The sequence below is a fragment of the Vibrio sp. FF266 genome (assembly GCF_041439695.1).
GTDB lineage: Bacteria > Pseudomonadota > Gammaproteobacteria > Enterobacterales > Vibrionaceae > Vibrio > Vibrio tasmaniensis_A.
In genome coordinates, this window is sequence record NZ_JBGOOO010000008.1 from 115,343 (window position 1) to 173,013 (window position 57,671).

Annotated in this window: 51 protein-coding genes, 1 pseudogene and 1 riboswitch (1 of these 53 cut by a window edge); of the genes and pseudogenes, 24 read left to right on the top strand and 28 right to left on the bottom strand. The window is 44.3% G+C overall.

The genetic code is table 11. From position 1 onward, the window contains the following. Window positions 1-305: the 3' portion of a DUF3332 domain-containing protein gene (locus ACED59_RS08935; RefSeq protein WP_017098033.1), read on the top strand. It extends 229 nt beyond the left edge of the window; the window shows 305 of its 534 coding nt (coding positions 230-534); its start codon lies beyond the left edge, outside the window; it ends in the stop codon at window positions 303-305. 98 nt (window positions 306-403) lie between these two features. Here the strand turns inward: ACED59_RS08935 and dapD are convergent, their stop codons facing one another. The 6 genes from dapD to ACED59_RS08965 all read right to left on the bottom strand — a co-directional run bounded on the left by dapD (window position 404) and on the right by ACED59_RS08965 (window position 5,987). Next, entirely contained in the window at window positions 404-1,435 is a 1,032-nt protein-coding gene (dapD, locus tag ACED59_RS08940; protein ID WP_017098032.1) for a 2,3,4,5-tetrahydropyridine-2,6-dicarboxylate N-succinyltransferase, read from the bottom strand. 264 nt (window positions 1,436-1,699) lie between these two features. Further along, window positions 1,700-2,341 (bottom strand): MarC family protein, encoded by a 642-nt coding sequence (locus ACED59_RS08945; protein WP_009848347.1) that lies wholly within the window; start codon window positions 2,339-2,341, stop codon window positions 1,700-1,702. Between the two features lie 229 nt (window positions 2,342-2,570). Beyond that, window positions 2,571-3,560, bottom strand: a complete 990-nt coding sequence (locus tag ACED59_RS08950; protein WP_017098031.1) for a GGGtGRT protein — start codon at window positions 3,558-3,560, stop codon at window positions 2,571-2,573. A 23-nt stretch (window positions 3,561-3,583) separates the two neighbouring features. Then, a complete protein-coding gene (locus tag ACED59_RS08955; RefSeq protein WP_009848349.1) occupies window positions 3,584-4,276 on the bottom strand; it encodes an iron-sulfur cluster assembly scaffold protein in 693 nt (230 codons plus the stop codon). Between the two features lie 194 nt (window positions 4,277-4,470). Further along, window positions 4,471-4,554, bottom strand: a riboswitch (Fluoride riboswitch). A gap of 154 nt (window positions 4,555-4,708) precedes the next feature. After that, the gene (locus ACED59_RS08960) at window positions 4,709-5,002 is read right to left on the bottom strand and encodes a YebG family protein (RefSeq protein ID WP_004735185.1); all 294 of its coding nucleotides are present in this window, start codon (window positions 5,000-5,002) and stop codon (window positions 4,709-4,711) included. Between the two features lie 88 nt (window positions 5,003-5,090). Further along, on the bottom strand, window positions 5,091-5,987 hold the full coding sequence (locus ACED59_RS08965; protein WP_009848350.1) for a LysR family transcriptional regulator: 897 nt from the start codon (window positions 5,985-5,987) through the stop codon (window positions 5,091-5,093). A 161-nt stretch (window positions 5,988-6,148) separates the two neighbouring features. Between ACED59_RS08965 and ACED59_RS08970 the strand changes: the two genes are divergently transcribed. From ACED59_RS08970 to recD, 5 genes are all read left to right on the top strand, one after another. Next, the gene (locus ACED59_RS08970) at window positions 6,149-7,144 is read left to right on the top strand and encodes a TDT family transporter (RefSeq protein ID WP_017098030.1); all 996 of its coding nucleotides are present in this window, start codon (window positions 6,149-6,151) and stop codon (window positions 7,142-7,144) included. A 127-nt stretch (window positions 7,145-7,271) separates the two neighbouring features. Further along, window positions 7,272-10,745, top strand: coding sequence for an exodeoxyribonuclease V subunit gamma (gene recC / locus ACED59_RS08975; protein WP_017098029.1), 3,474 nt, complete (start codon window positions 7,272-7,274; stop codon window positions 10,743-10,745). A gap of 6 nt (window positions 10,746-10,751) precedes the next feature. Beyond that, window positions 10,752-10,907 (top strand): hypothetical protein, encoded by a 156-nt coding sequence (locus ACED59_RS08980; RefSeq protein ID WP_198928809.1) that lies wholly within the window; start codon window positions 10,752-10,754, stop codon window positions 10,905-10,907. A gap of 265 nt (window positions 10,908-11,172) precedes the next feature. Continuing rightward, window positions 11,173-14,847 carry an exodeoxyribonuclease V subunit beta gene (gene recB, locus ACED59_RS08985; RefSeq protein WP_017098028.1) on the top strand — a complete coding sequence of 1,225 codons (3,675 nt, stop codon included), beginning with the start codon at window positions 11,173-11,175 and terminating at the stop codon, window positions 14,845-14,847. Continuing rightward, window positions 14,847-17,072, top strand: coding sequence for an exodeoxyribonuclease V subunit alpha (recD, locus tag ACED59_RS08990; RefSeq protein WP_017098027.1), 2,226 nt, complete (start codon window positions 14,847-14,849; stop codon window positions 17,070-17,072). Before recB ends, recD begins: the two co-directional genes overlap by 1 nt. Window positions 17,073-17,173: 101 nt before the next feature. On the opposite strand, the gene ACED59_RS08995 is transcribed toward recD, so the two are convergent. Together ACED59_RS08995 and argA are read right to left on the bottom strand one after the other, a co-directional pair. Further along, a complete protein-coding gene (locus tag ACED59_RS08995; protein WP_008223046.1) occupies window positions 17,174-17,365 on the bottom strand; it encodes a hypothetical protein in 192 nt (63 codons plus the stop codon). Between the two features lie 278 nt (window positions 17,366-17,643). Then, window positions 17,644-18,981 carry an amino-acid N-acetyltransferase gene (argA, locus tag ACED59_RS09000; RefSeq protein ID WP_009848357.1) on the bottom strand — a complete coding sequence of 446 codons (1,338 nt, stop codon included), beginning with the start codon at window positions 18,979-18,981 and terminating at the stop codon, window positions 17,644-17,646. Between the two features lie 161 nt (window positions 18,982-19,142). Here argA and ACED59_RS09005 point away from each other — a divergent pair, with 161 nt between their 5' ends. The 4 genes from ACED59_RS09005 (at window position 19,143) to csdE (ending at window position 22,199) form a co-directional block, all read left to right on the top strand. After that, window positions 19,143-19,616 (top strand): DUF2850 domain-containing protein, encoded by a 474-nt coding sequence (locus tag ACED59_RS09005; RefSeq protein WP_009848358.1) that lies wholly within the window; start codon window positions 19,143-19,145, stop codon window positions 19,614-19,616. Between the two features lie 81 nt (window positions 19,617-19,697). After that, window positions 19,698-20,810 (top strand): murein transglycosylase A, encoded by a 1,113-nt coding sequence (gene mltA / locus ACED59_RS09010; RefSeq protein ID WP_009848359.1) that lies wholly within the window; start codon window positions 19,698-19,700, stop codon window positions 20,808-20,810. A gap of 113 nt (window positions 20,811-20,923) precedes the next feature. After that, window positions 20,924-21,733: a tRNA cyclic N6-threonylcarbamoyladenosine(37) synthase TcdA gene (gene tcdA / locus ACED59_RS09015; protein ID WP_009848360.1), complete on the top strand. Its 810-nt coding sequence runs from the start codon at window positions 20,924-20,926 to the stop codon at window positions 21,731-21,733. A 37-nt stretch (window positions 21,734-21,770) separates the two neighbouring features. After that, window positions 21,771-22,199: a cysteine desulfurase sulfur acceptor subunit CsdE gene (gene csdE / locus ACED59_RS09020; RefSeq protein ID WP_017098025.1), complete on the top strand. Its 429-nt coding sequence runs from the start codon at window positions 21,771-21,773 to the stop codon at window positions 22,197-22,199. A gap of 111 nt (window positions 22,200-22,310) precedes the next feature. Here the strand turns inward: csdE and csdA are convergent, their stop codons facing one another. From csdA to ACED59_RS09035, 3 genes are all read right to left on the bottom strand, one after another. After that, entirely contained in the window at window positions 22,311-23,522 is a 1,212-nt protein-coding gene (gene csdA / locus ACED59_RS09025) for a cysteine desulfurase CsdA (protein ID WP_017098024.1), read from the bottom strand. 87 nt (window positions 23,523-23,609) lie between these two features. Then, window positions 23,610-24,503, bottom strand: coding sequence for a 2-dehydropantoate 2-reductase (gene panE / locus ACED59_RS09030; RefSeq protein WP_017098023.1), 894 nt, complete (start codon window positions 24,501-24,503; stop codon window positions 23,610-23,612). A gap of 110 nt (window positions 24,504-24,613) precedes the next feature. Beyond that, entirely contained in the window at window positions 24,614-25,501 is an 888-nt protein-coding gene (locus tag ACED59_RS09035) for an outer membrane protein OmpK (protein WP_012603361.1), read from the bottom strand. A 511-nt stretch (window positions 25,502-26,012) separates the two neighbouring features. Here ACED59_RS09035 and ACED59_RS09040 point away from each other — a divergent pair. Then, window positions 26,013-27,359 (top strand): annotated as a pseudogene (locus tag ACED59_RS09040) (DUF4397 domain-containing protein). Window positions 27,360-27,450: 91 nt separating this feature from the next. Here the strand turns inward: ACED59_RS09040 and ACED59_RS09045 are convergent. The 4 genes from ACED59_RS09045 to ACED59_RS09060 form a co-directional block, all read right to left on the bottom strand. Next, a complete protein-coding gene (locus ACED59_RS09045) occupies window positions 27,451-28,809 on the bottom strand; it encodes an MFS transporter (protein ID WP_012603364.1) in 1,359 nt (452 codons plus the stop codon). Window positions 28,810-28,860: 51 nt separating this feature from the next. After that, window positions 28,861-29,409 carry a peptidylprolyl isomerase gene (locus tag ACED59_RS09050; RefSeq protein ID WP_009848367.1) on the bottom strand — a complete coding sequence of 183 codons (549 nt, stop codon included), beginning with the start codon at window positions 29,407-29,409 and terminating at the stop codon, window positions 28,861-28,863. Next, window positions 29,409-29,978 (bottom strand): YajG family lipoprotein, encoded by a 570-nt coding sequence (locus ACED59_RS09055; RefSeq protein ID WP_009848368.1) that lies wholly within the window; start codon window positions 29,976-29,978, stop codon window positions 29,409-29,411. The genes ACED59_RS09050 and ACED59_RS09055 overlap by 1 nt, the downstream gene beginning before the upstream one ends. A 66-nt stretch (window positions 29,979-30,044) precedes the next feature. Then, window positions 30,045-31,196, bottom strand: coding sequence for a class I SAM-dependent methyltransferase (locus ACED59_RS09060; protein WP_017098022.1), 1,152 nt, complete (start codon window positions 31,194-31,196; stop codon window positions 30,045-30,047). A gap of 174 nt (window positions 31,197-31,370) precedes the next feature. Between ACED59_RS09060 and bolA the strand changes: the two genes are divergently transcribed. From bolA to nqrM, 9 genes are all read left to right on the top strand, one after another. Further along, entirely contained in the window at window positions 31,371-31,679 is a 309-nt protein-coding gene (gene bolA, locus ACED59_RS09065; protein ID WP_009848370.1) for a transcriptional regulator BolA, read from the top strand. A 519-nt stretch (window positions 31,680-32,198) separates the two neighbouring features. Then, on the top strand, window positions 32,199-33,539 hold the full coding sequence (locus ACED59_RS09070) for a Na(+)-translocating NADH-quinone reductase subunit A (RefSeq protein WP_009848371.1): 1,341 nt from the start codon (window positions 32,199-32,201) through the stop codon (window positions 33,537-33,539). A gap of 5 nt (window positions 33,540-33,544) precedes the next feature. Continuing rightward, window positions 33,545-34,789: an NADH:ubiquinone reductase (Na(+)-transporting) subunit B gene (locus ACED59_RS09075; protein ID WP_017098021.1), complete on the top strand. Its 1,245-nt coding sequence runs from the start codon at window positions 33,545-33,547 to the stop codon at window positions 34,787-34,789. Continuing rightward, the gene (locus ACED59_RS09080; RefSeq protein WP_017098020.1) at window positions 34,779-35,546 is read left to right on the top strand and encodes a Na(+)-translocating NADH-quinone reductase subunit C; all 768 of its coding nucleotides are present in this window, start codon (window positions 34,779-34,781) and stop codon (window positions 35,544-35,546) included. The genes ACED59_RS09075 and ACED59_RS09080 overlap by 11 nt, the downstream gene beginning before the upstream one ends. Beyond that, window positions 35,546-36,178, top strand: a complete 633-nt coding sequence (locus tag ACED59_RS09085) for an NADH:ubiquinone reductase (Na(+)-transporting) subunit D (RefSeq protein ID WP_004735210.1) — start codon at window positions 35,546-35,548, stop codon at window positions 36,176-36,178. The genes ACED59_RS09080 and ACED59_RS09085 overlap by 1 nt, the downstream gene beginning before the upstream one ends. 7 nt (window positions 36,179-36,185) lie before the next feature. Continuing rightward, window positions 36,186-36,782 carry an NADH:ubiquinone reductase (Na(+)-transporting) subunit E gene (gene nqrE / locus ACED59_RS09090; RefSeq protein ID WP_009848375.1) on the top strand — a complete coding sequence of 199 codons (597 nt, stop codon included), beginning with the start codon at window positions 36,186-36,188 and terminating at the stop codon, window positions 36,780-36,782. A gap of 29 nt (window positions 36,783-36,811) precedes the next feature. Further along, complete coding sequence (gene nqrF / locus ACED59_RS09095; RefSeq protein WP_009848376.1) at window positions 36,812-38,038, top strand: NADH:ubiquinone reductase (Na(+)-transporting) subunit F; 1,227 nt, start codon at window positions 36,812-36,814, stop codon at window positions 38,036-38,038. Between the two features lie 174 nt (window positions 38,039-38,212). Further along, a complete protein-coding gene (locus ACED59_RS09100; RefSeq protein WP_009848377.1) occupies window positions 38,213-39,217 on the top strand; it encodes an FAD:protein FMN transferase in 1,005 nt (334 codons plus the stop codon). Between the two features lie 16 nt (window positions 39,218-39,233). After that, complete coding sequence (gene nqrM, locus ACED59_RS09105; protein WP_017098019.1) at window positions 39,234-39,488, top strand: (Na+)-NQR maturation NqrM; 255 nt, start codon at window positions 39,234-39,236, stop codon at window positions 39,486-39,488. Between the two features lie 133 nt (window positions 39,489-39,621). On the opposite strand, the gene ACED59_RS09110 is transcribed toward nqrM, so the two are convergent. Beyond that, a complete protein-coding gene (locus ACED59_RS09110; RefSeq protein WP_017098018.1) occupies window positions 39,622-40,860 on the bottom strand; it encodes a diguanylate cyclase in 1,239 nt (412 codons plus the stop codon). Between the two features lie 163 nt (window positions 40,861-41,023). Here ACED59_RS09110 and dinB point away from each other — a divergent pair, with 163 nt between their 5' ends. After that, window positions 41,024-42,100, top strand: coding sequence for a DNA polymerase IV (gene dinB / locus ACED59_RS09115; protein WP_102258205.1), 1,077 nt, complete (start codon window positions 41,024-41,026; stop codon window positions 42,098-42,100). 114 nt (window positions 42,101-42,214) lie between these two features. Here the strand turns inward: dinB and ACED59_RS09120 are convergent, their stop codons facing one another. Next, window positions 42,215-44,149, bottom strand: a complete 1,935-nt coding sequence (locus tag ACED59_RS09120) for an ATP-dependent DNA helicase RecQ (RefSeq protein ID WP_017096216.1) — start codon at window positions 44,147-44,149, stop codon at window positions 42,215-42,217. 145 nt (window positions 44,150-44,294) lie between these two features. Here ACED59_RS09120 and ACED59_RS09125 point away from each other — a divergent pair, with 145 nt between their 5' ends. The 3 genes from ACED59_RS09125 (at window position 44,295) to ACED59_RS09135 (ending at window position 47,301) form a co-directional block, all read left to right on the top strand. Next, entirely contained in the window at window positions 44,295-44,768 is a 474-nt protein-coding gene (locus ACED59_RS09125) for a GreA/GreB family elongation factor (protein WP_017096215.1), read from the top strand. Between the two features lie 88 nt (window positions 44,769-44,856). After that, a complete protein-coding gene (locus ACED59_RS09130; RefSeq protein WP_009848383.1) occupies window positions 44,857-45,651 on the top strand; it encodes a YggN family protein in 795 nt (264 codons plus the stop codon). A 288-nt stretch (window positions 45,652-45,939) separates the two neighbouring features. Then, window positions 45,940-47,301 carry a sodium-dependent transporter gene (locus tag ACED59_RS09135; RefSeq protein WP_017096214.1) on the top strand — a complete coding sequence of 454 codons (1,362 nt, stop codon included), beginning with the start codon at window positions 45,940-45,942 and terminating at the stop codon, window positions 47,299-47,301. A 154-nt stretch (window positions 47,302-47,455) separates the two neighbouring features. Here ACED59_RS09135 and lipA read toward each other — a convergent pair whose 3' ends face one another. The 11 genes from lipA to lptE all read right to left on the bottom strand — a co-directional run bounded on the left by lipA (window position 47,456) and on the right by lptE (window position 57,492). Beyond that, a complete protein-coding gene (gene lipA, locus ACED59_RS09140; RefSeq protein ID WP_017096213.1) occupies window positions 47,456-48,421 on the bottom strand; it encodes a lipoyl synthase in 966 nt (321 codons plus the stop codon). A 4-nt stretch (window positions 48,422-48,425) separates the two neighbouring features. Then, window positions 48,426-49,085: a lipoyl(octanoyl) transferase LipB gene (gene lipB / locus ACED59_RS09145; RefSeq protein ID WP_012603371.1), complete on the bottom strand. Its 660-nt coding sequence runs from the start codon at window positions 49,083-49,085 to the stop codon at window positions 48,426-48,428. A 195-nt stretch (window positions 49,086-49,280) separates the two neighbouring features. After that, window positions 49,281-49,559 carry a DUF493 family protein YbeD gene (ybeD, locus tag ACED59_RS09150; protein ID WP_029223108.1) on the bottom strand — a complete coding sequence of 93 codons (279 nt, stop codon included), beginning with the start codon at window positions 49,557-49,559 and terminating at the stop codon, window positions 49,281-49,283. A 232-nt stretch (window positions 49,560-49,791) separates the two neighbouring features. Then, window positions 49,792-50,973, bottom strand: coding sequence for a serine hydrolase (locus ACED59_RS09155; protein WP_012603373.1), 1,182 nt, complete (start codon window positions 50,971-50,973; stop codon window positions 49,792-49,794). A gap of 93 nt (window positions 50,974-51,066) precedes the next feature. Next, entirely contained in the window at window positions 51,067-51,906 is an 840-nt protein-coding gene (locus ACED59_RS09160; RefSeq protein ID WP_029223707.1) for a septal ring lytic transglycosylase RlpA family protein, read from the bottom strand. 3 nt (window positions 51,907-51,909) lie between these two features. Continuing rightward, the gene (gene rodA, locus ACED59_RS09165; RefSeq protein WP_009848472.1) at window positions 51,910-53,031 is read right to left on the bottom strand and encodes a rod shape-determining protein RodA; all 1,122 of its coding nucleotides are present in this window, start codon (window positions 53,029-53,031) and stop codon (window positions 51,910-51,912) included. Then, entirely contained in the window at window positions 53,031-54,923 is a 1,893-nt protein-coding gene (gene mrdA, locus ACED59_RS09170; protein ID WP_012603375.1) for a penicillin-binding protein 2, read from the bottom strand. Before mrdA ends, rodA begins: the two co-directional genes overlap by 1 nt. A 6-nt stretch (window positions 54,924-54,929) precedes the next feature. After that, window positions 54,930-55,400 (bottom strand): 23S rRNA (pseudouridine(1915)-N(3))-methyltransferase RlmH, encoded by a 471-nt coding sequence (gene rlmH / locus ACED59_RS09175; RefSeq protein WP_017096211.1) that lies wholly within the window; start codon window positions 55,398-55,400, stop codon window positions 54,930-54,932. A 3-nt stretch (window positions 55,401-55,403) separates the two neighbouring features. Further along, window positions 55,404-55,721, bottom strand: coding sequence for a ribosome silencing factor (gene rsfS / locus ACED59_RS09180; RefSeq protein WP_009848475.1), 318 nt, complete (start codon window positions 55,719-55,721; stop codon window positions 55,404-55,406). A 64-nt stretch (window positions 55,722-55,785) separates the two neighbouring features. Then, window positions 55,786-56,811 carry a DNA polymerase III subunit delta gene (gene holA, locus ACED59_RS09185; protein WP_017096210.1) on the bottom strand — a complete coding sequence of 342 codons (1,026 nt, stop codon included), beginning with the start codon at window positions 56,809-56,811 and terminating at the stop codon, window positions 55,786-55,788. Between the two features lie 9 nt (window positions 56,812-56,820). Beyond that, entirely contained in the window at window positions 56,821-57,492 is a 672-nt protein-coding gene (gene lptE, locus ACED59_RS09190; protein WP_017096209.1) for an LPS assembly lipoprotein LptE, read from the bottom strand. Window positions 57,493-57,671: the final 179 nt, after the last annotated feature.

The window sequence follows — 57,671 nt, forward strand, 5'->3', positions numbered from 1 at the left end:
ATCCACTCACAGGCGCGCCTCATATCTTCGATAGTAAAGTCGATACCATGATTGATGTGAACGACAGCCTAGACGATTCACTAAAAGAAGCCCCACTTGGCTTTAATAATCGTCAGATCGAATGGGGTGAGATGCAGCAAATTGATGAGAATACCATTCGTATGGATATTACTTACAATGATGGTCAAAAAGCGGTGCTGTTAGGCGTACGCGATGGTGATAAGGTCAGTTACTACATGGATGGTACGTTAGTATCAGAAACCTCTATTCAAGCGCTTGAGCAGTTAGCTGCCGAGAAAGTGTAACGCTTTCCGTTTTATATAGATAAAAGAAAAGCCGCTGGATTTACCTCCAGCGGCTTCGTGTTTTTTAGTATCTAGTAATTTAGCATCTAGTGCGTAGATTAGTTGTTGCTGTGTAGCTCGCTGTTCAGTTCAACAGCTGACTTGTTCGCTAGACATTCAATTTGGCCAGTAATCGAGTTACGACGGAACAGAAGATCAGAAACGCCAGCAAGGTCACGAGCTTTAATGATTTCTACTTCGTTGCCTTCTTTATCTAACATGCGAACCTTAGTACCCGCAGTCACGTAAAGACCAGACTCAACCGTACAACGATCGCCCATTGGGAAGCCAAGACCCGCATTTGCGCCTAGTAGGCAGTTTTCGCCGATAGAGATAACCATAGTACCGCCACCCGACAGAGTACCCATGATAGAAGCGCCGCCGCCGATGTCTGAACCGTTACCCACAACAACACCCGCAGAGATACGACCTTCAACCATGCTTACGCCAGTAGTACCCGCATTGAAGTTGATGAAACCTTCGTGCATTACTGTTGTGCCTTCGCCTACGTGTGCACCAAGACGAACACGAGAAGTGTCAGCAATACGAATGCCTGTTGGTACCACGTAATCCACCATTTTAGGGAACTTGTCTACGCAATCTACAGACAGAGCGCGACCCGCTAGGCGAGCTTCGATTTGACGCTCAGCCAGCTCAGGAAGATCGATAGGGCCTTCGTTAGTCCATGCGATGTTGTGCAGTAGACCGAAGATACCGTCTAGTACCGTACCGTGTGGTTGAACTAGGCGGTTAGAGATAAGTTGCAGCTTAAGGAAGCCTTCAGCAACTGATGCTGGCTTCTCGTCAGTCGCAAGAACAACAAGAACAAGAGGTTGCTCAGATGCTGCTGCTTTTTCTGCGAAAGATGCGTTTGCTGCATCGTCGTTTGCTGCGAATGCTTTCGCGAGTTCTGCGCTTTGTGCTGCAGAGATTTCGATAGCTTGGTTGCCTTCAGTGTAACCTGCAACTTCACCAATAGCCGCAACAAGAGCGTCGCTTGGGTCTAGAAGTGGGTTAGGGAAGAACGCTTCAATGATGTTATTGTCGCGGTTTTTGGTTGCCGTACCGAAGGCTAGTGAAAAGTAAGCCATGTTGAATCTCCATGTGTTGAGTCTTGATTTTGCTATTTCATAACAGCGGCTCGAATAACAAGCGCTGCCGTTAGCAAAGTTAATTTAATTGCGTTCATCATAAAGAGAGCGCCCTAGTTATGAAAGGGCGCATCGGGATAAAGTCTGTAAAATGATATTGCTTGTCTTTCTGGAGATAGTTTTCTGCAATGAGAAAATGATGCAATTCAACAAAATTTGATATCAAAGTTAGATAACCAACGTTCTTTAAATGAACAACACTCTTTAGATAAATAGCGCTTTATAAGCCTGCTCAATCCCTTCAATCAACATCTGCATACCGATAACGGCGAGTATTAAACCCATCATTCGGGTTATCACGTTCAATGCACTTGGTCCGACAGCTTTAACAAATCGCTCGCCGAATACAAATAAGACATAGGTTAAGGTACATAGTAGGCCGAAAGCGACGATGGTTATGATGGTTTCATAGACCCCCTCGGTACTGGCAAAGTTCATCGCAGTGGCAATGGTGCCGGGGCCAGCGAGAATTGGCATTGCAAGTGGTGAGACGGCGATACTTAGAGCAGCGTCTTTCTGGGCGTCTGAGTTCACTTTCTCTTTTGCTTTGGCGTGTGTTGAATCACCTTGCAGCATGTGGAAGCCAATCAAAAAGACCAAAATGCCGCCTGTGATGCGAAGTGCGTAAAGTGTGATACCAAAGAGGTCAAAGATAAGTTTGCCAGAGAGTGCAAAAGTACTGACGATGATGAATGCGATAAACACTGAACGGAAAGCGATCGATTTGACGGTTTCCCTGTCATTGTCACCGGTTAATCCAAGAAAAATTGGCGTATTAGCGATTGGGTTCATGATGGCAAAAAAGCCCATGAACACGGTAATGGTATGAATGATGAGCTCTTTCATATTATTCCTTTGAAAAGATGCAGTTAAATACAAATGGTTTGTGTATTTAATCTTAGATACAAATAATTATTAGAAATAGATAGTAGAGCAAGTGTGAATAAAAAACAGCCAGCATAAGGCTGGCTGTTTGGTTTTAGTGATAGGTGTAGAGTTTTGGTCGTCTGTTATTGCTTGTTTCTCAGTTAACGGACTCTATTCTATGGATAGATCGTGGCGCCCAACGTTGTCGTTATGCGTTTTGAGATTCGCTTACTGCTACAGCCAATGCAACTGTCGCACCGACCATTGGGTTGTTACCCATACCGATGAAGCCCATCATTGCCACGTGAGCCGGAACAGAAGAGCTACCTGCGAACTGAGCATCAGCATGCATTCTGCCCATGGTATCTGTCATGCCGTAAGACGCTGGGCCTGCTGCCACGTTATCTGGGTGCAATGTTCTACCTGTACCGCCGCCTGAAGCAACTGAGAAGTAAGGTAAACCTTGGCGAGTACGTTCTGCTTTGTAGATACCTGCAACAGGGTGTTGGAAGCGCGTTGGGTTAGTTGAGTTACCCGTAATACTTACATCCACTTCTTCTCTGTGCATGATTGCCACGCCTTCACGTACATCATCAGCGCCGTAACACAAGATCTCTCCGCGAGGGCCTTGTGAGAAGCGGCGACGTTCTGTTTCAACAAGCTCGCCTGTTTGGTAATCGTACTGAGTGCGTACATAGGTAAAACCATTGATGCGAGAAATTAAGTAAGCTGCATCTTTACCTAGGCCATTGAGTATTACCTTTAATGGGTTGTGACGTGATTTGTTGACGTTGAGTGCGATTTTTATTGCACCTTCTGCAGCAGCAAAAGATTCATGGCCCGCAAGGAAAGCAAAACAGTGGCTCTCTTCATTGAGAAGACGCGCAGCTAGCGCACCGTGGCCGATCCCTACTTGGCGTTGCTCAGCAACACTGCCGGGTTTGGTGAATGCTTGAAGGCCTTCACCAATGATATTCGCTGCTTGTTCTGCGCTGGTGGCTTTGCGAAATAGCGCCAGTGCTGAACCAAGGATATAAGCATCGGCAGCGCTTTCAAAAGCGATAGGCTGGGTGTCCATCACCAAAGCTTTTGGATCAACGTTGTGGGCTTTGCAGTATTGGTTCGCTTGCTCTAAAGAGTCGAAGTTCATTTCTGCCAATACGCGAGTTACCGATTCATTAAATTGAGTGTTCATCATATCTTTCCTCTAAATTGGCAAAATTAGTGTTGGCGTGGGTTAATGGTGGTAACGGCTTCATCGAAGCGACCATAAGTCCCCGTCGCAAGGTCAGCAGCTTCATTAGCTGGCATGCCTTGGTTAATCGCCTTCATCATTTTGCCGAGGTTGAGATATTCGTAGCCAATCACTTCGCTGTGATCATCAAGTGCAAGCTTGGTCACGTAGCCTTCTGCAAGCTCTAGGTAACGAACGCCTTTCGCTGAAGTTGAATAGCTGGTGCCTACTTGGCTACGTTGTGTTTGACCTAAGTCTTCCAATGCTGCGCCAATTTCTAGGCCGCCTTCAGAGAATGCGGATTGAGTTCGACCGTAAACGAATTGCAGAAAGATTTCACGCATCGCTACGTTGATTGCATCACACACCAAGTCAGTATTCAGAGCTTCAAGAATGGTTCTTCCTGTGAGGATTTCGGCTGCCATCGCGGCTGATTGAGTCATGCCTGAACAACCAATCGTTTCGATTAGCGCTTCTTCGATGATGCCGTTTTTTACGTTCAGCGTTAGTTTTGCTGCACCTTGTTGTGGTGCACAAGTGCCTACGCCATGGCTTAAACCAGAAATAGCGATGACATCTTTTGGGCTAACCATGGCGCCTTCAACTGGAATTGGCGCTGAAGTGTGAAGATCACCCCTTTGAATAGGGCACATTGATTGAATTTCTGAAGAGTAGTGCATAATGTTTTCTCACTGATAGAGCCATTTAAGACCTAGGGCGTTGAGAAAACAGGACGTGTTGGAAGAGGTGCGGCTAATTCACTACAGATCTTGAGTATCGATCATCCAAAGGTGACATGAAGCTCAGTCTTAATAGACTAAGTCCATTCCAAAATGGAGGAGTAGCGATACATCCAACAGTATTACCTGTTTTCGATTCTGTAGGAGTCATTAGCACGGTTCAAAAGAACGGGCGGTTGAAGCAAAAGCTTAGGTGGAACCCCATCACCTGATGGCTATAGATTAGATCTTAATCACACTTTTGTGCAAGCGAATGTTTAGAGCGATTTCGACTATAAACAGAGTTCATTATATTTCGATAAGTATAAAAAAACGCCAATAACGAGCTCTGATTAGAGACATTATTGACGTTTTTTAGAAAACTTCAGCTAATTAAGCGGCATCTTCTTCTGCGTCTTCAACAGCTTCAAGCTTCTTTTCTTTTTTCGGAGCTGGTTTACGCTTAGCACCTAATGCGTAAAGAACTTCTTCTTTGTTCTTCGCTAGGTACATAGCAAGCTCTTCTTGCTTGCCTTCATCTTCAACTAAATCGCTTTTGCTTAATAGTTCAAAAAGCTCATCAGCCATATCCAGCATTTTGTCGTATGCGTCAGCTTCGGCTTTAGAGGTAAAAGTCATTTTCTCTTCTCCGTTGCGTTCGACCACGTACTTGACGATAACAGCCATGGTTAATCCTCTAAGTTTGATAAATTTTACTGGCTTTTTATACAGTTTCTGATGTTAAAAGTCCAGTTGGAGCCCTAACAATGCGGCCTCAATCTTGATGTGTAGCCCAGTCTTCACAATAACTCATGAAAGATTTCAGTAGCGGGCTTTGATATTTGTCTTTATGGACCAGCATCCAGAATCGACGTTTCATGTCGAGTGGGACATCGAGTGCTTTCACTCGGCCTGAGTCAATTGCTCGTTGCGCAGCCAGCCGTGATAAACACGCGAATCCAAGATTGGCAGAAACAGAATTGATGATCGCCTCAGTCGTGTTGAGCTCAAAGGATTCATACCAATGTTCGATACGCGGTGCGACGGCACGCAGGAAAAACTCGCGAGTGCCTGAACCAGACTCACGTAAAATCCAATGACTATCTTCTAAATCGCTTAAAATCACTTTTTCTTTTGAATTGAGAGGGTGTTGATTACTAACAATAATACACATTTCATCGCTACTGAACTGGCTAGAGATCAACTCCGGATGGAGTGTTTTTCCTTCAATTAAAGCGATATCCAGTTCATAATCCACCAACTTTTGGCAGATCAGCGCACTGTTTGAAATGAATAAGCTCTGATCTTGATGCTGAGTTAGCTCGCGAAAGCCAGACAGAATAAACGGTGCGACCTGATTACCAATTGTGTCACTCGCACCGACCTTTAGATTGCCACTTAAAGGCTGGTCGTCACGGAACAAAACATCAATACCAGCAGCACGATGTAATATCTCATCCGCCAAAGGAAGAAGCTTTTGTCCTTCTTGATTGAGAATTAATCGGTTATTAACCCGGTCAAATAGAGAGTGACCGAGTTGTTTCTCCATTTCGCCTAGCGCCATGCTGACAGCGGCCTTAGACAGAAACAGAGCCTCAGAGGCTGCGGTCAATGTCGAGTGCTGGGTAATGGTGACAAACACTTTGAGTTGTTTGATTGAAATATTAGCCATCAGGTTCCTAGTTTTACGCTGCTGGAGGAAAGGTATCGTTCAGTATTAATGAACATTTGTTATATATAATTGGATATTGTTTAACGAAGCGCAAGCGTATTATGGCTTCAACAAGCTGATGAGTTCACAAGTTTAGTGAATTAAGTTTAAGAGAGGCTGACATGATTCAACGTATTAAATATAGATTAACAGGAGCTCCAACTCCCATGGCAGGGTTAGCACTCGCAATTGCAAGTTTAGGCTGGTGTTGGGATGGTGTTTTAGTCGCACAAGGTATTTTGCACACACCGGGTTTGGTGCAGTGGGTCAGTGCTGGTATTGCGGCGGTATTGCTTCTTGTTTTAGCTGTGAAATTTTTGATTCACGGCCACTTATTACGTGAAGACCTTGCTCACCCTGTTGTCGGCAGTGTTGTACCCACATTCGCAATGGGTTGTATGGTGGTGTCTGCTTCGTTGGCTCCGATCTCTCAATTCTTACAAGAAGCTGTGTGGCTCGCTTCGGTAGCGTTACATGTCGTGTTCTTGGTGAGCTTCTTATACCACAGAGCTAAAAACTTTGAGATTCACCACATGGTGCCAAGTTGGTTTGTGCCACCAATCGGTATTATCGTGGCAGACGTTTCTTTTTCAGGTAACCCGATCTTAGAACCCGTTGCTCACGCGACTTTAGTCTTTGGCTTATTGGTTTATGCGGTAATGCTACCTCTCATGATTTACCGTTTGATCTTCTCTCATGAAGTGCCTGACGCAGCAAAACCAACCATTGCGATTATGGCGGCACCAGCAAGTCTATCTTTAGCTGGCTACCTAACGGTGACGGCAAATCCTTCGCCAGTGATCATTGGGTTACTCTTTGGTATTGCAGTGTTGATGACGTTTATTATCTACATCGCGTTTTTCAAACTACTTCGTCTGCCATTCAGCCCGGGCTATGCGGCGTTTACATTCCCAATCGTGATTGGTGCAACGGCGTTATTCAAATTGGCGGCTTGGATGCAAACTGTTGGTGTGGAAACTCACTATGTAGATCAAGTGTTCAACCTAGCGTATCTAGAATTGATTGTGGCAACGTTTGTAGTGGGTTATGTGGCGGTTCGTTATTACATGAATTACAAACCTCACCGTGTTCTAAGTGCGGTAGGCAGTAGATTGTAAGAAGCAATAGTTCAAAAGATAAACGGACCTTAAGTTTTCAGTATTTCATAAGCTTATATTCCTAATCCAAACTCGGTACTTATGCTAATCTGGCTTTATATTGTGGCAAGATTAGCGTGAGTGCACTTTGTTTACTGTTTACCATTCCAATAAAGTCGATACTTTAAAAATCCTTCTCGTTCACTTAATTAAAAGTGACCCTTTGGCCAATCCTTTCGAAAAAGAGCAGATCTTGGTTCAGAGCCCAGGCATGTCTCAATGGCTTAAGATGGAACTCGCCAAAGAGTTTGGCGTAGCAGCAAATATCGATTTCCCACTTCCAGCAACCTTCATTTGGGATATGTTTACCCAAGTGCTTCCTGATGTACCTAAACGCAGTGCTTTTAACAAAGAAGCGATGACGTGGAAGTTGATGAGTTTGCTACCCGCTAAGCTTGACCACCCTGATTTTCTTCCTTTACAGCGCTATCTTGAAAACGACGAAGATGATTCGAAGTTGTACCAATTGGCAGAGAAAATTGCTGATATCTTCGATGGCTACTTAGTGTATCGACCTGAATGGATGGCGATGTGGGAAGCGGGAGAGTCCGTTGCAGAACTTATCGATGAGGAAGGGCAGCAAGAGCACCCTTGGCAACCGATTTTGTGGCAAGAGCTCTATGATCAAACTCTGTCCCAAGGCCAATCTAAATACCACCGTGGCAACTTGTATCACGACTTCATTGAAGCGCTAGCCAATCAACAAGGCCAACTGCAGCATCTGCCTAAGCGCTTATTTGTGTTTGGTATTTCTTCGCTGCCTCCTCGTTATATGGATGCGTTGAAAGCTCTAGGTGAGCAGATTGATGTGCACTTGATGTTTACCAATCCAAGTAAGCCTTATTGGGGTGATATCAAAAGCCTCAAAGATTTAGCAAGATTCGATGCTAAGCAGCGTAAAAAGCTCGCCTTGTCTAACAACATGGTTTCATCAGTTGGCTCGTCTTCCTTAATGGAAGGGGGGAAGTATGAAGTGCATGATGAACTGCATATTGATAATGCCATTGGAAATAACTTATTGGCTTCGATGGGAAAATTAGGACGAGATAACTTACTTTTGCTCTCTGAGGGAGATACTGAGGAGTATCAATTTTTTATTGATGTAGAGCGAGATGGCTTATTGCATCAAATTCAAAGAGATATCCTTGAATTGGAAGAGCATCGCAATGATGAAATTTTAGACTCCAGTAACCATAAACAGGTGGTTGAGCTTGGCGATCGCTCGTTGACGGTGCACGCTTGTCATAGCCCAATGCGTGAGGTTGAAGTCCTTCATGATCAGCTGTTGGCAATGTTTGATGCCGACCCTACCTTGAAACCGCGCGATATCATCGTGATGGTGTCTGATATTAATGCTTATAGCCCAGCGATTCAGGCAGTATTTGGTAATGCCCCGGGTGAGCGTTATATCCCTTACTCGATTTCTGATAGAACCGCAGACCAAGAAAGCCCAATTCTGACCGCTTTCATGCAGTTAGTCGCGCTACCGAACACGCGTTGTTTAGCCTCTGAGTTGCTAGAGCTGTTAGAAATTCCTGCAATGATGTCACGTTTTGGTATTGACGAGTTTCAATTCGAGCAAGCCAAGCAATGGGTTGAAGAAGCAGGTATCCGTTGGGGTGTTGATGCTTCAACGGCGACAGAATTTGATCTACCTGCGACCGAGCAAAATACCTGGCTATTTGGCATTCAGCGCATGTTATTAGGATATGCGATGTCGGACTCTGCGGGTTTGTTTGAAACCGAACACTCTCCAATTGCCGCTTATAACGAAGTTCAGGGCATTAACGCCGAACTTGCGGGTAAGTTAGCGCACTTTATCGATCGTATCGCCCATTACCGTCAACGCTTAACTGAAACCCAATCTATCGATATGTGGCGTGAAACCTTGCTGCAAATGATTGATGACTTCTTTGCGGTTGAACTGGAAGGCGAGGTGGTACTTAAGTCGATTCGTGATGCACTTTCACAACTGAATGAACAGCTTGATGATGCCCTGTACGAACAAGAACTGTCGCCAAGCATTATCTACCAGTACCTCAATAATAAGTTATCTGGCGCGCGTATTAGCCAGCGTTTCTTAGCGGGTCAAGTTAACTTTTGTACCTTGATGCCGATGCGTTCTATTCCGTTCAAAACCGTCTGTTTGTTAGGCATGAATGATGGGGTTTACCCTCGCTCAATGCCGCCAGAAGGTTTTGATTTGATGAACGGACGCACACGACCGGGTGATCGTTCTCGTCGTGATGATGATCGCTACCTATTCCTAGAAGCAATGCTGTCAGCACAAGAGTGTTTATACATCAGCTATGTTGGCCGTTCGATTCAAGATAATACCGAGCGAGTGCCGTCGGTGTTGGTTTCTGAATTGATAGAGTACTGCCAACAGAACTATTGCTTAAGTGAAGATCAAGCATTACCAAGCGATGATTCTGGGGTCAACCTGACTCAAGCGATCAGCTTTGAACACACCATGACACCGTTCAGCCCTGCTGCGTTTACTCAAGGTGACGCAAGCCATGTATTGAGCTACGCCAAAGAGTGGCTACCTGCGGCAAATCGTTCTGGCGAACGCAGTGGTGAATTCAATCGTGCATTGGATGATTATTTGCTGGGTGCGACGTACCCGTTAGAACTCGACTTGGTTGAGTTACAGCGTTTTTGGCGTTTGCCAGTACAGTACTTCTTTAATCGCCGCCTAAAAGTGGTATTTGAGCCGCCACTTCCTGTAATGGAAGACGATGAGCCATTCGTACTCAATGGACTAGAGAGCTTCCAGCTTAAAGATGCTCTGCTGCAAGTGTTGTTGGACCATCCTGAAGGTGCAGATGAAGCGGTGCGACAGTTTGTCTCTGAGCAAAAAGCACAAGGTCGATTACCTGTTGGCGCCTTCGGTGACATCGAATTTGAAACCAATCGTGTTCAAGCGGAAGACTTAGCCAAAGAGATTAGATTTGTGAGCGGTTCGCCGCAGCAAGATCTCGAAGTAAATATCGAATTTGATGTGTTGGGCGAAGGTAAGCCTGTTCGCTTGATGGGGTGGTTAACTCAAAACTATCAATCAGGTCTAGTGCGTTTCCGTAGTGGCAAAATACGCTCTCAAGATTACTTGGCTGCGTGGATTGATCATCTATCCTGCGCTGTTATGGGATACGGAAAAACGACCCATATTATTGGCTATGACAGAAAAGAGGGCGTGGTTCACCAAACGCTACAACCTATCGGCGATGCGCAGCAAGCGAAGAGTATATTAGCTGAGTTAGTACGACTGTTTTATCAAGGTATGACTGCACCATTGCCATACTTCCCGAAAACGGCATTAGCTGGTGTTGAAGTGGGCTTTAGCCGTGGTAAGTGGGTCGATGATGAAGAAAAGTCACTCAAGAAAATGGCCGATACCTTTAATGACAGCTTCGCCTTCACGGGCGAGGGTAGAGATACCTACATCTCACGAATCTGGTCTAAGTGGGACGATGATCTGGCTGTTGAGTCGCGTATGTATTCAACGCTTGTGCTACAGGCGGCAAGGTTGGCTGCTGCCGATCTGGAAGAGCAGGAGTAAGTGCTTGTGATCGACAAGATCGATAACGAGTGTGCTGAATTAATGAAAAACGAAAGAGAGTTGCTGGTAAGCATTTGGGATGCGTGCTTTCAAGGTGAAGGGAATCAAGGTGAAGAGAAGCAAGGTACAGGAATAAAGTGGCCGCCAGTAAATCATTATTAGTGTAGGGCGTTCGCTGTACGGCCACAGGTCAGAGGGACCATTATTCTGTGGTTCAAAGTAACGCCGGAAAGTACAAAACTCGTACACGCTCCTGAACTCGTGGGCGCATAGTAGCGAGGCGATCTGAATTGATCCGTGAGAGAGATCGCACTAACTATTAACAAATCAGCGTAGGACGTAAATTGAATGACGTTTTCCACGCTAGGTCACATTTATAGCAATAGTCACATTTTTAACAGACTCATCTATCAAAAGGCAGTAAGGCATGACGACCACAAGCAGTGTTCAGGTAATCGCTCCACAGACACTCGATACCATGACGTTTCCACTTCATGGCGCGCGTTTAATTGAAGCATCAGCGGGTACGGGTAAAACATTTACCATCGCTGGCTTGTACTTGCGCCTACTGCTCGGGCACGGCACGGCCGCTCCACAAGGTGATCTGACTGAAGCCACTCGACACCATGAGCCGCTAACCGTAGACCAAATATTGGTTGTGACCTTTACTGAAGCGGCAACGGCAGAGCTACGAGATCGTATCCGTGCTCGAATCCATGATGCACGTATCGCGTTTGCACGTGGGCAAAGTGACGACCCAGTGATTGCGCCTTTGTTACAAGCCATTGATGATCATGCTGGTGCTGCGAAAACCTTACTCAATGCCGAAAGACAAATGGATGAGGCGGCGGTATACACCATTCACGGCTTCTGTCAGCGTATGCTGACTCAAAATGCCTTTGAGTCTGGAAGCCGTTTTGATAATGAATTTGTGACCGATGAAAGTCACCTGAAAGCGCAAGTGGTAGCTGACTATTGGCGTAAACAGTTCTACCCATTGCCAATTCAATTAGCAGGTGAGGTTCGTAATATCTGGGGTTCTCCCGCTTCTCTATTGGCTGACGTAAATCGTTACCTGACGGGTCCTCCACTAAAGCTAACCGTCGAAGCAATGTCGGGCGACCTGCAAACTCTGCACAATCAAAACCTAGATAAAGTGAAGCAACTTAAGGCGTTGTGGTGTGAATCTGAAGCGGACTTTCTGGCTTTGATTTCAGGTTCAGATGTGAACAAGCGTAGCTACACCAAGAAGTCTTTACCGACTTGGTTAGAAGCCGTCACAGCATGGGCACAGAGCGACACTCATGATTACCAGTTCCCAGATAAATTAGAGAAGTTCTCACAAGCAACATTAATCGAGAAAACACCAAAAGGCACTGCACCTCAGCACGCCGTTTTCGAAGCGATTGAGGACTTCTTAAATTATCCAGCAGATCTAAAAGCTCCATTGCTGGCGCATGCCATTACCCATTGTCGAACTATGTTAGCTAAGGCTAAGCAGCAGAAGCAGTGGTTATCGTTTGATGATTTGTTGACTCAGTTATCTGCGTCAATTGATGTGGATGAGCAATCATTGCTAGTGGAGAGAATCCGCACCTTATACCCAGTGGCGATGATCGATGAATTCCAAGATACCGATCCGCTGCAATACAGTATTTTTAGCCGAATCTATCTCGATAACCCGCAATGCGGTCTGTTTATGATCGGCGACCCGAAGCAGGCTATCTATGGCTTCCGTGGTGCGGATATCTTTACCTACATTAAGGCAAGAAACCAAGTTAGTGCTCACTATACGTTAGGCACTAACTGGCGTTCGAGTGCTGATATGGTCAGCGCGGTAAACCAAGTGTTTATGAATTCGGATAGCCCGTTTATCTACGACCAAGACATTCCATTTTTGCCCGTAGCAGCGAGCCCATCGGCTGACAAACGCCAATGGGTGATGGATGGTCAAACTCAACACGCGCTCACTTTTTGGCTGCAAGAGACTGAAGACAAGCCCTTACCAAAAGGCGAATATCACAAAGCAATGGCTGAGGCGACGGCGAGTCAAATTCAAACCATTCTGACCGCTTCTCAAAACGAGCAAGCTTATTTTGATAACGGTAAAAAGCAACATGCCGTGAATGCAGGTGATATTGCTGTCTTGGTTCGAACCGGTAGTGAAGGTCGCCTGATTAAGAATGCGTTGTCGGAACAAGGCATCGCTAGTGTGTATTTGTCTAACCGAGACAGTGTATTTACCAGCTTGGTCGCGCAAGATATTCAACGCCTATTGCAAGCGGTGTTGACACCTGAAAACGATCGTGCATTGCGCGCGAGTTTAGCGTCGGAATTGTTTTCTTTGGATGCCGCATCATTGGATGAACTCAACAACGATGAAGTGGTTTGGGAAAACGTCGTTAACGAATTTCGAGAATATCGTAAGTTGTGGCTACAGCGTGGCGTGTTGCCAATGTTACGCAGCGTGATCAGCAAACGACATCTCGCGGAACGCTTACTGGAAGAAGAAAATGGTGAGCGCTCACTCACTGATTTAATGCACATTGGCGAATTGCTGCAACAAGCTAGGCAAGAACTCGACAGCGACTATGGCTTGCTGCGTTGGTTAGCAGAAGCGATCTCAGATGCTCAAAATGGTTTAGGCGGCAGTGAAGACGACATTCAGCGTCTTGAGTCAGAGAGAAACTTGGTTCAAATCGTTACCATTCACAAATCGAAAGGTTTGGAATATGACCTAGTATTCCTGCCGTTCGTGGCGAGTTATCGTGAAGCGAGTGAAGGTAAGTTCTACGATCACGACTCAGATACCACAGTGCTTGATATTACGGGCAGTGATAGTGCTTTGGCACAAGCCGATAAAGAGCGACTGGCGGAAGACTTACGTTTGATTTACGTGGCGCTTACTCGTGCTGTCTATGGATGTTTTATTGGAATGGCACCGCTACGTAAAGGGCGTTCAACCAAAGAGCCGACCGGTGTACATTTGAGTGCTATGGGCTACTTGGTTCAAAACGGACAAGAGCAAGGCATCGCTGAGTTACATCAAGCTCTGTCAGCGATTGAGGGGAAGAATTCAAGCGTATTGCTGTCTGAAACGCCTACCGCTCACGAACAAGTTTTTGTGCAAACAGAGCAAGTGAGTGAAGACTTACAGGCCAGTGAACTGAAGGCTTCAATTGACCGAGCTTGGCGAATAACCAGTTACTCGGGACTTGTAAAACAAGGCAGTCACGGAGCTAGTCATGATGCCACGATTGAGGTGTCTGGCTTCGATATTGACTCGGCTGATGAACAAGACGAGTCGGAGTTGATTGAACCTGAACGTTCTATATTCACGTTCCCTCGTGGCGCTCGCCCTGGAACTTTCTTGCATACCTTGTTTGAGGATGTTGAATTTACTGAGCCAGCAGCCAGCAAACATAACACGCAAGTAATTACTCACTTATTAGAGTCAGAGCAATACGAATTAGAGTGGCTACCTGTGCTTCAACAGCTTGTTGATACGGTGCTAAACACCGCTTTAGATGGAAAGAACTTAAAGCTGAGCGAGAAAGGCTCAACTCAACGATTAGTCGAAATGGAGTTCTTGTTGCCGATCGAAGTGTTGGCCGCATCTGAGCTGAATCAAACCATTCAATATCATGATCCGTTATCGGCTAAAGCGGGCGATTTAGGTTTCCAAACCGTGCAAGGCATGCTGAAAGGCTTCATCGATTTGGTGTTCGAGCACCAAGGTAAATACTATGTGCTCGACTGGAAATCGAATCATTTAGGTGATGATGTTGCCGTCTACCATGGTGAGGCATTGAAATCGGCGATGGCCGACCACCGCTATGATCTGCAATATCAAATCTACGCGTTGGCTCTGCACCGCTTCTTACGCAGCCGCGTTGCAGATTACAGTTATGAACAACATTTTGGTGGGGTTTATTACTTGTTTTTAAGAGGAATGGACGGCCAATCTCAACAAGGTATTTTCTCGGCGAAACCTACATTGGCTTTGCTCGATGAAATGGATCAATTGATTGACGGTAAAGTGATAGACAGGCGTTCAGCACAATTGAATGACAATGAAACTGGACAGATGGGGCTTCTATAATGACAACAACGACCACTAATACCACCATAGAAACAGCGAATTCTGTTAAGCCAGTTTCACTTATCCCTGAGCAGCTCATGGATGTATTAAAGTTCCTAGCGGACAAAGGTTCAATTCGTCAGCTGGATTATCAGTTTGCTCGTTTTATTGCTCAGCAAGCGACGAGTCATTCTCAAGAGATCGGGTTTCTAGCTGGCGTTGTAAGCCATGAATTAGGCAAGGGGCATATTTGTACTCAGCTTATACAGCAGCATAAGGCAGGCCCTGAACTAACGACAGATCTAGCCCAGTTGCTTGGTTTGTACGGTGAAACGGCACTGCAATTGAACCAAAAACTGTTGGGTATTGATTGGGTGACTGTTCTGCAATCATCTAACCTAGTTGGAACAACGAATGACTGCATTAAGCCGCTAATGTTTGATGGACAACGTGTCTACTTACAGCGTTATTGGAACTACGAAGTTGTGTTGGCTGAAACTCTAAACCGTTTAAGTAAGCCAGTAGAGTTCAATATTGAGCAGAAGAAGGCTCTGACTGAAACGCTCAATCAGCTTTTTGCACGTAGTTACCATTTTCTGTTTAATGCCTTAGCCAAAGCTGAAGTAAACCAACAAACCTCTCAGGTGTTGCGTCAACAGTTAGTGTGTGACCATCTAGATATTGTCGACGAACAGGCTTTGGATTGGGGTTCTATCGATCAAGCGATTGTTCAAGCCAAACAAGTGACCGATTTAGATGTGCTGGATAGTCTAGTGCCGTTATCTGTTTGTTTGAATTGGCAAAAAGTAGCGGCAGCGGTGGCGTTAAGTCGTCGCTTCGCGGTGATTTCTGGTGGGCCGGGTACCGGTAAAACGACCACGGTAACTAAGTTACTGTCGGCGATGGTCGAGCAATCACTCAGCCAAGGTAAAATACCGACGATCAAGCTGGTGGCTCCGACAGGTAAAGCGGCGGCACGTTTAACCGAGTCGATTGGTAAAGCGATTGAGCAACTGCCTTTAGCACTTGAAGTGAAGGCCAACATACCGACGGAATCGAGTACCTTGCACAGACTGCTCGGTGCTATTCCTAATCGAGCGGAGTTTAGACACAACCGACGTAATCCACTTCACCTTGATATCTTGGTGGTGGATGAAGCATCGATGGTCGACTTATCCATGATGTATAAGCTGGTGGATGCACTCCCTGAACACGCAAGGTTGATTCTGCTTGGTGATAAAAACCAGCTCGCTTCAGTAGAAGCTGGTGCTGTGTTGGGTGATATCTGCTCGTTTAATTCAACAGGCTACAGCACAGCGCAAGGTAACTTGATTGCGGAAATGACAGGCTTTGATGCGATAGCTAAACCAAGGCAGCTCAAAACAGGATCGTTTAACCCTCCTGCGATTGCAGATAGTTTGTGTATGCTGCAGAAGAGTTACCGTTTTGATGCACGTTCAGGTATCGGACAGTTGGCAAAGGCGATCAATAACGGCTCTGCTAATCAGGTCGATCAAGTGTTTGCGAAAGGGTTTGCGGATATTGAGAATCATCCCTTGTCGAGTGACAGCTATAACTTGATGCTACGTACTTTAGTTAATGAGTATGGTGCGTATCTGAACCGAATGAATGTGCCATTGGAAGAGCTAGAAACTCAAGAAGCGAGAGCGAAATCGGTTCTCGATTTGTTCAGCCAGTGTCGGTTGCTGTGTTCCATTCGCGAAGGTGACTTTGGTGTTAAAGGCCTCAACCACAGAATCGAAAGGGCACTTGCCGCAAGACGCTTGGTGAATCCGCACAACGATGAATTGTGGTATCACGGGCGACCAGTAATGGTAACGCGCAATGATCATGGCTTAGGTTTATACAATGGTGATATTGGTATCTGTATGCTTGAGGCTGATGTAAGTAGCTCTTCTTCAATTGATGATAACTCAGCCCCTCGATTAAAGGTGTACTTTGAATTGCCCGATGGCAGTGTAAAAGCTGTACTACCAAGTCGAGTGCCTGATCATGAAACCGCGTATGCAATGACGATACACAAATCTCAAGGCAGTGAATTTGATCTGACCTTAATGATCTTACCGCCAGACTTCAGCCCTATTTTAACGCGAGAACTTATCTATACGGGTATTACACGTGCTAAGAAACGACTGATGATGTTCAGTGATACCAATGTATTGAAGCGTGGTATTAAGGTAAAAACAGAGCGAGTGAGTGGTTTAGGAAGTCGATTAACTAACTGACGGTCATTGGTTTTAGTGGAGGTGTTGCTGGAAGTAAAACAACGAAATAGCAGGGTAAATCGTATACACAAAGCAACCATCCGTGGTTGCTCTGAACGTTATTAGGAATCCGTGCCTAAAAACGCTCGAGTAAACGATATATGGTTTATTTTGTACTTTGCTTGGCAATTCAAAATAAACTCTTTTAGGTTCTCGCTCACAGGGAACACGCAGTGTACGTCTAACCCTTCTAAGAATTGGTTATCAGCCATATCCCAAAAACTTTGCAGCGAGTTACAAACAATGGTTCTCATATCAGTGTTGCTCTTTTGCTGTTTATATTAACGAGCAGACTGACTACTAGCATGCTGATCGTTAATGGGTATAGCAATCCGTGCAGTGACCACCTAAATGTCATAGGTTAAACATTCGGCGGCATTCCAATAAAAACGCTTGTCGATATTCATAAAGCGTGCAAATTATATACAATTATAGCTGTGAATGAAAGTGCATATTTAATAAATATCACATGAGAAACGATTACATTTGCAATGAATTCCTCATAAAAGTGAGATTTTACTCCAAATTTAATTTACACATTTAACGCTAAGATCTTGGAATTCCTTTGATAGTTGTACAGACCTTGCTTTTCCATTGGTAATTCATCAACAGTAATCTCATAAAAACCCTGTTCACGGAACCAATGAAGGCTGTGTGTGGTAAGAACAAAGATTTGGTCGATATCACGAGATTTGGACTGATGACGCATGTAATCAAGCAGTAACTGCCCACGGTTTCCATCTCGGTAGTCTGGGTGAATGGCCACGCAGGCCATCTCTGCCATGTGATCTTCTGGATAAGCGTACAGCGCAGCGCAACCAATGATCAGACCGTCTTTTTCGATGATAGTAAAACGATGGACTTCTTGTTCTAACTGCTCTCTTGAGCGACGAACAAGAATGCCTTGTTCTTCAAGAGGGCGAATGAGGTCAAAGATACCACCGATGTCATCAATCTGAGCTTGTCTGACTTGTTCGGCACTCGCCATGACCACTTGGGTTCCAATACCATCAAAAGAGAATAGCTCTTGGATCAATGCGCCATCGGCTTTGTAGCTGATCAAGTGACAACGAGGCACGCCTGCTCGGCAAGCGGAGATCGCTCCTTTCAAGAAGCGCAGTGTTCCGGTGCTCATGTCTTCGGCGGGGTTCTGGGATTCCGTTAAGCGTTCAAGAATTTGCTTGGCGTCTTTAGGGAAGAGTTCGGCGAGTACATTACCGCTTTCGTCAGTCACCCCTTGCTCAGAACAAAAGCCAATCAGTTTGTCGGCTTTCAAACGGATAGCAACTTGTGTCGCGACCTCTTCCGAAAGCAGGTTAAAGCTTTCGCCAGTGACTGAACTGGCAATCGGCCCAAGAAGGACGATGGAACCTTGGTCAAGGGTGCGATTGATCCCTTCGATGTCTATTCGACGAATGCGTCCACTGTGGCAGTAATCTGTACCATCATCGACGCCTAAGGGTTGAGCGGTAATGAAGTTACCACTCATAACATTGAGTTGAGTTCCTGCCATTGGGGTGTTGTTCAAACTCATTGAAAGACGAGCGGTGATCGCAAGTTGCAGTTGTCCAGCCGCCTGCATTGCAACACCTAAAGAATATTCATCTGTGACTCTAATATTTTTATGGTAAGGCGTATGGCAGTCTTGCTTCTCTAACAGTTGGTTGATCTGTGGTCTTGCCCCATGAACGAGAACAATCTTAACCCCAAGGCTATGAAGCAGGGCTATATCACTAATAATGTTGCCAAAGTTTCTATCGGCAACGGCTTCACCCCCCAACATAATCACCATGGTTTTACCACGGTGAGCATTTACATAAGGGGTCGATTGCCTAAAGCCTTTGACTAGCGCCGTACTTCTTAATTTCACAGAATAAGTCTTCCTTGTTTATTTATTCGATAATTTAGCATTTAAATTCAAATCTGAACAACAACTTTTTGGAATGAAGCGCAAACTATTCTCATCTAGGCTTCGTTTTATAAACTGTCTCAGTGTACAATGCGTACAGCATCCTTATGAGTCGTAAACGAATGCAAAAAAATCCAGTAAGAAAGAGTAAGATTGATGAGATCGCAAAAGGTCTCTACAGTGGAGCAGAGCAGCGCAACAAACCTAAATTGAGACGTAAGCTCATTGAACGCAGTTTAATGGTTTTAGCTTTGGTGGGTTCGTTTGCCGTCGCTTCCTTGTTCGCCGATGTGTTTTATAGAGTGCAAGATGCGATAACACCTAATAGTCAAATATATGGAACTTGGGTCGAGCAAGATGTCGCTCGTTATGCTGCGGACGAGTTTGTGCTGAGTGAAAATGGTGTGTCAGTGCGAGGCTCTGTTGTGTCGACTCATTTTGATTTTGATGGCAAGTACTTCGAATATAAGGCAGGCAATAAAACGTATCACTTTCGCCTAACGAATTCTGATAAAACAGAAATGATGCTTGTGTCGGATAATCACTATAATCCAGTCTTTCGCCTTAAAGGTTATATCGATAACTCAGTTCGATAGGTTATCTTACTGTAAACATTTACAATCTAAGATTGTGTTATCTGATCGTTTTTGTCATCCTCGATGCATAGAATATTTAGGATGACTCTTGTGATTAAAAAATGGCTTCCCCTTGTTGCTGCCTCTTTCTTATTTGGCTGTGCTCAACCCACTGATCTTGCCCAACAACACCTTGACGGTGAATTTCCCCGAACCTTGAATAAGGTCGATTTGGTTGAATCTAATAAACCAAGAGACTTCACCGCATTTGCAGAGCAAGCTGAGATGGTGGTTTCTAAATCCCCTTCGATGGCTAAAATCTATGAGCCGCTTTATCAGCAACTCAATGAATGGGCGGTGCTGAGTGGAGAGCCGAGTGAACTCGCTAATTTTGGCGTTCAAACTGCTCAATTAGGTGGTGGTGATAAACAAGGTAATGTTTTATTCACGGGTTACTTTTCTCCTGTAATGGAACTGCGACATGAAGCAAACGAAGAATACCGATTCCCTGTTTATGGGCTTCCAGAGTGTGATAAAGAGTGTCCAACACGCGAAGAGATCTACAACGGTGCATTAGAAGGCCAAGGTCTTGAATTAGGTTATTCAGCAAACCGTATCGACCCATTTATGATGGAAGTACAGGGCAGCGGCTTTGTGCATTTCGGAGATGATGACACGCTGCAGTATTTTGCATACGCGGGTAAGAACAATAAAGCTTACGTGAGTATTGGTCGTGTTTTGATCGAACGAGGTTTAGTGCCACGAGAAAAAATGTCATTGAAAGCTATCAAAGAGTGGGTATTGGCGAACGATCCTGAAGTGGTAAAAGAGCTGCTTGAGCAAAACCCATCTTTCGTCTTCTTTAGCGCGAGAGATGATCTATCCGTAATGGGTAGCGCTGGCATTCCTCTATTACCGATGGCGGCGGTAGCGGGCGATCGCTCTATCTTACCAATGGGAACACCTATCCTGGCTGAGGTTCCGTTACTGAATGCTGATGGTACTTGGAGCGGCGCGCACCAACTAAGACTACTATTGGTTTTAGATACCGGTGGTGCGGTTAAGCAAAACCATTTGGACCTCTACCATGGTATGGGCCCACGAGCAGGAACTGAAGCGGGTCATTACAAGCATTTTGGTCGGGTGTGGAAGCTGGGTCTAGATGGCAGCGCAACCGAAGCGCCTTGGGCTTTGCCTCCTGAAAAGGTCGAGTAAACAACAATAAAATGGGGCATTGAAAGCGAATCGCTAATCCCCTAGACTTTTAATTCAAGAGTGCGTATAAAACGCACTCTTTTCTTTTTCTCAGAAATAAATTGGCGGCAACAATGCGTGAATTGACCACTCCAGCTTCAGAAAACTATGACCAACGATTTGGTGGCACTCGTCGCCTGTATGGCAATAGTGAAGTCGATATACTTAGAGCAGCACACGTGTGTGTGATCGGTATTGGCGGTGTCGGTTCATGGGCGGTTGAAGCGCTTGCTCGTACTGGTTTAGGTGAGCTGACATTGATCGACATGGATGATGTGTGCGTGACCAACATTAACCGTCAAATCCATGCAATGTCAGGAACTGTCGGTAAGAGTAAAATCGAAGTGATGGCAGAGCGCGTTAAGCTGATTAACCCTGAGTGTAAAGTGAACCTGATCGACGACTTTATTGGTCCTGATAATCAGGCTGAATACCTATCGAAAGAGTTCGACTTTGTGCTCGATGCGATTGATAGCATGAAAGCTAAGGCTTCGCTGTTGGCGTATTGCCGTAGCAACAAAATTAAAGTGATCACCACCGGTGGCGCGGGTGGACAAATCGATCCGACTCAAATCAAAGTGGCTGATCTGACTAAAACGATTCAAGATCCGTTAGCGAAGAAATTGAAAGACACATTGCGTCGTCATCATAATTTCCCTAAGAATCCAGCGCGTAAGTTTGGTATCGATTGTGTGTTCTCGACTGAGCAACTTAAGTACCCACAAGCTGACGGCAGTGTATGTGCTGCGAAAGCAACCGCAGAAGGTCCAAAGCGAATGGATTGTGCGACGGGTTTTGGTGCAGCAACGGTTGTCACGGCTACCTTTGGTTTTGTGGCGGTTTCACGTATCGTAGAAAAGATCGTTCAAAAGCACGCTAAGTAACGTCTTCTTCTCAATTAACAATCGACTGGATATTAAAATGACCACATTCCCAAGCTTTCCATTCGGCAAAGAAATTACCAGTGATGATATTGTCGCAAAAATGCAGACTTTCAGCGGCTGGGAAGATCGTTATCGCCAGCTGATTCAGTGGGGTAAGAAACTGCCTAGCATGCCTGATGAACTGAAAAGTGAACAGGTTGTCGTATCTGGTTGTGAAAGCCAAGTGTGGTTGGTTTCTCAAAATATCGACGGTGTTTGGCGCTTTTGTGCTGATTCTGATGCGCGTATCGTTCGCGGTCTGATTGCATTAGTGATGGCTGCGTATGATGGAAAAACATCAGAGCAGATTCAAGCGTTCGATATCGATGGATACTTTGAACAAATCGGTTTAATTACCCATCTAAGCCCATCTCGCGGCAATGGATTAAAAGCGATTGTTGCTCAAATCCAAGAGCTAAGTGCTTAACATTTCTTAGATACACAGAAACAAAAAGGGTTGACGCTAAACGCCAACCCTACATAATTTCGCTACTCGCTACTCGCTACTCGCTACTCGCTACTCGCTACTCGCTACTCGCTACAGCATATCAACGGCTTTTTCTATCGCCGCTACGAGCTTTTCAACATCATCTAGATTGTTATAAATACCAAATGAAATACGAACCGTTCCTTTCACATTAAGTGCATCCATTAATGGGTGAGCACAGTGGTGTCCAGCACGTACTGCGATACCTTGTTGATCCAACAGGGTTGCAATATCTTGGTGGTGAACGCCATCCATCACAAAAGTAATCACACTTGCGTTGGGTTGATAACCCAATACCTGAATATCATCCAGTTTACTGAGTGCAAGATAAGTCTCGTGCTGTAGCTGGTGGATATGATTTTCGACATCTCGTTGAGCAAAATCACTTAACCATTCTATTGCGGTACTTAATGCTATCGCTCCTGCTACATTTGGCGTGCCCGCTTCAAACTTCCCCGGCAGTTCAGAAAACGTGGTGCCAGAGAAAGACACGCGCTCAACCATCTTGCCACCACCATGCCAAGGTGGCATCGCTTCGAGCAATTCAAGCTTGCCATAAAGCACCCCAATACCAGCTGGAGCATAGAGCTTATGCCCAGAGAACACGTAGAAATCAGCCCCTAAAGCAGCAACATCAACGGGCTCATGAACAATACCTTGCGCTCCATCGACCACAACAATCGCATTCATCTTGTGTGCTTTCTCAATAACTTGTTTAATGGGCTGGCGAGAACCCGTAACATTGGTTATCTGAGCCAGAGCAACAATCTTAGTTCGTTCATTCAAAAGGGCGTCAAACGCAACAACGTCAAAGTCACAATCTGATGTCATCGGTACTTTTACGACTTTCGCTCCGGTTTGTTCTGCCACAATTTGCCAAGGTACGATGTTGGCGTGATGCTCCATTTCGCTCACCAAAATCTCATCACCAGCTTGAAGCGTACTTCTTGCGTGCGTTTGAGCTATCAGGTTGAGTGCTTCGGTTGCACCGCGAGTCCAAATGATCTCTTTTGAAGAGCTTGCGCCGATAAACTGAGCGACCTTATCTCTGGCGGCTTCAAATTGACTGGTCGCGTTGGCTGTTAAGCTATGACTACCACGGTGAACATTGGCATTTTGTTTGGAGTAGTATTGGCTAATGGCATCAATAACCACCTGAGGTTTTTGTGTCGTTGCCGCGCTGTCTAAATAAATCAACGGTTGTTGATTGATGGTTTGTGATAGCGCAGGAAACTGCTCTCGGATGTGATTGATATCAAGCATCTATTCTTACCTAAAATCTTGGAAATTGTTGCTAGCGTTATGCTGAGCGGTATCGTTATTTTATCGCGACTTGTTAATCGTTGCTGACTAATCTTGATGATTCCAGCTATTTTCTCGTTCTTTAACCTGCGTAAACAGCTTTTGGTTAACAGGAACTTCTATCTGATGTTTGAGTGCTGTCTTTATTAGGTGTCCGGTAATGAAGTCGATCTCTGTCTTGCGCTCATAAAACATATCTTGCTGCATGGAAGAGTTGTTTTGAGCCGTGGCTTGAATAACGTGTTTTACGCTTGTTTCTAATTCGTCGAATGAACAAGTAATGCCTTCCGCCTGCATCACTTGCGTGAGTTCTTTAATTATAGAACTCAGAGCTCCGCTAAATCTTTTGTCAGCAAGCTCTCCGTTTTTGATTTGTTCCAGCCCAGTCAGTGGGTTGATCGCACAATTTATGGCGAGTTTAGCCCACAGCGCCGTTGTTATTTCTGGATTCCAACTCACGGCAGGGAAGGCATGTTCCAACACATCAACTAAAAAAGTGCACTGTTGCCCCTTTAGGTTAAAAGCACCCAATTGAGTTTGGCCGATTCCGGTGTGGGATACATTGTTGCTATTGGGTTTGAATGCTGCTTGAGTCGTGGTCGCCAATACTACAGGGTGAGCGTCAATTTGATTAGCAATGTTATCGACCGCTCCCATACCGTTGTGCATGAACATGAGAATAGTGTCAGGGTCTAGGTGTTGAAGCAGTGGAGTAGTTGCTTCTTCTACTTGCCAAGCTTTGACCGTGAAGATCATTAGGTCACTTTCTGATAGCTTCTCGATATTGTTGTTACTGAAGGAAAGTGAAGCTTGTCCATCAAGTGATAAGTCAATTGAGTGATCCGTGGAACGACTCCACAAAGCCACATTATGACCTGCTTGAAGCAGTTTTATTGCCCATAAAGAGCCTATAGCCCCAGGGCCAACAATAGTGATGTTCACAGCAATACCGAGATAAGAAAGTGGTGCTGCAAGGATAGCGAGGCATTAAATGAAAGCAATAAAAAATGGCACCCGAGGGTGCCATTTTGGAAACTTTCTTAGAAGTTCGATTAGAACTTGTAAGTTACTGCGAAGTAGTGACCTACGCCTGAAGTAGAGAACTGGCCGTATTGTGGGTTAGCACTATCAATTTGAGCACCATCTCTTAGACCGTATACATCTTGGTATAATTTAAGACCGTAACCTACAGCAAATTGGTCATTGTGCCAGTAAATACCATTGAACATAGCTCCGCCGTTGCTCGACTGGTTGTATGAACTATCACGACCAAACTCGTAATCGATGTAACCTTGGTAAGCAATGAATGAACCGTTATCGAAGTTTACGAATGGCTTAAACCAGTTTGTAGAAAATTGGTAACCGTTCCAATCTTTCGTATTTAGATCGTACGTAGCGTAAAGATTGAATTGCATTTTACCAAACCAAGGTACCATTACGTCTGAACCGATACCTGTTTTAGTTGCGTAACCACCGTCAGCTTTGCCATCGATAGTTGTGTAGTTTGCAACGTATAGTTCTTGTACTGGACCAAAAGAAAGGTCTTTACCAGTTAGGCCATCGATAGACATACGAGGCGCAAATTTAACAAACAGTTGATCGTCTTTTGCTTTATCGCTGCCGCTATCGTTAGTTAGGTTGAATACATCAATGTAACCGTAAAGATCGAAGATACCAGAGCGTCCACCAAACTCCATTTCAAGATAAGTATGATCTTTGTCTTGAGGCTTCTCATCGATAGTGTGCATGATATTAAACTGCATCCAGTTGTAATCATTCTTGTGAGTATCGCCGTCAGAATAATCAGCCGCCATTACTGGAGCAGAAGCTGCTGCAAGTAGGCCAAGAGTTAAAAGTGATTTACGCATAATGGAACTCTCTATGTTTGAAATAAGTAACCCGCTAATCCGTGCGTGTTTATATGTCCGAATGCCGAGCATAATAGCGATTTTGTTCTCAAATAAAAGTGAGACAGAGTGAAAACTATGATTATTATGGTGAGCGTGATCACACTAACGATCTAAATGATGGAACTTTAAAGTTGTTATGCATCTTGATGAGTCCCTACTTCTATTGATTTTGTGAAATTCGATTATTTTGTGTATAAATTGGTGAAATACCGCTCTAAGCAAACGATTCTACCAAAAATCGTGACATGCATATCAAAATCAACAGTATTCCTTTCCAAGGATTTTCGTGCTGAAAAGTGACTAAATCAAATCGCCCTCCATCCTGTATTTGATCTATTTTCGACCAACTTCGTAATGGTGTTGGAATCAATTGATGAACAATTCATGTGATGACTAGCCTGACTTTTAAATCTGTTTGTTTTTTCATCGCTGATAATATTGAGACCGTTCATTGCACCAAATTTGAGGCAACATTTAAAGATCTGCTCCTGAGCTTATCTGCTGTGTGACGAACTGGTCGAACTTTTTGGAGAGAAGACCAATGAAATATTCACCTATACTCGCTGTAGCGATGTCAGCCCTATTCATTGTAGGGTGTAATGATGACGATCAACCAACAACCCAGCTGCAAGCTGTTCACGCATCGCCAGATGCTCCACTAGCTAATGTGTTAGTTAATAGTCAGGCTCGTTGGACTGGGGTTGATTATGCTCAGGCATCTGGATATACCTCGGTCAATCAAGGCCAGACAACTCTACAGGTCGATGTTCAACTCCCTGGAGATGGTGTGGCGACAGTGATTCCGCCAAGCCAGTTCGATTTAAGCGGTGATTTAGATTACACGGTGATGGTGGTCGGTGATGCTGACGGTTCCAACAACCCAGTTGAGGCTCTCGTTGTGACACGACCTGCAGCAGGCACGGCGACGAGTTCGAGTTTGGATGTGCAAGTTGTTCACGCGGCAACTGGAGTTGGTGATGTGAATCTATACGTTACAGCACCGAATGATCCTCTAGGCGCACCGATTGGAACTTTGGGATACAAAGGATTTACCGATGTGCTCAATATTCCTGCTGGTCAATATCGTGTGAGATTAGAAACCGTGAGTGGAAGTGCTATCGCGTTTGATTCAGGATAGATCACTCTCCCTCCTGGTAGCGAGCTGACCATTGCAGCCGTGCCAAGAGCGGATTCAACCAGTACGTCTCCGGTGAAGCTGATGGTAATGGATGGCAAAAGTTCATCTATAATTTACGACATGGCAGAATCTGCAGAAGTGAGAGTAGGGCATTTAGTTGATGGTGCACCCTCTGTGGATGTGTTTGTAAACTCGGCTAAGTTTGCTCCTCTTGATGCTCTAATGTTTAAAGAAGTTCGTGGCTTCTTAGATTTGGCAGCAGGCAGTTACGATATCGATATTTATGAAACAGCAACCACCTCTCCAACATTCATTGATGTTGACGGTTTAGCGGTGTTTGCCGGAATGGATTACAGTATCTATGCCGTGGGGACGGTAAGTCCTTTCAATTTGGAAGCGCTAGTTGTTCCAGAAAATCGACGCTCTGTTGCAACCAGTGCAGTATTGAACATTACTCATGCTGCAGCTAATCCAATTGCAGCTTCGGTTGATATTTATTTAACCGAGAACGTGGGAATTTCTGGAAGTACGCCTGCGTTGAGTAATGTGAAATTCAAAGACTTCGCGAATGGTATTTATGTAGCTGCGGGAACTTACTATGTGACGATTACGGTGGCTGGCGATCCATCTACTGTTGCTATTGACTCCGCGCCTGCGACCTTAGTTAACGGTGTTGTGTATCAAGTAGTGGCGATTGATGATTCGATGGGAACGGGATTTAACTTAATAGTAAGTGAAACTACAGATTAATCCGTTAAGCGTCTGCAAATAGAAAATAGAAAATAGAAAAGAGAAGAGGGTAGCTCAATGCTCCCCTCTTCTCTTTTGCTTTCTTTTTCTTTTATTCGTGGTTGTTTTTCGCTTTTTCTAATAAATCAGTGAAAAAGTGGCGTAACGAATAGAGCATGATCAAACTCGGAATCACCATTAATGACGTCAGTATAAAGAAGGTTGACCAATCATTGAGGTAATCGACGAGCTCGCCACTGAATGAAGCCAGTGTTGTTCTACCGAAATTGCCTAAGGATGCTAATAAGGCATATTGCGTCGCTGAGAAAGCTTGACCAGTCAGTAAGGTTAAGAAAGAGACAAATGCTACCGTCGAAAAGGCGGTTGTGAAGTTGTCGACAATGATAGTTGCCAAGAACAGAGTTTCACTAGGGCCAGCCTGAGCGATCCAAGCAAACATTAGGTTGCTGGCTGCCATTGCGATGCCACCAATCATTAGTCCGCGTACAATACCGAATTTCACATTGAAGATACTGCCGAGCAAGGTGAAGAATATCGTCGCGCCCCAACCGATTAACTTAGAGTAGTGGCCAATCTGTTCATTGCTAAAGCCTATCTCTTTATAGAAGGTGATTGACATTCTACCCAAGAAGGCTTCACCTATCTTAAATAGGAACACAAACAGTAGAAGGGTGATGGCAACTTGAACTCCGTTTCGTTTGAAGAAATCATAAAACGGTTCTAGCACTGTAACGCTGAACCAAGCGACGACTTTTGAACCCACAACTCTGTTGTGACGTTGTTGTGCTTGCTCTTGTAATGCTTCACGTTGTGTATTGGGTTCTCCGACAAAAAGAGTAAACAGCATTAACACGACAACCACACCAGCCATACCGTAATACACACCATTCCAACCGATTGAGTCAGCATTGATAAAAGCAAGATAACCTGGAAGAGAATAGCCAGTCCACCATCCCATCACGGCCATTGCGGATGCTTGTGGCAACTTTGATGCTTCCGATTTTGGAAATGAATCAATACGGAAGGCATCTATTGCGACATCTTGAGTTGCTGAGGCGATAGCTATTCCGAGAGCAAGCATAGAGGTGAACATCAAGTCATTGGCTGGGTTTACTCCAGCAATGAACAGGGTACAGATCAATACCAAGCTTTGGCACAAGAATATCCAACTGCGTCGTTGGCCTAATATCGCGTGTAAAACTGGCAGTTTGACTCGGTCTACCAACGGTGCCCATAAAAAGTTAATAGCATAGACAGCAAACACACTGCCGAAATAACCGATCGCAGCACGAGTTAAACCGGCATCTTTTAGCCAACCAGACATGTTGGATCCAATCAGAACCCATGGGAAGCCACTCGAACAACCGAGCATAAACACCCAAAGTAGACGTTTGTCTAAGTAGCTGCGGAAAGTTTGCATCCAAGAAAGAGAGGGGGTGCCTGATGACATGGGGCGTCCTTGTATAGAAAACGCCCTTAAGAATAAGGGCGTTACATTGGATTACTTAAGAAGGGTCACTTTAGTGATGACGATTGGGTCGACAGGAATGTCTGACATGCGGCCCATTCGCTTGGTTGGAATTGTTGCCATCTTCTGAACAACGTCAAAACCATCGGTTACTTTACCAAACACAGCGTAACCAGGATTACCGCCTTTCGCGTTTAAGAAATCGTTGTCTGCAAAGTTAATGAAGAACTGGCGAGTTGCAGAATCTGGTGCATTGGTGCGAGCCATTGCGATCGTTGCAGTATCATTCTTCAGGCCATTGCTGCCTTCATTTTTGATAGGCGCATAAGTTGCTAATTGCTTCATATCTTGATCGAAGCCACCACCCTGAGCCATAAAGCCCGGGATCACACGGTGAAACTGAGTGCCTTCGTAGCTACCGTCAGCAACATATTTCAGAAAGTTATCAACACTAACCGGTGCTTGCTCTTGGTTTAGCTCGATAGTGAAGCCGCCTAATGTTGTTTCTACGTTCACTTTAGGACCAGCCCAAACGCTCACGCTCACCAGCATCAATGCGATAGAAGATAGAATGCGCCCCATTAGAAACGTTCCTTCATGTAAGTTTGCAGCTCTTGGTCATTGGCAATCTCTTTAAGAACTAAGTCGATAACATCGTTTAGTACCATTGCGATATCGTCATTTGATGCACTTAATGCACCTGTGCGAGTTGCTGTACCATTGAATGTCTTAACTAGCTTGCCTTCAGGCGTTTCAGCGGTTACTTCAAGAGTTACTTTACCATCCATTTGGTTTTCCATGATGGTGTGCTTGACGGTAACAAGCGCTTCTTGAATCTCTAAAACAATTGAGTTTTCACTGTTAACGCTTGCACGAAAACCTTGAGACTCCAATTGTTGAGCAATAGCGTTTTCTAGAGAAATACGCATGTTTTGCTTAGCGTGAATTGGCTGAATGTTTGAACGGCCACTATCAACCAATGCAACATATTGAGCGGCACGAACATCTTTACTGGTTAGTGTGTATGTTTTGCCTTGTACAAGGTTGCTTGAGCTTAGTGAAGCTTCTGGCATTACGTTGATCTGTTCTTGCTGAGGGGCTGAACATGCTGTCAAAGCCAAAATAGAAGCAGCCAAAATCAGTTTTTTCATTCCTTTATCCTTTCTAAATTCACACCAGGAGCTCGGTATCTTAAATTCTTGTGACGTCGTTTCTGCTTATTTATTAAAATTCGCAGGTTCTCTTGTTGCTTGTAATATCTCAAATTTCTGGTTTAGTTCAAGCGTTTCAACGTTTGCTTCACCAAATAGTCTTGCTAGTTTGACATCGTATCCGAGGTGTCGGTTACCAATAACAATTAATTTGCCTCCGTTGCTAAGAACATGCTTTGCATCACAGAACATTTGCCATGCAATGTGATCTGTAATCGCTTGTTGTTGGTGGAACGGAGGGTTACACATAACTAAGTAAGTGCTGTTTTTCTTAAAACCATCTAAACAGTTATTGGCGATGAACTGGAAATTACCTTCTTCGCCAAGGTTATCCTTAATATTTTGGCGCGCTGATTCCACTGCCATAAAGCTTTCATCAACACAGGTGATACGCGCTTGTGGGTTTAATTGCCCAGCTTTTACACTCAATACACCGTTGCCACAACCTAGGTCGATAATATGACGCAGTTCAGGATCTTGAGGGATGTGCTCTAGCATATAGCGAGCGCCTTGATCGAGTGCCTCGCCTGAGTAAACGTTCGGTAAATTTTTCAGGCGAATATCTTCACCGTCTACATCCCATTCAACAAAAGGCTCGACCGTTTGAATCGGCTGACAATTTGGTGAAGAGATAACCAAGCGATGTTTCTTCTTCGCTAGAGAAGTTTTGGTTTCACCTAGGTATTTTTCGAAAATATTAAGTGTAGATGTGTGGATGTCTTTTACTTTGTTTACACCGATGACTTGGCAGCCTTCTGGCAACGCTTGGCGTAGTTGGCTCAATTGCCATACTAGATGACGGTTTGTTTTCGGTAGTTGCATGATCACAAGATCGATACCGTGTGGGATATCATCCATCGTATTCAGGAAGTTCACACGGTTACTTTGATTGCGCTGCAAGTTTTTTAGCGCACCGCGATGAGAGATAAACGAGTCGCTCATCATGGTCACGTCATGATCTTTGGAGAACCAAGCGGATAGGGCGCCAAAACTGTCGTTCATGATCAGGATGTGTTTACCAGGTTCAAGATTCATCTCTTCAACGTGACTAATAATGTATTCGTCGCCCGCATCCCAAGCTTGAAGGGTTTCATTTGAACGGTTGGGGAAACGATGTAAGGTCAAAGTTCTATCGAGAAGAGTAAGTTCGGTTTTCATAGCTTGAGATACTTATGTAAGAAATAACAAAGATATTGTCTCAAATGCAGCCTGAACAAGATAGAAAAAACTCAACCAAACCTAAGTCGTTCGTTATGAAATACTCAGACAGTCGACCAGTTAGGGTTTATACTTCCCCCACAGATAATGCCAATACGTTATTAAGGAATCATAATGATCCAAGAAGTTATCGAAACAAAATTGCACAATGAGTTTTCACCAAGTCATTTAAACGTGGTCAATGAGAGCTACATGCACAATGTTCCGGCTGGTTCTGAGAGTCATTTTAAAGTGATTGTTGTCAGCGATGCGTTTGAAGGCTTGCGCCTTATTGGTCGTCATCGAGCGGTAAATAAAGCACTTTCAGAAGAGCTAGCGAATAATATTCACGCACTATCTATTCACACTTATACAAAAGATGAATGGATGAAGCAACTCGATAACGTGCCAGACAGCCCTATGTGTATGGGCGGTGGTAAGTAATAAAACTAACTGATAGAAGAGGTGGCTATGCTGCCTTTTTTATCGCCAGGCTGATGTGTTTTTAGGGTTTATATCACTCAAATTGATGTCAAATTAGGCGTCTTTAAATACCCACAATGAGTAATGTTTTTATTAACAGTGTTTCAACATAACTCGTAAAATATTAGTTTGTGACAGAGTATTAATCTCTTGTTTAAAACACGATTCAAAAGCCATTTTATCTGTGCGGCTCGTCAAATTTATACATATTTGAGAGTCCATATGCTTCAAATCTCACCAAATTAAGGCCGTATTCAAGTTATTGGTCATGGCATCAAGTTGTCAAAAAATGCTAGAATACGGCACCTGATAAATCTCACATAATCTTTGTGATGAGTTTATTAATGTAATGTTGCGATTTTGGTATCTCTAATTTACCAAAACCGGACACTGTAATGTCGTGTCTAAGGGCGATTTTAAAACGTCCCGAATTTACGCAATTAAAAGAATCTTTTTCCCGATAAAGTAGTGCAAGTGCGTATGATTACAATAAAGAAGGGTTTGGATCTTCCTATCGCAGGAACTCCATCCCAGGTGATTAATGATGGTAAGTCCATCACTAAAGTCGCCTTGCTTGGCGAAGAGTACGTTGGTATGCGTCCTACGATGCATGCTCGCGTTGGTGATGAAGTGAAGAAAGGCCAAGTTCTTTTTGCAGATAAAAAGAACCCAGGTGTTGTATTTACTTCTCCAGCAAGCGGTAAAGTTATTGAAGTGAACCGTGGTGCTAAGCGTGTTCTTCAATCAGTAGTGATTGAAGTAGCAGGCAATGAGCAAATCACGTTCAATAGCTATGAAGCTAACCAACTAGTAAGTCTTGACCGTGAAACGGTTAAAACTCAGTTAGTTGAGTCTGGCGCATGGACCGCTTTGCGAACTCGTCCGTTCAGCAAGGTTCCAGCAGTTGATTCTGAAACTCAGGCTATTTTCGTTACTGCTATGGATACTAATCCGCTAGCAGCTGAGCCAGAATTAATCATTAACGAGCAGTCTGATGCTTTCGTTGCTGGTTTAGATCTTCTTTCAACTCTGACTAACGGTAAAGTGTACGTTTGTAAAAAAGGTACTAGCTTACCTCGTTCAGCTCAGTCTAACGTTGAAGAACATGTTTTTGATGGCCCACACCCTGCAGGTCTTGCAGGCACGCATATGCATTACCTATATCCGGTAAATGCACAAAATGTAGCGTGGAGCATTAACTACCAAGATGTTATCGCATTCGGTAAGCTTTTCCTTACTGGTGAGATTTACTCTGAGCGTGTTGTTTCTCTGGCTGGTCCAGTGGTGAATAACCCACGTCTAGTTCGTACTCAAATTGGTGCTAGCCTTGAAGAGTTGACAGACAGCGAGTTAATGCCAGGCGAAGTTCGTGTGATTTCTGGTTCTGTACTTACGGGTACTGAAGCAACAGGTCCACATGCTTTCCTTGGTCGTTACCATCAGCAAGTTTCTGTTCTACGTGAAGGTCGTGATAAAGAGCTATTCGGCTGGGCTATGCCTGGTAAGAACAAGTTCTCTGTTACTCGTTCATTCCTTGGTCACCTGTTTAAAGGTCAGTTGTTCAACATGACAACGACGACAAACGGTAGTGACCGCTCAATGGTTCCAATTGGTAACTACGAGCGCGTAATGCCTCTAGATATGGAACCTACATTGCTGCTTCGTGATCTATGTGCAGGCGACATTGATAGTGCTCAAGCACTTGGTGCGCTAGAACTAGACGAAGAAGATGTAGCATTGTGTACCTTTGTATGTCCAGGTAAGTACGAGTACGGTCAACTACTTCGTGAATGCCTAGATACGATTGAGAAGGAAGGGTAATTTTCATGGGCCTTAAAAAGTTTCTTGAAGACATCGAGCATCATTTTGAGCCAGGTGGTAAACACGAGAAGTGGTTTGCGCTTTACGAAGCAGCAGCGACAGTGTTTTACACGCCCGGTCTTATCACAAAGAAAAGCTCACACGTTCGTGATAGCGTTGATTTAAAACGTATCATGATCATGGTTTGGTTCGCGGTATTCCCAGCAATGTTCTGGGGTATGTACAACGCGGGTGGCCAAGCTATCGCTGCACTTAACCATATGTACGCAGGCGCTGAATTAGTTTCTGTTATCGATGGTAACTGGCACTACTGGCTAACCGAAATGCTTGGAGCCTCCTTAGGGCCCGATGCTGGTGTTGGCAGCAAGATGCTACTTGGTGCGACATACTTCCTACCTATCTACGCAACGGTATTCATCGTAGGTGGTTTCTGGGAAGTTCTGTTCTGTATGGTGCGTAAGCACGAAGTAAACGAAGGTTTCTTTGTTACTTCTATCTTATTCGCGCTTATCGTTCCGCCAACACTTCCTCTATGGCAAGCAGCACTAGGTATTACCTTCGGTGTTGTTGTAGCGAAAGAGATCTTCGGTGGTACGGGTCGTAACTTCCTGAACCCTGCACTTGCTGGCCGTGCGTTCCTATTCTTTGCATACCCTGCACAGATTTCAGGTGACGTAGTTTGGACTGCTGCAGATGGTTTCTCTGGTGCAACTGCTCTTAGCCAGTGGGCTCAAGGCGGCGGTAGTGCACTAATGAACGTAACATCAGGTGAAGCAATCACTTGGATGGACGCATTCATTGGTAACATCCCAGGTTCTATCGGTGAAGTATCGACTCTAGCACTTATGATTGGTGCTGCGATGATCGTTTACATGCGTATCGCTTCATGGCGTATCATTGCCGGTGTAATGATCGGTATGATTGTTGTGTCTACGTTGTTCAACGTGATCGGTTCTGATACTAACGCAATGTTCAGCATGCCTTGGCATTGGCACCTAGTTCTAGGTGGCTTCGCATTCGGTATGTTCTTCATGGCGACAGACCCAGTATCAGCTTCATTTACCAATAAAGGTAAGTGGTGGTACGGCATCCTAATCGGCGCAATGTGTGTAATGATTCGTGTAGTTAACCCTGCATACCCAGAAGGCATGATGCTTGCGATTCTATTCGCAAACCTATTTGCTCCTCTGTTTGACCACGTTGTAATCGAGAAGAACATTAAGCGGAGACTAGCGCGCTATGGCAAGTAATAACGATAGCATTAAAAAGACGCTGTTTGTTGTTATCGCATTGAGCCTAGTGTGCTCAATCATCGTTTCAACAGCTGCAGTTGTTCTTAAACCTAAGCAGCAAGCTAACGCAGTTCTGGATCAGCAAACTAAGATCCTTGAAGTTGCGGGTATTGAGCTTGCAGGTGATATCCCAGCACTCTACGCAGAGAACATCGAACCTCGTCTAGTTGATTTCGCTACTGGCGATTTCGTTGACGGCGATGCTGCTGCATACGACCAACGTAAAGCGGCAAAAGATCCAGCTCAGTCAATCAAGCTTTCAGCTGAAGATGACATCGCTAAGATCATTCGTCGTGCTAACACGGGTACTGTATACCTAGTGAAAGATGGCGCTGAGACTTCTAAAGTTATCATCCCTGTTCACGGTAACGGCCTTTGGTCAATGATGTACGCATTCGTTGCGGTAGAAACTGATGGCAACACAGTTTCTGGTATCACTTACTACGAGCAAGGTGAAACTCCTGGACTTGGTGGTGAAGTTGAGAACCCAACTTGGCGCGCTCAATTCGTTGGTAAGAAATTATTCGACGAAAACCACAAACCTGCTATTCAGGTTGTTAAAGGTGGCGCTCCTCAAGGTTCTGAGCACGGTGTAGATGGCCTTTCTGGTGCAACACTGACTAGCGTTGGTGTTCAACATACATTTGACTTCTGGTTAGGTGATATGGGCTTTGGTCCGTTCCTAGCAAAAGTTCGTGACGGAGGTCTGAACTAATGTCTAGTGCAAAAGAAATTAAAAAGAGCATCTTAGCGCCGGTGTTGGATAACAACCCAATCGCGCTACAGGTTCTTGGTGTGTGTTCTGCTCTTGCGGTAACCACTAAGCTAGAAACAGCATTTGTTATGACTATCGCGGTAATGTTCGTTACTGCTCTGTCTAACTTCTTCGTTTCTTTAATCCGTAACCACATTCCTAACAGTGTGCGTATCATCGTTCAGATGGCAATTATCGCATCATTAGTAATCGTGGTAGACCAAGTGCTTAAAGCATACCTATACGATATCTCTAAACAGCTATCTGTATTCGTTGGCCTAATCATTACTAACTGTATTGTAATGGGTCGTGCTGAAGCATTCGCAATGAAGTCTGCGCCAATCCCATCGTTTATCGACGGTCTTGGTAACGGTCTTGGTTACGGTTTCGTTCTTATCACTGTTGGTTTCTTCCGTGAGCTTCTAGGCTCTGGCAAACTATTTGGTATGGAAGTACTACCTCTAGTGAGCAACGGTGGTTGGTATCAGCCAAACGGCTTGATGCTTCTAGCACCTTCAGCATTCTTCCTAATTGGTTTCTTGATTTGGGCAATTCGTGTGTTCAAACCAGAACAAGTAGAAGCGAAGGGGTAAGGTAGTCATGGAACATTATATTAGTCTGCTAGTTAAATCGATTTTCATCGAAAACATGGCGCTTTCTTTCTTCCTAGGTATGTGTACGTTCCTAGCGGTATCTAAGAAAGTTAAAACTTCTTTTGGTCTTGGTGTTGCGGTAGTTGTAGTACTTACAATTGCTGTTCCTGTAAACAACCTTGTTTACACACACATCCTGAAAGAAAACGCGCTTGTTGAAGGTGTCGATTTAAGTTTCCTTAACTTCATCGCATTCATCGGTGTTATCGCGGCACTTGTACAAATCCTAGAGATGGTTTTAGACCGTTTCTTCCCACCTTTGTACAACGCACTAGGTATCTTCCTTCCACTGATCACAGTTAACTGTGCAATCTTTGGTGGTGTATCTTTCATGGTAACGCGTGACTACAACTTTGCTGAATCTGTTGTTTACGGCTTCGGTTCTGGTGTGGGTTGGATGTTAGCTATCGTTGCTCTTGCGGGTATCCGTGAGAAGATGAAGTACTCTGACGTACCTCCAGGTCTTCGTGGCCTTGGTATCACGTTCATTACTGTTGGTCTGATGGCGTTAGGCTTTATGTCTTTCTCTGGTGTTCAACTGTAGGGTAAGCACCCAGTAATAAGGAATAACAAATGCAAAGCATTATTCTTGGCGTAGCGATGTTTACCATTATTGTATTGGCTCTAGTACTAGTGATTCTTTTCGCTAAGTCTAAGCTAGTACCATCAGGTGACATCACTATTGCTGTAAACGGCGACCCTGAAAAGGCGATCGTTACTCAGCCTGGTAGCAAGCTACTTGGTGCCCTAGCTGGCGCTGGTATCTTCGTATCTTCTGCTTGTGGTGGCGGTGGCTCTTGTGGTCAGTGTCGTGTAAAAGTTAAGTCTGGTGGTGGCGACATCCTTCCAACTGAACTTGACCACATCACAAAAGGTGAAGCTCGCGAAGGCGAACGTCTTGCATGTCAAGTTGCTATGAAAACTGACATGGAGATTGAACTAGACGAAGATATCTTTGGTGTGAAGAAGTGGGAATGTACTGTTATCTCTAACGATAACGAAGCTACTTTCATCAAAGAACTTGCACTAGCAATCCCTGAAGGTGAAGAAGTTCCGTTCCGCGCGGGTGGTTACATTCAGATTGAAGCTGAACCACATCACGTGAAATACGCAGATTACGATATTCCTGAGGAATACCGCGGTGACTGGGATAAGTTCAACTTGTTCCGTTACGAGTCTATCGTTAAAGAGCATTCGATCCGTGCTTACTCTATGGCTTCATACCCAGAAGAGAAAGGCATCATCAAGCTTAACGTGCGTATCGCAACTCCGCCGCCAAACAACCCTGACGTAGCTCCTGGTGTGATGTCTTCATACATCTGGTCTCTTAAAGAAGGCGACAAATGTACTATTTCTGGTCCATTTGGTGAGTTCTTTGCTAAAGACACAGACAATGAAATGGTATTCATCGGTGGTGGTGCAGGTATGGCGCCAATGCGTTCACATATCTTCGACCAACTTAAGCGTCTTAACTCTACTCGTAAGATGTCTTACTGGTACGGTGCACGTTCTAAGCGTGAGATGTTCTACATTGAAGACTTCGACGGCCTAGCGGCTGCAAACGAAAACTTCGTGTGGCATTGTGCTCTGTCTGATCCTCAACCTGAGGACAACTGGGACGGTTACACTGGTTTCATCCACAACGTATTGTACGAAAACTACCTGAAGGATCACGAAGCTCCTGAAGACTGTGAGTACTACATGTGTGGTCCACCAATGATGAACGCGGCTGTGATCGGCATGCTGAAAGATCTTGGTGTAGAAGATGAAAACATCCTACTAGATGACTTCGGTGGTTAATCCATTTAAGTGATTGATATTATGGCTGACTCTTACGAGTCAGCCATTTGTTTTTCTAAGACTACTCGTGACAACAAACTGGCTTATATAAGAAAGAGTAAGGCATTTAAAATACGTATTTTTCACTCTTATTTTTCCTTATATAAATCCTCAACATTAGACAGGAGTAAGCAAGTGAGAATTTGGCTTGTTGCATTAACTTCTTTGATTTTTCTTGCGGGCTGTGAGCAGGCAAGAGAGCAAGTACATTTAAGTGGTCCGACAATGGGGACCAGTTATAACATTAAGTACATCAATGGCGATGAATTTCCTGAGTCTAAAGAAGTTCATACCGAGATCGATCGTCTACTTGAAGAAGTGAATGATCAAATGTCGACTTACCGTGAAGATTCAGAGCTGAGCCGTTTCAACCAACACAAAGGTGCGGACGCATTCGAAGTATCTGAACAAACCGCTATCGTTGTGAAAGAAGCGATTCGTTTGAACGGTCTTACTGAAGGTGCATTGGATGTTACGGTTGGACCATTAGTTAACCTTTGGGGTTTTGGTCCAGAAGCACGTCCTGAAGTGGTTCCATCAGACGAAGAGCTTGCGGCTCGTAAGGCTAAGATTGGTATTCACCACTTAAGCGTTGAAGGTAATAAGCTAAGCAAAGATTTGCCTAACTTGTATGTTGACCTTTCGACTATCGCAAAAGGTTGGGGCGTGGATGTCGTTGCTGACTACCTCGATTCAATTGGCATTCATAACTACATGGTAGAAGTGGGCGGTGAAATCCGTTTGAAGGGCTTAAACCGTGAAAGTGTGGGTTGGCGTATCGCCATCGAGAAGCCAAGTGTTGACGAGCGCAACATTCAAGAGATCATCGAGCCTGGTGATATGGCGATCGCAACGTCTGGCGACTACCGAAACTATTTTGAGCGTGATGGTGTTCGTTATTCACACATCATCAACCCAGAAACAGGTAAGCCACTTCATCACAAAGTGGTTTCAGTGACTGTTTTAAACCCGTCTTCAATGACTGCAGACGGTTTATCTACTGGCCTTATGGTCTTAGGTGAAGAAAAAGGACTGGAAGTCGCAAACCAACATAACATCCCAGTGTTCATGGTGGTAAAAACAGCTGATGGCTTTAAAGAAATTGCTTCAGAAGCATTTAAGCCATACTTAGGTAAATAAGGTAAGCGAGATAATTATGAATACATTTCTGATTACATTTGGTGTTTTTCTTGCAGTAATCGCAGCGATGTCAATTGGCTATATTATCCAAAAGAAAGTTGTGAAAGGTAGCTGTGGTGGCTTAGGTGCTGTTGGTATTGATAAAGTATGTAACTGCCCTGAACCTTGTGATGCGCGTAAAAAACGTGAAGCACGTGAAGCATACCGTAAAGAGAAACTGGCAGAACGTCAACAAAAAGAAGCGGCTTGGAGTAAAGACCGTATCGCTTAATTGGTGACAGTCATAGGGGAATAGAGTTGTCTATGCCCTTAGAATAAGAAGCTCAAGATTATCGTCTTGAGCTTTTTTTGTTTGAGTGAACTGTCTATTTTGGAATGCTAAAAACGGAAACAAAAACGAATTTCTAGTGGTCGATTTGCATGTTATTGCGCGCAAAGACCAGTTGGTTCCTACCTTGTTCTTTTGCAGTATAAAGTAGTTCGTCCGCGGCTTTTATTTGCTCATCCAAACTGCCAACTAAGTCGCTTACCCCGATACTCATGCTGACTTTAATCCGTTGTGAGTCATGAATAACTTCTTGGTTTTGTATCGCAATCCTCATTGACTCTAGCGTGTCGACAAATTCTTCAAATGGTCGGCATGATTGAATGCAGAACTCTTCACCGCCGAAACGAACGGCGACATCATCTTTAAAATGATTTTTGATGATCTTTCCGACTTCAATGAGTACCGCATCGCCACCATCATGACCGTAGGTATCATTCACCTTTTTAAAGAAGTCTATATCCATCATGGCGATGCTGCGATGTTCGCAGCCTTTACATGTTTGATTGAATAGATAACGACGGTTCCAAAGCCCGGTCAGAGCATCTTCATTTGCATGACGAAATAGCTCATTGGTGGCCTCTTTCATATCGAGTAGCTGATGAATACGGCAGAAAAACTCTTCTTGGTTAAATGGCTTGTAAAGGAAGTCGTTGGCACCAGCCTTAAGGAAACGAGCTGTCATGGTTCGGTCGTCACTGCCAGATAGCCCAAGAATAGCGAGTTGATTACGATCATGGTGTACTCGAATGTCACGGGTCATCGAAATGCCATCTTTGTTTGGCATGTCATGATCGGTAACGACGAAAGTGATGTCGGGGTCGTTTTGGAGAAGCTCTAGTGCTTGTTCGCCATCTTCCGCTTGAATCGTTTGAATATATTGGTGCTCAAGAAGTTGCACTACATATCGACGAACAACAGCAGAATCATCAACAACCAAGGCTTTATGATATCGGTTATTTGAGATTCGATTAACCAGAGGAAGCAAATAACTGACTGATGACATGCTGTCTTTGAGGATGTAATCAATCACACCCTTCGCGAGTACTTGTTCTCGAAGTGTGTTGTTGAACATGCCGGTTAGGACTATGATTTTTTGTTGATAGCCGAGTACCAAATCAATGATCTCGCCATCTTGACCATCGGGTAAGCAGTAATCGAGCACCGCGCACAAGAAATCCGTATCTTGTTCTAAGATAGCTTTAGCTTCAGCCACTGATTCAGCCAGCGCAACCTCATAGCCATCATTTTTAAATTGCTGGTACAGGTAGTTTCTGAATGCTCGACTATCTTCGACTACTAGTATTTTATCACTCAAAAGTTATCCCTACTTATAGGTTAAATACTCTCTAACAATACTATCAGAATAGTAAGTGGCTAATGAAGTTAAAGCTATTTAGCTGGGCTCCAGATCATTTTAAATCTGAGAATAATTGATTATACTGTTTATAAATACAGTTGTAAGGTTGGGTTATTCCTAGATGTGTAGTGCGGGTGAAGAGAAAGTAAGAAAGATAATCCACGTTGATATGGACTGTTTTTACGCAGCTGTTGAAATGAGAGATAATCCTGCTTACCGAAATCGGCCACTTGCAGTAGGGGGGCATGAAAAGCAGCGTGGCGTTTTGAGTACCTGCAATTACGAAGCTCGCAAGTTTGGTATTCGTTCTGCAATGCCGACGGGAAAGGCGCTGCAGCTTTGTCCCAATCTGTTGGTTGTTCCTGGGAGGATGTCGGTCTACGTCGAGATATCGAAAAAGATTCGCGAGATTTTTTCTCGATATACATCCATCATTGAACCTCTGTCTTTAGATGAAGCTTTTCTTGATGTCACGGATTCGACGCTGTGTCGTGGCTCGGCAACACTGATTGCTGAATCAATTCGTCGCGATATCTGGAATGAACTTAACCTGACCGCTTCTGCTGGTATTGCGCCGATTAAATTTTTGGCGAAGGTGGCCTCGGATCTGAATAAGCCCAATGGTCAGTTTGTAATACCTCCACAAGACGTACAATCAGTGATAGATGAATTGCCACTCGAAAAAATCCCAGGCGTTGGCAAGGTCAGTATTGAAAAGCTCCATCAAGCTGGCTTCTTTACTTGTAAGGACATTAAGGAATCTGACTATCGAGATCTATTGCTCAGGTTTGGCCGTCAAGGCGCATCACTCTGGAAGCGCAGCCATGGTATTGATGACAGAGAAGTTATTATTGAGCGTGAACGAAAATCAGTAGGCGTAGAGCGAACTTTTACTCAGAATATTTCTACTTACGCAGAATGTTGGCAAGTAATAGAAGACAAGCTTTTTCCTGAGCTTGAAGCACGTCTAGAGAAAGCTAGCCCAAGTAAAGCTATCATCAAGCAGGGCATTAAGCTCAAGTTTGCCGACTTCCAGCAAACCACTATCGAGCACATACACGCCTCTCTCGATCGAGAGCACTTTAAAGAACTGTTGAGTGAGATACTCAAAAGGCAGCAAGGGCGAGAAATTCGCTTGCTTGGTTTAAGCGTAATGCTACAACCCAAAGACCAGATGCGTCAGTTGAGTTTCTTTTAGGGCTGTCTAGTTTAGAGGGGAATCAGAATAGAGGGGCGTCAAAATAGATGGTATTGAGAAGCACTGACTAGACTTGGTAGTCTAGTCAGTTTCTATATCAATACGTAAGATGCCTTATCTAGGAAGTTGTTTAACTCGCGCTAAGGTATCACTGAATGGTTGTTGCTCTAGCTTTCCGTATCCAACCATTTTACTGGCTTTAAGCTTGGTTGAAAGTGGAGTTGCGATTCCGCATAGAAAACGAGTAATGGCTTCGTCGGTGATCAATTGTTGACTCTTAGATACAAATTCATGAATCCATGTCATTACCGTTTCATCATCAATAGGCTCAACATCAATGGTTGGTAATATTGCTACTTGACCGCGACATACTGAGCAGTGACCACACTTGGCTGGCGCTTTATCATCGGCGAAGTAACTCGCAAGGCGAGAGCTTAGGCAGGTATCAGCCTCAAAGAAGCTCAGCATTTGGTTAAGGCGGTTGATCTCACTGTTCTCTTTTGCCTTAAACAACTCAGTTAAACGTTCTGATAATTGCATCATATCTTCAGACGTATTGTGGATCGCGTAAACATCCGTGATCTGTTTACTTTCCAATTCAATCCAGCCTTGTTCATTGAAGTAATCGATAGCCGCAATCACACGCTGACGATCTGCTTGAAAGTGAGTCCAAAGGGCATCGAAATCGACTTGGCACCAAACTCTGGCTTGAGGAGAGCATTGGAAGATCGCTTCTACAAAATGACGACGTTCGCCTTGGAATTGTTCGGTGATCTGCTGCTTAGTACGTATGAATTTAAATTTGTAGTCAGCAAAGTAGCTGTATTTAGGCTCAATCACGCCTTCAATTTCAAGATACACCAATAGCGTTTTTAGTGGTAACTGACGAATGTTGGACTCACGCGATAGTTGGTTGAGCATGATTTCCCATTGGTTTGTGCCAGAAGCCGCAATGTTTTGGTTTTCGTATATTTCTTTTAAGACCGTTTGAATTGATATGTTGTCTGGCGTGTCGCCAAAGACGAAGTTCTCTAGTGTACTTAGACCATATTTGTTGGCGAGAAGAATACATTCTGAAGGCTGACCATCTCTGCCGGCTCTGCCTATCTCTTGCGAGTAGTTTTCGATCGATTTCGGTAAGTCAAAGTGAATCACTCGGCGAATGTTGGACTTATCGACACCCATACCAAAAGCAATGGTTGCCACGATGCAGTTCACGTCATCGTTCATGAATTGATGCTGAATGGCATCTCTGTTTTCAGGCTTAAGACCGGCATGGTAAGCCACGGCATTAACGCCAGCATTACGGAGTTGCTGAGCCACCATCTCTGCTGTCTGTTGAAGGGTGACATAAACAATAGTCGGAGCGAGAGAAGCTTGGTTAACGACATTGCACAAGGTTTCTAGTTTGCTGGTTTGTTCGCAAGGTTGAATCGACAGGTCGAGGTTTTGACGATAGAAACCCGTAACCACAACGCGTTCCTCATCAATTTCAAACTTCGACTTCATATCTTGGATAACCGATGTCGTCGCAGTAGCTGTCAGTAGCAGTACTTGTGGAATATTGAGCTGCTTTTGGTATTGGGGAAGCTTCAGGTAGTCTGGTCTGAAGTTGTGTCCCCATTCTGATATACAGTGTGCTTCATCAACTACGAGCATAGAGATGGGAACTTGGGAGATAAACTGACGAAAGCGTTCGTTCTTCAAGCGCTCAACAGAGATCATTAGGATTTTAGTATCGCCGTTACGCACGGATTGCATCACCTGTTGTGTGGTTTGTCTGTCTTGGCTTGATTCGATTGCAGCCGCGCTTATTCCCTTACTGTGTAAGAAGCTGAGCTGGTCTTTCATTAAGGCTAACAATGGTGATATCACTAAGGTTAAGTGCGGCAACTCTAGTGCTGGCAATTGGTAGCAAAGCGACTTGCCTGAGCCTGTTGGGAATATAGCGGCAGTCGAGTGACCAGATAGAACATTATCAATGACTTGCTTTTGCCCATTACGCAGTGAGTCGAATCCGAATACTTGTTTTAGCTTCTGCTCAATCATTTATGTTCTACCTGAGTTATTAAGTGTCGTATTGATGTTAAAGCGGGCGCCTATTGATGATTGCGTCGCTTGATGAATCAAATGTCTTGCACCTGATTGTACCTAATTCTATTCTGTAGCTCCTATAGAAAAGCACCCCAATAGTATGAATAAGTCTGAGCTTCGCCAAATAATCATAGAGCAACTCGAATCCCGATTACGTATCGCACAATCTGCTACTCAACGCGCTATTGATGCTGCGACCGATGAAGAGACTGTGCCTGAGCATAAGTACGACACTCTGGCTCTAGAAGCTTCGTATCTTGCTCACGGTCAAGCTGTAAGAGTGCAAGAGTGTGAAGATGACATTCAGTGTTATCGTAACTTAGTGCTGCGTGATAGTGAGAGGATTACAGTGAGCAGCTATGTTGTGGTCATTGACGAGCATGATCAATATAAACATTTTTTTATGGGGCCGAGAGTCGGTGGGCTTTCTGTTACGTGGAATAACAATGAAGTTGCTATCGTGACGGAAAATGCACCTTTTGGTCAGGCTCTAATGGGGAAAGAAGTCGGTGATGAGATTGAGTTTAAGGTCGCAGATAAACAGTTTTGCTATGAAGTAATATCTATCGACTAACTGAGTAACGGATATATATAAAACGTTTCTCTGACAAAGAAGCATATACCAAGGGTATAGTAATCTGTCAGATTGATGAGAGGATGTTATGAAAAACAATGTATTTATGAAAAACAAAATGTTTATGAAGAACAGTGTATTAATCGCATCGTTAACAGCGGTAATCTCTGTTGTGAGCCTGCCAACTTTTGCTGCTCAGTGTCGAGTTGATTTGAAAAATGAATTGCGAATCGATGACCAGAAAGTCGAAATCCACCAAGTGAATGGTGATACTGCCGTTTTTGATGGTAACAACGACTTATATATCCATGGTGAGAAGGTTGAGCTTGATGCCGACCAACAAGCGGCGATTGAGAAATACCGCGAAAAAGTGAGTGAGTACTTGCCACGAGCGAAACAAATGGCTAACGATGGCTTAGCGTTAGCGAATGACGTTATTGATGACATTGCTGCTAGCCTAGATTCACCGGAATCATTTGATAATGTAAAAGAGTCAATGAAAACCTACTTTGATGAACTGGAAGCTCGTTACTACAAAGATGGCGAGTTAGTGTTACCAGCAGACAGTTTTGATTCGATGGCCAATGGTTGGTCTGAAGATTTCGAGAAGGCTAAGGAGATCTTTAACCAAGAATTTATCTCTAGCGCTTTTAATGCGATGTCAGAAAAAATGAAACAAGATGGTGGCTTAAATCTTACTGAATTGGCTGACAGCATGGCTGCATTAAAGCTTAAAGTTGAAGAGCGCATGAAAGAACACTCTCAACAAGTGCAAGAGGAAGCGAATGAGTTCTGTGATTCTCTTGATGAGATGGCAGAACAAGAGCAACAGCTGCATGAAATCATTCCGAACCTAAAAGACTATCAAGTCTTCACGATCTAATCTGAATCTAACTATAAGTCACAAGAGCACCATTTGGTGCTCTTTTTGTTCGTATAAATTGAACAAAAAGACGAATATTCATCTCAATTCAATCAATTGTCTCTCTAGTCCTGAACCTTGCTTTACTGCTTATAAGTAAACGATAAGACCGGTCATTTGTTAATTTAATGGTTCTAAATAGCGCATTTGTTGTAAAAACTAGAAGATTGCTCATTTATTAGTTGTACCTATCATTGCTTTTGATTACTGTACTTCCCAACTAGTTCACTGATTTTTGATGCGGGCAATATGGACCAACAATCTTCCTCTTCAAGAGAGCACTTTAGCTCTCGTTTGGGTTTTATTTTAGCAGCGGCGGGTGCAGCTGTTGGCTTAGGTAATATTTGGGGTTTCCCAACCCAAGTCGCCAGTAACGGCGGTGGTGCTTTTCTGCTTGTTTACCTAATTATGATTTTCGTGGTTGCTTTCCCTATGCTAGTGGTTGAGATGGCTATTGGTCGACATGGCCAAGCAAACCCTGTCGATAGCATGCGTTCTTTGACTACAAACCCGTTAGGCAAGAAAGTCGGTGAATTTGTCGGTTGGATTGGGTTGAGTGTTCCAAGTGCCGTGCTAGCGTTTTATAGCATTGTCGGTGGTTGGTTGATCTGCTTCCTAATTGGTGCTGTCGCTGACCTGATTGGTCTAGAGGCTGCTGCTGATTGGTTTAAAGGCTTCAGTGTTGAGCGCAATGTTTTTGGTACCGTCGCATTCTATGTACTGACTATCTTGATTGTTCAGGGCGGTGTTAAGCAGGGGATCGAGAAATGGTCGACCCGTTTGATGCCTGCGCTATTTGTGTTATTTGGCTTATTGTTTGTTTACATCATGACGCAATCTGGCGCGATGGAAGGCCTAAAACATTACCTTGTTCCAGACTTTGAGAAAGTGTGGGATAGAAAACTGATTCTGGCGGCAATGGGACAGGGCTTCTTCTCGCTCACTATTGGCGGTTGCTCGATGTTGGTTTATGGCTCTTACTTAAGTAAGAAAGAGAACCTGCCAAAAATGGCAATGAACGTTACCTTAGTTGATACCGCGGTTGCTTTTATTGCGGGTTTAGTCGTGATGCCTGCGATGTTTGTTGCGATGCAAAAAGGTGTTCAAATCTATGCTGAAGATGGCTCATTACTGAGCTCTGATACCCTAGTATTTACGGTTCTGCCTTTGATGTTTGATAGCTTAGGTATGCTGGGTCAGGTCTTCGCAATTGTATTCTTCTTATTACTAACGATTGCTGCACTTACTTCATCGATTTCAATGTTGGAAGCCCCTGTCGCTCTTGTTAGTGAGCGTTTCAAGACTAGACGAACGCCAACAAGTTGGGTAATTGGTGGTGCTATCGCATTGTTCAGTGTGGTGATTGTTTACAACTTTGCTGCGATGTTTGGCATGGTAGCGATGATTGCGACTCAGTACCTTCAACCAGTCGCTGCACTGATGTTCTGTGTGTTTGGTGGTTGGGTATGGAGCCGAGCGTCAAAAGTGAAAGAGCTTGAGCAAGGTTGTCCTGACTTTCAACTTGGTTGGTTTGGTAAGGTTTGGCCAATATATGTGAAGTTCGTGTGCCCAATTTTAGTCGCAACGGTTATCTGGGCATCTTTTGGCTAGTAGACCATTTAACATCTAGATGATTAGACTTGCAGTTCAAGGCCACTCTTAATGAGTGGCTTTGTTGTTTTTGTATCGAACAAGCTTGTTCGATAGAAAAAAGGCGCTGAACATAAAATTCAGCGCCTTTGTATTGTTCGTTAAGCAATCGTGATTACTTAATTTCCATACCTTGTGCTTGCAAGTCTGCATGGTAAGAAGAACGTACAAACGGACCACATGCTGCGTGAGTGAAGCCTAGCTCTAGAGCAATCTCTTTCAACTCATCAAACTCAGAAGGCGGCACGTAGCGTTCAACTGGCAAGTGGTGACGGCTTGGTGCTAGGTATTGGCCTAGAGTCAGCATCGTTACACCATGTTCACGAAGATCTTTCAATACTTGAACGATCTCTTCTTTCGTCTCACCAAGGCCCATCATCACACCTGATTTGGTTGGGATGCTTGGATGCTGCTCTTTGAATTTTCTTAACAGATCAAGAGACCACTTGTAGTTCGCACCTGGACGCGCTTTACGGTATAGACGCGGCGCTGTCTCTAGGTTGTGGTTGAAAACATCTGGTGGGTTGTCTTTCATTAGTTCAAGCGCAACGTCCATACGACCACGGAAGTCCGGAACCAGTGTTTCGATACGAATGTTTGGGTTTTGCTCGCGAATTTCACGGTTACAATCAGCAAAGTGTTGAGCACCGCCATCACGTAAGTCATCACGGTCTACTGAAGTGATTACAACGTACTTCAGTTTCATGTCTTTAATCGTCTTAGCCAGTTTCTTCGGCTCTTCGGCTTCTGGAGCATTCGGTCGACCATGGGCAACATCACAGAACGGGCAGCGACGAGTACAGATAGCGCCAAGAATCATAAACGTTGCCGTGCCGTGGTTAAAACACTCAGCTAGGTTAGGGCAAGACGCTTCTTCACAAACTGAGTGCAGGTTGTTTTTGCGCATTGCAGATTTGATTTCTTGAATACGATGGCTGTCTGAAGGAAGTTTAATCTTCATCCATGCAGGCTTACGTAAAACTTCTTTCTGTTCAGCAGGCATATTCTTTACGGGAATTAATGCCATTTTGTCAGCGTCACGATATTTAACGCCTTTTTCCATTTGGATTGGTTTGCTCATGATTTTATGCTTCTGCTGTAATGTTACTGGTGGCTTGAATGTCTACTTGGTCATAGCCGAGTAGTTCTACGAGCTCTTGTATTAACTGTTGCTCAACGTTTTCTAGTTCACTTGGACCGCCGAGTTGGCTTACTTGCGCCATTTCCATCCCTTGGTAACCACATGGGTTAATACGTTGGAATGGAGACAAGTCCATATCGACGTTGAGTGCTAGCCCGTGGAACGAGCAGCCGCGTCGAATCCGTAATCCGAGTGAACAGATTTTCTTGCCATCGACATAAACACCAGGAGCGTCAGGTCGGGCAGTTGAATCTATATTGTAAGCTTTCAGAGTATTGATTACGAGGTTCTCAATATGAGTAACCAAATCACGCACTCCGAATTTCTTGCGGCGGATGTTTATCAGGAAGTAAGCGACTAACTGACCGGGCCCGTGGTACGTCACTTGGCCACCGCGATCGCTTTGTATCACAGGGATATCACCAGCATTTAATACATGCTCAGCTTTACCTGCTTGTCCTTGAGTGAAAACTGGGTTGTGTTCAACCAACCAAATTTGGTCTACGTCTTCATCCGTGCGTTCGTCTGTGAACTTATGCATGGCTTTCCATACAGGTTCGTAATCCTGACGACCTAATTTTTTTACGATTAGCTTATTTTGCAAAGCGGCACTTCCTCAAGGATTAATAAAGTGAGCGCATTATAAACGCGAAACAGGTTTCTAACTACAGACGGACAGCAAGGTTTTTCAACTTTCTTTGTATTTATTGAAAATTAAGTTGAGTGCTTTGGAAGGGAAGCGAGGGTTTTAAACAAAAACAGCGGCAATAAGCCGCTGTTTTTCATGCGTAATCGAAAGTTACAGAACCATACGAACGATTTCGATTTCGCCCAGTTCTTTATATAGCGTTTCTACTTGCTCAATTGAAGTCGCAGTAATATTGATAGAAACAGAGTGGTAGTTACCTTTCGCACTCGGTTTTAGAGTTGGGCTGTAGTCACCAGGAGCATGACGCTGGATCACTTCTAGTACTAGTTCTGTAAGTTCTGGCTTAGCGTAGCCCATAACTTTGTAAGTGAATGAACAAGGGAACTCTAAGAGGTCTTTTAGTTTTGCATCAGAATTGATGTTCATGATTAGCTCCAAAAGGCTAGACTCTCGCAAATTGGCGAAATGTCGATAAAAAGCGTGTTCGGTCAACAGACACGAGTAATAAGGCGGAATATTACGTGTAAATATCACCGAACTCAAGATCAACAAAAGCCGCACATGGCGGCTTTTGTTTAGCTAATGAGCAAATCATGAACTTACTCATTAGGTTAGCTATACAGCAAGCTTAGATTTTACGTAGAACAAACTGTTGACTGGTTTAGAACAAACCTTTAAACAGCAGTACTAGGTAATCCCACAGGCGGCTAAATAGGCTGCCTTGGTCTACATCTTCAAGTGCAAGTAGTGGGTATTCAGCAACGTCTTCACCGTCGACTTGGTAGAATAGTTTACCCACAACGTCGCCTTTGCTGATTGGTGCTTCTAGCTCTTTCTCAAGAACGAAGCTTGCCTTCAGGTTCTTAGCTTGGCCACGAGGCAGAGTCACGAACGTATCTTCGTCGACACCGAGTGCAACCGTGTCCTTGCTACCCATCCAGATCTTCTCTTCAACGAAGGTTTCACCAGCGGTGTGTGGTGCTACTGTTTCGAAGAAGCGGAAACCGTAGCTAAGCAGTTTTTTGCTTTCTGTTTTACGAGCGTTAGCATTCTTGGTGCCCATAACAACAGCAACTAGGCGCATTTTACCTTCGGTTGCTGAGCTTACTAGGCTGTAACCTGCATTGCTTGTGTGGCCCGTTTTAATGCCATCAACGTTCATGCTCTTATCCCATAACAGGCCGTTGCGGTTGTACTGGGTGATGCCGTTGTAAGTGAATTTCTTTTGTGAGTAGATACGGTACTCATCAGGAACGTCGCGAATCAGCGCCTGACCTAGTAGCGCCATATCGTAAGGCGTTGAGTAAAGGTTAGGGTTGTCTAGACCGTGCACGTTAGCAAAGTGCGTGTCTTTCATGCCGATAGAGCTCGCCCATGCGTTCATTAAGTCAACAAATGCATCTTCAGAGCCGGCAATATGTTCAGCCATCGCAACACAAGCATCGTTACCTGATTGAATAATGATACCGCGGTTCAGCTCTTCAACTTTAACGGTTGTACCCACTTCAATGAACATCTTAGATGAATCAGGGAAGTTTTTAGCCCAAGCATTTTCACTGATAACAACATCGTCGTTTAGGTTGATGTTGCCACGCTCTAGCTCTTGGCCGACTACGTAGCTCGTCATCATCTTGGTTAAACTTGCTGGAGAAAGTTGAGTGTTCATCTCTTTCTCTGCGAGTACTTTGCCTGAATGGTAATCCATCAGAACAAATCCCTTAGCAGCGATTTGAGGAGCGTCAGGAACAATAATAGGAGCGGCGAATGACGATGTTGCTATCGTTGCAGAAAGTGCAACTGAAGTAGCAAAAATCGATTTAACAAGTTTATTAGATTTAATCATTTTGAATGCAATTATTAGGTGAACTATTCATATATTAACAGAATCACTCTGTCACACCAGAGCGCTGATTACCAGAAGTAACTGTTAGATAAATTAGCGAGTTAGCGTGTGTTTTTTTATATAAGCTGACGGGTAACCCATTAGCTTAACTTGTTCTAATTTTTCTTGAGTCAGAGCATAGTCATGAAATGGGCCGAGCATCAGGCGGTAGTTATCATCATTTGGCTGCAAGAACGTTGCTACAGCTAACTTTTCGCCTAGATCTTTGGCTAACTTCTCGGTTCTATCTTCATGTGGAGAAGTGACTACTTGAATAATAAATTGAGGTAAAGCCGCCTTTTTATTTGCGTCAGTTGGCATAGCCACAGTGATGACTTCTATCTCAACATTTGCCGTGCCTGTTCTCAATACATCGAGTTTGTATGCCGCGGCATAACTAAGGTCAATGATTCGCCCTTCATGAAATGGACCTCGGTCATTGATGCGCACAATCGTCGTTTTGTCATTGTCGGTATTCGTCACTTTTACATAGCTCGGAATCGGCAATGTTTTGTGTGCCGCAGACATCGAATACATGTCGTAGATCTCGCCATTCGACGTTAAATGACCATGAAATTTCTTACCGTACCAAGAGGCTTTGCCTTTCTCAGTAAACCCTTCTGTCTTCTTTACGATCTTGTAGTCTTCGCCACGCAAAGTGTAATCCGTGTTACCACCTAAACTATAAGGTTCATACTGAGGGTGAGCATCCTCGAGATGCTCTACTGAGATTGGTGCGTCTGGTGCAATATCTGAATCTATATCGTAGCGGCCTGTTGGTTCTGTCGAAGAACAACCGTTTATAACAACGGCTAGGCTCAATATAGACACTAGTTTTTTTATTGGCAGCTCATTAACCAAAGATGTTTTTATAGGAGTTACTTTAACAGACATCAATTAGGTCGCCTTTGAGAATGCTTTTCTGTGTGTATGGATTGACATTAAAATACCGAAACCGGCCATAAGGGTAACCATAGAGGTACCGCCATAGCTGACCAGAGGTAGAGGGACACCCACCACAGGTAGAATGCCGCTTACCATACCAATGTTTACGAAAATATAGACGAAGAAACTCAGTACGATACTGCCGCCCATCATTCGACCAAATGCTGTTTGAGCTTGGCTAGCAAGCACTAGGCCACGGCCAATAATGAACAGGTAGATAGCGAGCAAAAACAAAATACCAATCATGCCCCACTCTTCGGCGATGACCGCAAAAATAAAGTCGGTATGGCGCTCTGGAATGAACTCTAGTTGAGATTGGGTACCTTGCAGCCAACCTTTTCCTGATATACCACCAGAGCCAATTGCAATCTTACTTTGGATGATGTGATAGCCTGCACCTAATGGATCTGATTCAGGGTCAAAAAGGGTTCTTACACGAACTTTTTGATATTCACGCATCAAGAAGAACCATAAGATTGGAATAAACCCACCCAGTGCAATCGCGGCACTAGCAATGATCTTCCAACTAATACCTGCCAGGAATATCACGAAGATACCGGATGCTGCGATGAGTATCGATGTGCCTAGATCTGGCTGTTTAGCGATAAGGATTGTAGGTACAAACACCATCACTAATGAGATAGCTAAGGTTTGGAAAGTGGGTGGCAGTGAGCGCTTACCAATAAATCGAGCCAGCATCAAAGGTACTGCAAGCTTCAATAGTTCAGAGGGTTGGAATCGAATAAAGCCGAAGTTTAACCAGCGCTGTGCACCTTTAGAGGCCTCGCCAAAGAACAACACTCCGAGTAGTAGAATAACGCCGCCCGCAAACAGTAGTGGAGCCAAGGTCTCATAAGTACGAGGCGAGATTTGCGCTAAAAAGATCATCACACCTAAAGACAGCACCATACGCATCGCTTGGCGATCCATCATCGCAAGGCTTTGTCCGCTTGCGCTGTACATGATCAATAGGGCAAAGCCCATTAAAACCAGAATGCCAAGTAATAGCGGCAGGTCGATATGCAGCCGTTCAAATAGGGCTCTATTTCGTCCAGTTGAAGGATCAAGTTTCATTATTTTATGGGCTCACTTTCATAATCTTCTGCAAGAATAATATGGTCTAAAATTCTTCTTACAACTGGGCCACCATTTGATGACCCACCACCGGCATTCTCCAAAACGATAGTTACGACCGCTTCAGGATCTTCAAAAGGCGCATAACCGGTGAAGAGGGCATGATCGCGTAAATGTTCTGCGATTTCATCTGCGTTGTATTCTTCATCTTCTTTTAGACCGAAGACTTGTGCAGTACCTGATTTACCAGCAGTTTGATAAGACATTTTTTGGAATGAGCGTCTTGCTGTGCCTTTCTTTCCGTGGTTTACCAATCTCATGCCTTCTTGCGCGATATCCCAGTATCTCTGCTTAACACCAGTTACCGGAGGGTACGTTTCGATTTCAGATATCGTTTGTTCATCGAACGGTTGACCGTTCTCAATTGTCGCGCGTAGTAAATGGGGAGCGGTTACCTCTCCTTCATTGACCAATACTGAAGTCGCTTTTGCAATCTGCATTGGTGTTGCTGTCCAGTAGCCCTGGCCAATACCGACAGGGATGGTGTCACCTTGATACCAAGGTACACGGTGTCTGGCCATTTTCCATTCGCGAGTGGGCATATTCGCTTTGCTTTCTTCGTAAATGTCGATGCCAGTGTAATCACCAAAACCGAATAACATCATCCATTTAGATAAGCGATCGATGCCTAAATCAAATGAGATTTGGTAGAAGAAGGTATCAACCGATTCTTCAATGGCTTTCTCTATGTCAACGACACCGTGTCCCCAACGTAACCAGTCGCGGAACGGCTTCGTTTTCGAGTTTGGAATCTTCCAATAGCCCGGGTCATTACGCGTTGTGTTGGGTGTAATCACACCTTCTTGCAGAGCTGCGACGGCAATGAAGGGTTTGATCGTCGATGCCGGCGGATAAATTCCTAGCGTTGCGCGGTTAACTAAAGGTCGGTCTTTGTCTTGAAGCAGAGCATTATAACCTTTCGAAGAAATACCATGCACAAAGGCATTTGGGTCGTAGCTTGGGCTGGAAACCATGGCTAATACGCCATTGTCTTTCGGGTCGAGAACCACTGCTGAACCACGACGTCCATCAAGCAGTTTATGCACGTATAGCTGAAGTTTGATATCTAAGTTGAGCACGATATCTTTGCCCGGAGCCGAAGGCACAAATTTAAGAGTGCGGATCACTCGTCCACGGCTGTTTACTTCGACTTCTTGATAGCCAGCGGTGCCGTGTAGCATGTCTTCGTAATAGCGCTCAATGCCGAGTTTACCGATATCGCGGGTGGCTTGGTAATTGGCGTCTTTCTCTTCACGAACCAAGCGCTGCATGTCGCGATCGTTGATTCGCGAGACATAGCCAATTACGTGGGTGAGAACATCACCATAAGGGTAGAAACGTTTTAGCGTACCTGTCACTTCAACGCCTGGGAACTTATGTTGATTTACAGAAAAGACCGCCACTTGTTCTTCGGTGAGCTGATTTAGAATCGGTACTGATTTGAAGCGACGTGAATTACGACGATCACGATTAAAACGTTCGATACGCTCCGGTGGTATGTCAATTAACGCTTGTAAACGAACAAGCGTATCTTCCATGTTTTTGACTTTTTCTGGGGTGATCTCCAGATTAAAAACGGGCCGGTTTTCTGCAAGAAGTACACCGTTGCGGTCGTAAATTAAACCACGGTTGGGTGCGATTGGAACAACTTTGATGCGGTTGTCGTTGGAGCGGGTTTTATAGTCCTGATATTGATTAACTTGGATATTGTAAAGGTTCACAACCAGTAAGCTCATCATCACTATAATCCCTGCAAACGCAACAAAAGCACGACTAGTAAATAGTCGTGCTTCTGCTTTGTAATCACGAATTTGGCTACGTTTACGTAACATTAACGCTTATTCTCGATGATAAGGGTGGTTAGCAGTGACGCTCCAAGCTCGATACAAGCTTTCAGCCATGATAACGCGTACTAATGGGTGAGGGAGAGTAAGTGCTGACAGAGACCAGCTTTGGTCTGCTGCCGCTTTACATGCTGGTGCTAATCCTTCAGGCCCGCCAATAAGGATAGAAACGTCACGGCCATCCAGCTTCCAACTTTCCAATTGCTCTGCGAGTTGAGGCGTATCCCACTTTCTTCCTGGGATATCAAGTGTGACAATGCGGTTGCCTTTTGGAACTGCAGCTAACATTGCTTCGCCTTCTTTTTGAAGAATACGTGCAATATCGGCATTTTTACCGCGTTTTCCCGCAGTGATTTCAATGAGTTCTAATGGCATATCATGAGGGAAGCGGCGTTTATATTCTTTAAAGCCTTCTTCAACCCACTTTGGCATTTTTGTACCAACTGCGATTAACTGGATCTTCAAAGCTTAGCCCCAAAGTTTTTCTAGTTGGTACAGTTCACGATGCTCTTCTTGCATAACGTGAAGCATGCTTGTGCCCATATCTAGAACAACCCATTCACCTTCTTTTTGGCCGTCCATGCCAAGGGGATTCATGCCAGCCTTGCGCACTTCATCAGCAACATGCTGTGCAATAGAGGCAACATGGCGCTTAGATGTACCAGTACAAACAATCATGTAGTCAGTAACACTTGATTTGCCTTCTACATCGATAGTCACAATCGATTCTGCTTTCATGTCGTCGGCTTTGTCTGCAAGAAAATCTTTTAGTTCTTCACGTAACACGGGGTGTTCCTTTAATCTGAGTTTAGCTTTTTAGGGTCTGTTGACCCTAGAATATACCACGCTTTTATGCGTGAAATGGGATTGAAGCTGAAGGGGTACAAAACTCTACGCTTAACTGATGAATTAGTGGCCAAGGCGACTGTTCATATTGCGTTTTTGTCATTAATTCTACTTGAGTGAGTAGCGCAAACAGGGAGTGTAATTGAGATATCGAAACTCTTGTTAGCGCAGCGTTATAAATAGTTTTTTTGGATTGCCAGACACGGTGCTTTTCAAATACCTGCGCGATTGGCATCTGCTTCATTTGTTGCTGCATTTGTAATAGCAGAGCAAGCTCACGTTGTATGCTGCGCAATAAGATAACGGGTTCGACACCTTCGGCTTCTAACTGACGCAGGATTCGCTGTGCACGATTGCCTTTGCCTGCTAATAACGCATCACTCCAATGGAATGGCGTAAAGTGGTTGTGTCGACTCAGCGATTCTTCTAAACGTACTAATGTGAGCTTTCCATCTGGGTATTGGAGAGCCAGTTTTTCTAGGCTTTGGGTGAGCGCAAATAGATTACCCTCATGCCATTGCGCCAACATTTGTATCGCTTCAGGATCCGGTGATAAGCCGAACTGACGACAGCGTGTTTGAACAAACTGAGGTAATCGGCTAACGTCTGGGGTTAGGCAGCTGATCCAGTGGCCTTGATTCGAGAGTGCTTTAAACCACTTAGCGCTTTCTTGAGCTTTAGTGAGCTTGGTACCCACCAAGATCAACAAGATGTCGCTATGAATATGCTCTGAAATTGCGAGCAGCTCTTTTGCTATTGCGGCATTGACCCCGGACTCTGGCAATTCAAGTTCGATGAGCTGACGACTAGAGAATAGGCTCAATGCTTGAGTGCAGTCGTAAACTTGATTCCAGTCGAGACTGCTATCAATAGCAAAGCGGTGGCGTTCTTCGAAACCTTGCTCTTTGGCTGTCTTTTGAATCGCTTCTCGGCTTTCCTGCAGTAGTAAAGGTTCGTTACCAAAAATTAGGTAAACGTTGCTTAACTGCTTAGCAAGTTGCTCAGATAAACGATCAGCAAAAATACGCATTAAATAAACCTATTGCTCTGCTGATTCACTTAACGTTGACTCTTCTTCTGAAGTCGGAGTGATCTCTACGTCTTCAATTTCAATGTTTTTGATGTTGTATTGTTTCTCAAGCTCTTTTACTTGAACCTGTTCAAGCTTTTCTAGGTTCATACTATCAGCTGCAATGTTAGCTTTTAATCGAGCCATTTGACGAAGGATTTGGCTCGTAGCAAGTTTGCGCATTTCGTCTTCTATCATGTCACGCTCAACCGATTTCGCAAGTGCAGTTAACGGGTTATCTAGATAACTGCGGGTTACGCTGGTTGAGAATGTCTTTGAGCCTAAATCCGGGATAGTTACGCGGTATCTTGCTTTGAACGTTAGCTCTTTTTCAGCTGCTCGAGGACCTGTTTTTTGAGAACCTTGATAAAGAGACAGCGTTCGCTCACCGACGCCTTCGCTAATGATGTGCAGGTTAGGTGTGTTCTCAGCAGGTGGCACGATTTCTACATCATTCATACGCAGCTGGCTTTTCATCATACGTGTAAACGTACTGTATTGGTCGTAACTGGTCACAGAGATTTTGTTGAGTTCTTCTGGCACAGAGTAATCACCGCGCAGGTGAAAACCACAGGCGCTCAGTAGGCTAACGGTTAGAACAACAATAGTAACTTTCAATGAAGATAGTGAATTCAGGCGCATTATTTGATGGCTCTCATGAAGGTAGAATACTTATTAAAAAGCTTTAGTTAGTTAGAGTTGTTAGGCTCAAGTCTAAAGCGCTTAAATAAGTAGACAGGGTTATTAGCTACCCTGTCTACAGACTGCTTTTGATGAATTAAGTTCTTTAATTCTTTAGCAATTGCACAATGTTAGCGAAA

Excerpts from the sequence above, each read along its gene's own strand:
- dapD (WP_017098032.1), bottom strand. The coding sequence starts at position 1,435 with ATGGCTTACTTTTCACTAGCCTTCGGTACGGCAACCAAAAACCGCGAC.
- ACED59_RS08945 (WP_009848347.1), bottom strand. The coding sequence starts at position 2,341 with ATGAAAGAGCTCATCATTCATACCATTACCGTGTTCATGGGCTTTTTT.
- ACED59_RS08950 (WP_017098031.1), bottom strand. The coding sequence starts at position 3,560 with ATGATGAACACTCAATTTAATGAATCGGTAACTCGCGTATTGGCAGAA.
- ACED59_RS08955 (WP_009848349.1), bottom strand. The coding sequence starts at position 4,276 with ATGCACTACTCTTCAGAAATTCAATCAATGTGCCCTATTCAAAGGGGT.
- ACED59_RS08960 (WP_004735185.1), bottom strand. The coding sequence starts at position 5,002 with ATGGCTGTTATCGTCAAGTACGTGGTCGAACGCAACGGAGAAGAGAAA.
- ACED59_RS08965 (WP_009848350.1), bottom strand. The coding sequence starts at position 5,987 with ATGGCTAATATTTCAATCAAACAACTCAAAGTGTTTGTCACCATTACC.
- ACED59_RS08970 (WP_017098030.1), top strand. The coding sequence starts at position 6,149 with ATGATTCAACGTATTAAATATAGATTAACAGGAGCTCCAACTCCCATG.
- recB (WP_017098028.1), top strand. The coding sequence starts at position 11,173 with ATGACGACCACAAGCAGTGTTCAGGTAATCGCTCCACAGACACTCGAT.
- recD (WP_017098027.1), top strand. The coding sequence starts at position 14,847 with ATGACAACAACGACCACTAATACCACCATAGAAACAGCGAATTCTGTT.
- ACED59_RS08995 (WP_008223046.1), bottom strand. The coding sequence starts at position 17,365 with ATGAGAACCATTGTTTGTAACTCGCTGCAAAGTTTTTGGGATATGGCT.
- ACED59_RS09005 (WP_009848358.1), top strand. The coding sequence starts at position 19,143 with ATGCAAAAAAATCCAGTAAGAAAGAGTAAGATTGATGAGATCGCAAAA.
- mltA (WP_009848359.1), top strand. The coding sequence starts at position 19,698 with ATGACTCTTGTGATTAAAAAATGGCTTCCCCTTGTTGCTGCCTCTTTC.
- tcdA (WP_009848360.1), top strand. The coding sequence starts at position 20,924 with ATGCGTGAATTGACCACTCCAGCTTCAGAAAACTATGACCAACGATTT.
- csdE (WP_017098025.1), top strand. The coding sequence starts at position 21,771 with ATGACCACATTCCCAAGCTTTCCATTCGGCAAAGAAATTACCAGTGAT.
- csdA (WP_017098024.1), bottom strand. The coding sequence starts at position 23,522 with ATGCTTGATATCAATCACATCCGAGAGCAGTTTCCTGCGCTATCACAA.
- ACED59_RS09035 (WP_012603361.1), bottom strand. The coding sequence starts at position 25,501 with ATGCTCGGCATTCGGACATATAAACACGCACGGATTAGCGGGTTACTT.
- ACED59_RS09045 (WP_012603364.1), bottom strand. The coding sequence starts at position 28,809 with ATGTCATCAGGCACCCCCTCTCTTTCTTGGATGCAAACTTTCCGCAGC.
- ACED59_RS09050 (WP_009848367.1), bottom strand. The coding sequence starts at position 29,409 with ATGGGGCGCATTCTATCTTCTATCGCATTGATGCTGGTGAGCGTGAGC.
- ACED59_RS09055 (WP_009848368.1), bottom strand. The coding sequence starts at position 29,978 with ATGAAAAAACTGATTTTGGCTGCTTCTATTTTGGCTTTGACAGCATGT.
- ACED59_RS09060 (WP_017098022.1), bottom strand. The coding sequence starts at position 31,196 with ATGAAAACCGAACTTACTCTTCTCGATAGAACTTTGACCTTACATCGT.
- bolA (WP_009848370.1), top strand. The coding sequence starts at position 31,371 with ATGATCCAAGAAGTTATCGAAACAAAATTGCACAATGAGTTTTCACCA.
- ACED59_RS09070 (WP_009848371.1), top strand. The coding sequence starts at position 32,199 with ATGATTACAATAAAGAAGGGTTTGGATCTTCCTATCGCAGGAACTCCA.
- ACED59_RS09075 (WP_017098021.1), top strand. The coding sequence starts at position 33,545 with ATGGGCCTTAAAAAGTTTCTTGAAGACATCGAGCATCATTTTGAGCCA.
- ACED59_RS09080 (WP_017098020.1), top strand. The coding sequence starts at position 34,779 with ATGGCAAGTAATAACGATAGCATTAAAAAGACGCTGTTTGTTGTTATC.
- ACED59_RS09085 (WP_004735210.1), top strand. The coding sequence starts at position 35,546 with ATGTCTAGTGCAAAAGAAATTAAAAAGAGCATCTTAGCGCCGGTGTTG.
- nqrE (WP_009848375.1), top strand. The coding sequence starts at position 36,186 with ATGGAACATTATATTAGTCTGCTAGTTAAATCGATTTTCATCGAAAAC.
- nqrF (WP_009848376.1), top strand. The coding sequence starts at position 36,812 with ATGCAAAGCATTATTCTTGGCGTAGCGATGTTTACCATTATTGTATTG.
- nqrM (WP_017098019.1), top strand. The coding sequence starts at position 39,234 with ATGAATACATTTCTGATTACATTTGGTGTTTTTCTTGCAGTAATCGCA.
- dinB (WP_102258205.1), top strand. The coding sequence starts at position 41,024 with ATGTGTAGTGCGGGTGAAGAGAAAGTAAGAAAGATAATCCACGTTGAT.
- ACED59_RS09120 (WP_017096216.1), bottom strand. The coding sequence starts at position 44,149 with ATGATTGAGCAGAAGCTAAAACAAGTATTCGGATTCGACTCACTGCGT.
- ACED59_RS09125 (WP_017096215.1), top strand. The coding sequence starts at position 44,295 with ATGAATAAGTCTGAGCTTCGCCAAATAATCATAGAGCAACTCGAATCC.
- ACED59_RS09130 (WP_009848383.1), top strand. The coding sequence starts at position 44,857 with ATGAAAAACAATGTATTTATGAAAAACAAAATGTTTATGAAGAACAGT.
- ACED59_RS09135 (WP_017096214.1), top strand. The coding sequence starts at position 45,940 with ATGGACCAACAATCTTCCTCTTCAAGAGAGCACTTTAGCTCTCGTTTG.
- lipA (WP_017096213.1), bottom strand. The coding sequence starts at position 48,421 with ATGAGCAAACCAATCCAAATGGAAAAAGGCGTTAAATATCGTGACGCT.
- ACED59_RS09155 (WP_012603373.1), bottom strand. The coding sequence starts at position 50,973 with ATGATTAAATCTAATAAACTTGTTAAATCGATTTTTGCTACTTCAGTT.
- ACED59_RS09160 (WP_029223707.1), bottom strand. The coding sequence starts at position 51,906 with ATGTCTGTTAAAGTAACTCCTATAAAAACATCTTTGGTTAATGAGCTG.
- rodA (WP_009848472.1), bottom strand. The coding sequence starts at position 53,031 with ATGAAACTTGATCCTTCAACTGGACGAAATAGAGCCCTATTTGAACGG.
- mrdA (WP_012603375.1), bottom strand. The coding sequence starts at position 54,923 with ATGTTACGTAAACGTAGCCAAATTCGTGATTACAAAGCAGAAGCACGA.
- holA (WP_017096210.1), bottom strand. The coding sequence starts at position 56,811 with ATGCGTATTTTTGCTGATCGTTTATCTGAGCAACTTGCTAAGCAGTTA.
- lptE (WP_017096209.1), bottom strand. The coding sequence starts at position 57,492 with ATGCGCCTGAATTCACTATCTTCATTGAAAGTTACTATTGTTGTTCTA.